Raw genomic sequence first — 55,435 nt, 5'->3', positions numbered from 1 at the left:
GCCGGTCTCGGTCGGGCCGTCGTAGGAGTTCGGCTCGTAGTTCTTCACCCCACGGCCCTGGGGGTTGGACGCCATCAAGCCGTCGCGGCCGTAGTTCCGCGCCGTCGTCGCCTTGGGGGCGTTCACCGCGAGCAGGGTGTGGTTGACGCCCAGGCGGTAGCGGTGCGCGTCCGCGTAGGCGAACAGGCGGCCCTGGAGCATCTTGTCGGGCGAAGGACCGATGCCCGGCACGAAGTTGTTGGGGGAGAACGCGGCCTGCTCGACCTCGGCGAACACGTTGTCCGGGTTGCGGTCGAGGACGAGGCGGCCCACGCGCTGGAGCGGGTAGTCCCGGTGCGGCCACACCTTGGTGAGGTCGAACGGGTTGAAGCGGTACTCCGCCGCGTCCGCCGCCGGCATGATCTGCACGTGCAGGGTCCAGGACGGGTTCACGCCCCGCTCGATGGCCTGCAGCAGGTCCGTCTGGTGGGAGTTGGGGTTCTTGCCCGCCAACTCCGCGGCCTGGTCCGAGGACAGGCTGCGGACACCCTGGTTCGTCTTGAAGTGGTACTTGACGAAGAAGGCCTCGCCCTCGGCGTTCGTCCACTGATAGGTGTGCGAGCCGTAGCCGTTCATGTGGCGGTACGACGCCGGGATGCCCCGGTCGCCCATCAGCCAGGTCACCTGGTGCGTGGCCTCGGGGCTGTGCGCCCAGAAGTCCCATACATTGTCCGGCTCTTGGCGGCCCGTGAAGGGGTCGCGCTTCTGCGAGTGGATGAAGTCCGGGAACTTGATGGGGTCCTTGATGAAGAAGACCGGGGTGTTGTTCCCGACGAGGTCGTAATTCCCCTGCTCCGTATAGAACTTGACCGCGAAGCCGCGCGGGTCGCGCACCGCGTCCGCGCCGCCGAGCGAGTCGGCGACCGTGGAGAAGCGCAGGAACAGCTGGGTGCGCTTGCCGACGCTGCTGAGGAAGTCGGCGTGGGTGAAGCCGGTGACGTCGTCGGTGACCTCGAAGTAGCCGTACGCGCCGGAGCCGCGGGCGTGCACCACGCGCTCCGGGATGCGCTCGCGGTTGAACCGGGCGAGCTTCTCCAGGAGGTGCTGGTCCTGGAGGAGGAGCGGGCCGCCGATGCCGGCGGACGCGGAGTTCTGGTTGTCGGCGACCGGGGCGCCGGACTCGGTGGTGAGCACGCGCTTCGACATCGTGACCTTCCGTACGAGGGGCAGCGGAATTCTTCGGAAGTTGTTTTCCGCTTTGTGGAGCCTAGGTTTGGGGCGATCGGGACGTCAACAGTTTGTTGAACCCGATTACGTGGGGATTCCGGACCGCGGCGCCGCCTGGGCGCGACAGGACAGATGTCAGCGACACCGCGGCCCGGAAGTCTTGGGGATCGATCAGAACGGACGGATCGGAACTGACCGATCAGAACGGACCGGTCGGAACGGACCGATCGATCAGGACGGGCTGGTCAGAGCTGGGCGCCCGACAGCCGCTCCACGGCGCGCAGCAGCGCCGAGTGGTCGAGGCCGCCGTCGCCCTGGGCGCGCAGCGACGCGACCAGCTGGGCCACCACGGCACCGACGGGCAGCGCGGCGCCGACATTGCGGGCCGCGTCCGTGACGATGCCCATGTCCTTGTGGTGCAGGTCGATCCGGAAGCCCGGCTTGAAGTCGCGGTTGAGGAAGTTGTCCTTCTTCCGCGTCAGCACGGTCGAGCCCGCGAGCCCGCCGTTGAGGACGTCGAGCGCGGCGGCCAGGTCCACGCCCGACTTCTCCAGGAAGACCACGGCCTCGGCGCACGCCTGGATGTTCACGGCGACGATCAGCTGGTTGGCGGCCTTCACGGTCTGCCCCGAGCCGTGCGGACCGCACAGCACGATGGTCCGGCCGAGCGCGTCGAAGATCGGCTCGGCCTCCTCGAAGTCGGACTGCCCGCCGCCGACCATGATGGACAGCACTGCCTCGATCGCCCCGGCCTCACCGCCGGAGACGGGGGCGTCCAGGACCCGGATTCCCTTGTCCGCGGCGGCCTTTGCCAGGTCGACCGAGGTCTGCGGGGTGATCGACGACATGTCGATGAGGAGGGCGCCGGCGCGGGCGTTCTCCAGGATGCCGTCCGGGCCGTAGGCGATCGCCTCGACCTGGGGGGAGGCGGGGACCATGGTGATCACCACGTCGGCGTCGCGCACGGCCTCGGCGATCGAGCCGGCCGCGGTGCCGCCGGCGGCCGACAGGCGGTCCAGCTTGTCCTGTTCGAGGGTGAAGCCGGTGACGTCGTAGCCCGCCTTGATCAGGTTCTCGGACATGGGGGAGCCCATGATGCCGAGGCCTATCCACGCGATCTTGGGGAGACTGCTCATGAAGGGGACCTCTCTAACTGCTCAGCGAAGTAGGGGGAGTTCAGCGCGCCGCGCGCGGGAGCCAGTCGAAGGCCTCGGCGCTCGGGCGGTCGCCGGGCTTGTACTCCAGGCCCACCCAGCCGTCGTAACCGGACTTCCGCAACTGGTCGAGGAGGTCTTCCAGCGGGAGTGTGCCGGTGCCGGGGGCGCCGCGGCCGGGGTTGTCCGCGATCTGCACATGGCCGGTCTTCGCGGCGAACTGCTCAATCACGGACGGGAGTTCCTCGCCGTTCATGGACAGGTGGTAGAGGTCCATGAGGAAGCGCGCGTTGCCGAGGCCGGACGCGGCGTTGACCTTGTCGACGACCTCCACGGCGGCGGGGGCGCTGACGAGCGGGTACAGCGGCGACTCGGGCCGGTTGAGCGCCTCGATCAGCAGGACCGCGCCGATCCGGTCGGCGGCGCGGGCCGCGAGGACCAGGTTCTCCAGCGCGAGCGCGTCCTGCTGGGCCGGGTCGACGCCCTCCACGCGGTTGCCGTACAGCGCGTTGAGCGCCGTGGCGCCGACGGACTGGGCGAAGTCGGCGGCCACGTCGATGTTCGCGCGGAACCGCTCCGACTCCTCGCCGGGGATCGACAGGGCGCCGCGGTCGGGGCCCGGGAGCTGTCCGGCGTAGAAGTTCAGGCCGGTGAGTTGGACGCCCGCGTCCTCCAACGCCCGCTTGAGCGCGTTGAGTTCGGACTGCTCGGGGGTGGGGGAGTCGATCCAGGGCCACCACAGCTCGACCGCGGTGAAGCCGGCCGCGGCGGCTGCCGCGGGGCGCTCCAGGAGCGGGAGTTCGGTGAAGAGGATCGACAGGTTGACGTTGAAGCGCTGGTCTGCGAATCCCATGAGCCGCTGCGCTCCCTTCCGTGGTTTGTTATTCCGTATTACGGAAGTTTGTTTCTGCTTAATGGAAGATTGCCGTCGAGGGTCGGAGCTTGTCAAGAGGGCTCGGCGGAAAACGGCACCGCGCGTTAGGTTGTGCCCGTGCGATTGCGAGTGGAGTTCACGACAGAGCCCTTCGATCTCGACGAGGCGCCGGCGCATGCGCTGGTGGCCAGGGAGGTCATCGAGGCCGCGGAGCTGGACGCCGTCGACGTCGGGCCGTTCGGCAACACCGCCGAAGGGGACGCGGGCGAGGTGCTCACCGCCGTGGACGCGCTGCTGCGCAGGGCGCTGGAGGCCGGCGCCACCCGGGTCTCGCTCCAGCTCAACGTGATCGGGGAGAGCGGACGATGACCGGCATGGGGGACGAGCCGTTCATCACGGCCGTGAAGCCGCTGGTCGACGCCATGGGCGGGGAGATGGTGCCGCCCGACGAGGCCGGGCCGGACGACGTCGTGCTCGCCTGGGAGGGCGCCGACGTCGTCGCCGTACGCCTGCCGCAGCTCGCGGACTCGCTCGACCACATCCTCGCCGCGATGGAGCGCAAGCAGGGCAAGCCCCTCGCCGACCTCGACCGCAAGACCAAGCAGGAGGTCGTACGGGTCCTGGAGGCCCGCGGCGCCTTCTCCGTGCGGCACGGCGTCGAGACCGTGGCGGGCGCCCTCGGGGTCAGCCGGTTCACCGTCTACAACTACCTGAACCGCGAGAAGGACGCCTGAGCCGTAGCCCGGGCGGCGGCCGACCGCACCCGCCGGAGCCGGCCGGACACCGGCGTCCTCTTTGTTACCCGGAATTTTCAACAAAGTGTTGACGTCGTGTTTCCGAGCGCGTTAGCTACTGGGCAGCCCGTTCAGCACAAGGCCACGGAGGCTGCCGTGACGTCGACTTTCACGCCGCCGGGGCTCGCCCGGTTCAACGTCCTGGAGGAGCACGCGGCGTTCGCCGTACTCCTCGAGGCGTGTGCCTCCACGGCGTGGGCGCGGCGGCTGCTCGCCGCCCGTCCGTACGCCGGACCCGAGGACCTGTACGCCGCGAGCGACACCGCGACGGCCGGGCTGACCGACGGTGACCTGGCCGAGGCGATGGCCGGCCACCCGCCGATCGGCCGCCCCAAGCCCGGCGACCCCACCTCCGCCCGCGAACAGCGCGGCATGGCGGGCGCCTCCGAGGACCTCAGGGCCGAGATGCTCGACCTGAACCTGTCCTACCAGGAGAAGTTCGGTCATGTGTTCCTGATCTGCGCCACCGGCCGGACCGGCGAGCAGATGCGCGACGCGGTCAAGGAGCGGATCGGCAACGCGCCGGAGCGGGAACGCGAGATCGTCCGCACCGAGTTGGGCAAGATCAACCGTATCCGGCTCGCCCGCATCGTCGAAGAGGAAGCCCGAGCATGAGCACCAGCACCACCGCCTCGGTGTCCACGCACATCCTGGACACCAGCGTCGGCCGCCCCGCCGAGGGCGTGGCCGTCCAACTCGCCGCGCGCAGCGGCCCGTTGGGGGACTGGCAGCCGCTCGGAGGTTCGGCCACCGACGCGGACGGCCGCTGCAAGGACCTCCCGGCGCTGCCGGAGGGCACCACACACGTACGGCTCGACTTCGCGGTGGAGCCGTATTTCGAAGAGAAGCAAGCCGATGCGCAGCAGGACGCCCCCGCGAATCGGGACAGCGGTGCGACCGGAGTGTTCTTCCCCGAGGTGGCGATCACCTTCGCCGTCAAGCCCGGCGAGCACTACCACGTACCGCTGCTGCTCAACCCGTTCGGCTACTCCGTTTACCGAGGGAGCTAGCAGAAGATGCCCACGATCCTGGGACAGAACCAGTACGGCAAGGCCGAGAACCGAGTCGTCAAGATCACGCGGGACGGCGCCACCCATCACATCAAGGACCTCAACGTGTCCGTGGCGCTGAGCGGCGACATGGACGAGGTCCACTACTCCGGCTCGAACGCCAACGTGCTGCCGACGGACACCACCAAGAACACGGTGTACGCGTTCGCCAAGGAGCACGGCATCGAGTCCGCCGAGCAGTTCGGCATCCACCTCGCCCGGCACTTCGTGACCAGCCAGGAGCCGATCAAGACCGCGCGCATCCGCATCGAGGAGTACTCCTGGGAGCGGATCGACACCTCAGACGCCAACTCCCAGTTCATCGGCGCCGACGAGGTCAAGCACTCCTTCGTCCGCAAGGGCCAGGAGACCCGGGTCACCCAGATCACCTACGACGGTGAGAAGTGGGAGGTCATCTCCGGCCTCAAGGACCTCGTCGTGATGAACTCGACCAACTCCGAGTTCTGGGGCTACGTCAAGGACAAGTACACGACCCTCCCCGAGGCCTACGACCGCATCCTGGCCACCCAGGTCTCCGCCCGCTGGCGCTTCAACTGGACCGACGACGAGCAGAAGATGCCCAGTTGGGAGAAGTCCTACGAGCAGGTGCGCAAGCACATGCTCCAGGCCTTCGCCGAGACGTACTCGCTGTCGCTCCAGCAGACCCTGTACCAGATGGGTTCGCGGATCATCAACAACCGCAGCGAGATAGACGAGGTCCGCTTCTCCCTCCCCAACAAGCACCACTTCCTCGTGGACCTGGAGCCGTTCGGGCTGAAGAACGACAACGAGGTGTACTTCGCCGCCGACCGGCCCTACGGCCTGATCGAGGCGACCGTCCTGCGGGACGGCTGCGAGCCGGGGATACCGGTGGACCTCACCAACCTCTGAGCAACTCCCGCTCCACCGGCTCACTTTGCGGCACCCGTGGCCCGCCCGTCCCGTGCGGGCCGCGGTACTCAAATCCCGGGGTCCTGCCGTGCCCACTCCCACAGTGCAGAGGACGAACCATGGCAGCAGTTCAGCGCACCGTCATCGAGAACTGTTCGATCGCGACCGTCGACGCCGACGACACCGAGTACGCGACCGGGCACCTCGTCGTCGCCGGCAACCGCATCGAGTCCCTCGGCGCGGGCAGCGCCCCCGAGGGCCTGGAGAACGTCGTACGCCGGATCGACGCCTCGGGCCATCTGGTGACCCCCGGCCTGGTCAACACCCACCACCACTTCTACCAGTGGATCACCCGGGGTCTGGCCACCGACCACAACCTCTTCAACTGGCTCGTCGCGCTGTACCCGACCTGGGCGCGCATCGACGAGCAGATGGTCCGTGCCGCCGCGCAGGGTTCCCTCGCGATGATGGCCCGCGGTGGAGTCACCACCGCGATGGACCACCACTACGTCTTCCCGCAGGGCTCCGGCGACCTCTCCGGCGCGATCATCGGCGCCGCCCGCGAAATGGGCGTCCGCTTCACGCTGGCCCGCGGCTCCATGGACCGCAGCGAGAAGGACGGCGGACTGCCCCCGGACTTCGCCGTCGAGACCCTCGAAGGCGCACTCGCCGCGACCGAGGCGACCGTACGGGAACACCACGACGCCTCCTTCGACGCGATGACCCAGGTCGCCGTCGCTCCCTGCTCACCGTTCTCCGTGTCGACCGAACTCCTCAAGCAGGGTGCCGAGTTGGCCCGCCGGCTCGGGGTGCGGCTGCACACGCACGGCTCGGAGACGGTCGAGGAGGAGCAGTTCTGCAAGGAGCTGTTCGGCATGGGCCCGACCGACTACTTCGAGTCCACCGGCTGGCTCGGCGAGGACGTGTGGATGGCGCACTGCGTCCACATGAACGACTCCGACATCGCCGCCTTCGCCCGTACGAAGACCGGTGTCGCCCACTGCCCCTCGTCCAACGCCCGCCTCGCCGCCGGGATCGCCCGCGTCCCCGACATGCTCGCCGCCGGCGTCCCGGTCGGCCTCGGCGTCGACGGCACCGCCTCGAACGAGTCCGGCGAACTCCACACCGAACTGCGCAACGCGCTCCTCATCAACCGCCTCGGCGCCCACCGCGAAGCCGCCCTCAACGCCCGCCAGGCACTGCGCCTCGGCACCTACGGCGGCGCCCAGGTCCTGGGCCGTGCGGGGGAGATCGGCTCCCTGGAGCCGGGCAAGCTCGCCGACCTGGTGCTGTGGAACCTGGACACGCTGGCCCACGCCTCGATCGCCGACCCGGTGACCGCGCTCGTCTTCGGCGCCGCGGCCCCCGTCACCGCCTCCTTCGTGAACGGCCGTCAGATCGTCGAGTCGGGCCGCCTGTTGCACGTCGACGAGGACACGATCGCCCGCTCCACGCGGGACGAGGCCCGGCGCCTGGCCCGGATCGCCGCGCAGCACTGAGCCGACAGCGGCGACCCCGGCCGGTGTGAACCGCCCTGCCGGGTCGCCCAGTTGAAGATCTCCGGTCGAGGGGGACGGCCCTCGTCCGGTGGCCGTGGCCGGGGCGTGCACACCTGTGCGCGCCCCGGAACGGCCCTACCCACCCTGTGTGTTGGGTTCCGTCCCGGTCCCGCACGACCGCGCACCACCTCCTGAAACCCACGTCAGAGCCGACGTGTTACCCGCCCGGAGGAGCCGCCGTGACCACCCGTCCCGTTGACGAGCACGTGTCCATCCACCCCGTTGACGAGAAACTCCCCGCACTCAAGATGGCCACCACGGGCCTTCAGCACGTGGCCGCCATGTACGCGGGAGTCGTCGCCCCGCCGCTGATCGTCGGCGCGGCCGTCGGCCTCTCCGGCACCGAACTCACCTTCCTCACCGGCGCCTGCCTCTTCACCGCAGGCCTCGCGACCTTCCTGCAGACCCTCGGCATCTGGAAGATCGGCGCCCGGCTGCCCTTCGTCAACGGCGTCACCTTCGCCGGTGTCGCCCCGATGACCGCGATCGTCGCCTCCACCAAGGACAAGTCCGACGCGCTGCCGATCATCTTCGGCGCGGTGATCGTCGCCGGCCTCCTCGGCTTCCTCGCCGCCCCCTTCTTCAGCAAGGCGGTCCGCTTCTTCCCGCCGGTCGTCACCGGCACCGTGATCACGCTGATAGGCGTGTCCCTGCTGCCCGTGGCCTTCGGCTGGGCGCAGGGACCCGACCCCTCGGCACACGACTACGGTTCACGGACGTACCTCGGGCTGGCGGCGGCGACACTCGTCATCGTCCTGGTCCTCCGCCGGTTCACCCGCGGCTTCGTCAAACAAATAGCCGTCCTGCTGGGCCTGTTGATCGGCACTCTCCTCGCGATCCCGTTCGGCGCGACGGACTTCAGCCCGGTCGCCGACGCCGACGCCATCGGCTTCCCGAGCCCCTTCCACTTCGGCGCACCGCAGTTCCAGGTCGCCGCGATCATCTCGATGTGCGTGGTGATGGTGGTCTCGATGACCGAATCCACCGCGGACATGCTGGCGTTGGGCGAGATCGTCGACCGCCCCGCCGACGAACGGACCATCGCGGCCGGCCTGCGCGCCGACACCCTCGGCTCCGCCCTCAGCCCCCTCTTCAACGGCTTCATGTGCAGCGCCTTCGCCCAGAACATCGGCCTGGTCGCCATGACCCGCATCCGCAGCCGGTACGTCGTCGCCACCGGCGGCGGCTTCCTGGTCCTCATGGGCCTGTGCCCGATGGCCGCGTCGCTCATCGCCGTCGTACCCCGCCCGGTCCTCGGCGGAGCGGGCGTCGTCCTGTTCGGCTCGGTCGCCGCCAGCGGCATCCAGACCCTGGTCAAGGCGGGCCTGGACCGCGACGACAACATCCTCATCGTGGCGGTCTCGCTGGCCGTCGGCATCATCCCGATCACCGCGCCGGAGTTCTACCACGCCTTCCCGCAGACCGTTCGGATCGTCCTCGACTCGGGCATCTCCACGGGCTGCGTCGCCGCGGTGGCGCTGAACCTGGTCTTCCACCACCTCGGCCGGGCCCGCGAACAGGCCGGGGCCACGCCCCCTGCCGTACCCCTCGCGCGTCAGCCGATCTCGTAACTGTCGCCGTACACCTGCCAGTTGAGCGGCGGATCCAGGTCGAGATTGCCTCGGGCCCGGTCGCGGATGCCGTCGAAGGAGAGGGGGTCCGTGCCCGGGCCGTGCATCACCATCGCGTCGTAGGAGACGAACTGCCCGAGCGCGCCCACCCCGTCCTTCTTCGCACGGGCCACGGCCGGGTCGAAGCAACCGCGGTCCCGCTGGTCGCGCTGCGCCTGCCGGAACGCGGCGGTGGTCGCGGACCCGCTGCGTGTACAGCTCCACGAGGGCCGGCATGTCGCTGGTCCCGGAGCAGAACCCGATGATCCCGCCGGTCCGGAACAGGGGCACGTCGTCTCCAGGGCGGGGTGTGCGTACGGTCCCCGCATTTCGTCTCAGCCGCGTCGGATCACCCGGCAGGGCATCGCCTCCGGCAGGCGGCCCGTGAAGTAGGAGCGAGGTGGGACGCCCATCAGGGCGCGGAAGTCGGAGGTCATGTGGGACTGGTCGTAATAGCCGGTGACGGCGGCGAGTTGGGCCCAGGACAGCTCCGTGGCGTGGGCCAGTACGGCGCGGACGCGGTTGATGCGGGCGTAGTGCTTGGGGGAGAGGCCGACCCCCTCGGCGAACAGGTTGCGCAACTGCCGCTCGCTGACGGCGAGTTCACGGGCCACGTCCGGTACCGGGCCGGGGAGGCGGCCGGTGCGGATCGACATCGCGTCGACGCCGGCCCGCACGAGTTCGGTACGGGAGGGGTCCGCTACGGCGCTGAGGCGGGCGGGGAGGATCTCGGCGAGCCGCGTCGTCGTCGACTCGGGATCGGGGTCCAACCCCAGGAGTTCGGCTGCCAGTTGACGCGGTTCCTTGCCCGGCAGGTCGCCCAGGAACGCCGCCCGGCCGACGAGATCGACCGCCGGGACGCCCAGCAGCGGCAGCGTGGTCCCGGGCGCCAGGCGTACCTCCACGCAGGAGACGATGGGCTTGCCCGCGTGGTACGTGGCCCGGACGCGCGGCCCCACGACGAGAACACTGCGCCGCCCGTCGCCCTCGACCCGCACGACCACCTTCGTGTCCGCGTCCGGGAGATGGACGAACGGCTTCTTCGGCACGGTGTCGAGCCGCAGCACGCCGACACGGGTGATCCAGGGGCGCAGTTCGTCGGGCAGGTCCACGACCCGCTCGGACAGGGCGTTCGTCACCCCTCCACGGTAAGCGCGCCCGCGTGCCGGAACGGGCCCCCGAACGTGCCGGAATCTCCTAGAACCCGGGCCGCTTCCCCGCCCACTGTGGTGACCATGATCCTCGTGACGGGTGCCACCGGCACCATCGGCAGTGAAGTCGTACGACAGCTCGCGGCGCGCGGCGAGAAGGTCCGCGCCCTGACCCGTGACCCCGAACGGACCGACCTTCCCTCGGGAGTCGAGGCAGTACGGGGCCATCCGGCCGACCGGGCCTCGGTGGAGGCCGCGCTGACCGGCGCCGAAGCCGCTTTCCTGGTAGGGGTGTTCGGCCCGGACGACGCCGAGCACGACCGGGGTCTCGTCGAGGCGGCCCGGGCGGCCGGCGTCCGCCGGATCGTGAAGCTCTCCGGCATCGGCACCGGCGAACCCGCCGTCGGACCGGTCGGCACCTGGCACGTGACCGGTGAACAGGCCGTGCGGGACAGCGGGTTGGAGTGGACGATCCTGCGCCCCTCGGCCTTCGCCACGAACACCCTCGGCTGGGCGGCGTCCCTGCGCGCCGGCAGCCCGGTACCGAACACCAGCGGCGACGGCGGCCAGGGGGTCGTCGACCCGCGCGACGTGTCCGAGGTGGCGGTGGCGGCCCTGCTCGACCCGGCCCACTCGCAGCGGACGTACACCCTGACCGGCCCGGAGGTGCTCAGCGTCCCGGCCCAGGCCGCCGTCCTCGCCGACATCCTCGGCCGCCCGGTCCCGGTACGCGACCTCTCCTCCGCCGAGGCCCGCGAGTACCTCCTCGGACTGGGCTTCAGCGACACGTTCATCGACGCCTCCGAGATCAGCCGCGCGTTCGTGAGGGACGGCGGCAACGAGGTCGTCACGGACGACGTGGGGGAGGTGCTGGGGCGTCCGGCACGGACCTACCGGGAGTGGGTCGTGGACCACCGGGCGGCGTTCGGGGAGGGGTGAGTCGGGCGGGGGCGAGGCAGAGACACGGGGTGCAAGCGGGGACGCGGGGGCGCGGCCGTAGGGATGTCAGGCCTGCTTCCGCCTCCGCTGCTGCCCCTGCCTCTGCTCCCGCCTCCTTCACCCTGCTCTCACCCCCGCGCCCGCTCCTTCCCCGAGCGCAGCGCCACGCCCGCCAGCACCAGCGCAGCCACGGCGATCAACGCCGCCGTCCGGAAGGCGAGTTGGTACCCCTCCGCAGTCGCCGGTATCAACTCCACCCCCCTGGAAACCAGCTCGTCCGTCCGCCCCGCCGCCAGCGTCGTCAGCACCGCCAGCCCCAGCGAACCACCCACCACCTGCGTCGTGTTGAAGAGCCCGGAGGCCAGGCCCGCGTCCTCCTCCCGTGCCCCGGACATGGCGAGCCCGGTGAGTGCGGGCATCGCGGCGGCGAAACCGGTGGCCAGCAGGAGCAGGGCCGGCAGGACGTCCCGGACGTAGGAGCCGTCGGCGGGGGCGCGGCTCAGCAGGGCCATCCCGGCGATGATGAGGACGAGGCCGGTGAGCAGGACGCGGTGGGCGCCGTAGCGGCCGATGGTGCGGGCCGAGAGGCCGAGCATCAGGGCGCCGATCGCGACCGGTGCCGGGAGGAAGGCCGTGCCGGTGAGCAACTCGCTGAAGCCCAGGACGCGTTGGAGGTACAGCGCGCCGATGAACTGGAAGCCGAACATCGTGCCGATCATCAGGATCTGTACGGCGTTCGCCCCGGTCAGGAGTCGGGAGCGGAACAGCCGGAGGCGCAGCAGCGGGCGGGCGGCCCGGGCCTGGCGGACGGTGAACGCCACGAAGAGGGCCAGGGCGAGGGCGGCGAGCAGGAGGGTGGGGGTGAGCGGGCGGGTGCCGGACCCGACGATCACGTACACGCTCAGCATCAGCGCGCCGGTGACCAGCGCGGCCCCCGGGTAGTCGGCGCCCTTGCCGAGTCCTGCGCCCTGTTCCGGGGCGAGGACGCGGACGGCCGCGAGCCAGGCCACGATCCCGATCGGGAGGTTGATGAGGAAGATCCAGTGCCAGTTCAGGGCCTGGGTCAGCGCCCCGCCGAGGAACGTGCCGAGCGCCCCGCCCCCGGCGCCGACCGCGCTGAACACCGCGATGGCGCGGGCCTGTTCACGCGGTTCGGGGAAGAGCGCGACCAGCATCCCGAGGACCACCGCCGAGGCCATCGCCCCGCCGACGCCCTGCACGGCCCGGGCAGCGATCAGCAGGCCCTGGCTCGTCGCGACCCCGCACAGCACGGAGGCCGCGGTGAACACGGCGAGCCCGGCCGCGAACATCCGCTTGCGGCCCACGAGATCGCCCAGCCGTCCGACGAGGAGGAGCAGTCCGCCGAACGGGATCAGATACGCGTTCGCCACCCAGGCCAGCCCCGCCCCCGAGAAACCGAGGTCGTTCTGGATCGCCGGGAGGGCGACGACCACGATGTTGCCGTCCAGGATCGTCATCAGCGTCCCCGCGCAGAGGACGACGAGCGACGCCCAGCGGGAGTACGTTCGGCGTGCGGGGCGGGTGGGTGACTGGGTGAGTGCCGTCATGGCGGCCTGACCTCCGTGGGTTTCCATGGGCACCGTTGGTGCACGACTTGTAACGGGGTACATCGTGAGGAACCATGGAGGCCGTCGTAAGGAGGCACTTCGATGTCCCGAGGGAACACCGGTGTAACCGTCCAGGTCGTGAACGCGCACGCCTGCCCGGTCCGTGAGGTTCTTGACAGGGTCTCCGGCAAATGGAGCGTCCAGATCCTGGTCGCGGCGGCCCACGGACCCATCCGCTTCACCGAGTTGGAGCGCGGCATCGAGGGCATCAGCCGCCGCATGCTGACCCTCACCCTGCGCAACCTGGAGCGCGACGGACTCGTCACCCGCACCGTGCACGCCACGGTGCCGCCGAAGGTCGAGTACGAACTCACCCCGGTGGCGCGGGAGTTGCACGAGACCCTGCAAGGTCTGACGGACTGGGCGGAGCGCAACCGCGTCTACATCGCGGAGTCCCGTGCGGCCTACGACACCGAGCGCGAGCCCGAGTAGGACCGGGAGTTCAGGTCGTCCCCGGCATGCCGGCTCAGAGCCCGAACAGGCCCGGGTCGGTGGTCAACTTCCGGAAGACCTCCTGCGGTTGGGCGACCAGCCTGCGCTTCTGGAGGTCCAGCAGTCCGCCGGTCGACACGATCTCCGCGGAGACCGTGCCGTCGGCCTTGGTGATCGTCTGCAGCACGCGGAACGTCTTGCCCTCGCCCCACTCGAAGCCGCAGCTCACCGTCACCTCCTCGTCCACGCGCAGCTCGCGCAGATAGCGGATGGTGGTCTCCAGGACGACCGGCCCGATCCCCACGGCGATCAGCTCGGGCTGGCCCGCCCCCGCGGCGGTCAGCGCCGACCAGCGGGCGTGCTCGGCGTACTGCAGGTACACGCTCTGATTGAGGTGCCCCAGGCTGTCGGTCTCGTATCCGCGGACGGTCACCGGGACGGAAAACGGCTCGCTCACTGCGTTCCCTTCTCGTACTGATGGACGATCTGACCGACCGATCTTGGCATGCCCGTCACGTCCGTCGCGGTGACGCGAGCAGGTAACTCGCCCCCGTGCGCGGCTCCTTGTGCTCGCTGACCTGCCAGCCCGCCCGCTCCAGCGTCCCCGCGCAGGCGCGCAGCGCCTCCCCGTCCGGATCGCGCACGGCGACCGCCTCCGGCTGCGGGGTGACGCGCACCTTGTAGCCCGCGGACTCCTGTCCCGTCGCGTCCCTGACCGCGGGCCGGTGCCCCGCGGCCTCCAGGGCGAGCGCGGCGGCCTGCACCAGATGCGTACGCTCCCAGCCGCACGGCCGCTCCACGGAACCGTCCGGATTGGTCATCCGCCGCAGCTCCAACAGCCCCTGCCAGGCGCTGTGCACCTCGCGCGTGCGGGCGGCGGGAGCGGTGTCCGACGCCTCCTCACCGCCGATGCGCGCGGCGAACACCCCGGAGGCCGAGGTCGTGGTCGCGGGTGCCACGGCGGGCGCGGACTCCACGACGTCCGGCGGCGACTCCCGTATGCGATGCCCCGCCGGGGTCAGAAAGTGGTCGTGGGGCGGGCGCGGGTGCCGGAACGCGAGTCCCCGCTTCACCAGCGCGGCGAGCTGCGTCTCCGTACCCCGCAGCCGTCCGGTGACGGGATCGGCGGCGTCGATCACACGCCGCTGCGCGGAGGTCGGCGGTCGTGTCACGGCGTGCTCCTTCCCGGCTTTCGGCCCACTGGGACGTCGTACGCGCTCCCATTCGAAGGCTACGACGGGGGTCTGACATTCCAGGCGGCGATGACCGGCCGTCCGTGCTCCGTGCCCAGCCGGCACAGGGTTCCGGTCGCGAGCTGGAACAACGCGCCCTTCGACGGCGGCAGCCCGAGCCAGCGCGCGGTGAGCACCCGGAGGAAGTGGCCGTGCGCGACCAGGACGACCACGCCCTCCGTGTTGGCGAGGGCCGCGTCCACCTTGGCCAGGGCGCGGTCGGCGCGCTGGCCCACCTGTTCCGGGCTCTCGCCGGGGTGGTCGGGCGGCCCGGGCGCGACCCCGTCGGTGAACAGGAACCAGCCCGGCCGGGTGCGCTGGATCTCGACGGTGGTGATGCCCTCGTAGCCGCCGTAGTCCCACTCGCGCAGATCGACGTCGATGCGTCCGTCCGTCAGCCCGATCAGCTCGGCGGTCTCCCGCGCGCGTTGCATGGGGCTGACGAACGCCGCGCCGACCCGGTGCGAACGGATCAGCGGGACCAGGCAGCGCGCCTCCTCCCGCCCCTTCGCGGTGAGCGGGACATCGGTCGAGCTGGTGTGCCGCCCCGACCGGGACCATTCGGTCTCTCCGTGCCGTACGAGGAAAAGATCGCCCATAGCTCACAGGCTATGGGCCCACTGCTCCAGCGTCGCGAAATCGCTCTCCCGCAGCCCCCTGCGCGGGTCCACCTTGAGGAGGAGTGCGGGCCCGTCATGGTGGGCCTCGACATGGCGTACGTCCAGGTCGGTGACCAGGTCGTCGACCCAGGCGAAGGGGCGGCCCGCGGCCCAGGCCACGATCTGGCGGGTCTTCCAGTAGAGGCCGTCCGGGGCCTCGGCGAACAGGTCGGTGAACTCGATCACCGGCAGATCGCCGGGCAGCCCGACCACCGGCGCGATCATCTCGTTGGCCTGGTGCATCCAGGTGGTGGCCCAGGCCGGTTCGTACGGCAGCGTGCGTATGCGTGCGCCGTGCCCCGGGTGCAGACGGACCCGCAGCCCGCGCCGGAGCCGCCGGGAGCCCGGCTCCTGCCGGGCGGACCAGTTCGGCGGCCACATCCGCCGGGTGACATAGCCGCGGTGGCGCAGGAACCGGGCGCCGTACGGGTTGAGGGGGCCGTCGACGTCGAGGAGGAGCAGCGGGCGGTCGGTCATGCGGAGGAGCTACCCAGGGCGGTGTGCGGATAGCTGCTACTGGCGGTATCCGCCGAGGAAGCGGCCGATCCGGCCGATCGCCGCCTCCAGGTCGTCGGCGTGCGGCAGCGTGAGGATGCGGAAGTGGTCGGGGGTCGGCCAGTTGAAGCCGGTGCCCTGGACCACCTGGATCTTCTCGCGGAGCAGGAGGTCCAGGACGAACTTCTCGTCGTCGTGGATCTTGTGCACCTTGGGGTCGAGCCGGGGGAACGCGTACAGCGCGCCCTTCGGCTTCACGCAGGAGACCCCCGGGATCTCGTTCAGCTTTTCCCACACCACGTTGCGCTGTTCGTGCAGCCGTCCGCCGGGCACGGTCAGGTCGCGGATGGACTGGCGGCCGCCCAGCGCGGCCTGGATGGCGTACTGCGCGGGCGCGTTGGGGCACAGCCGCATGGAGGCCAGCATTGTGAGGCCCTCCAGGTAGTTCCTGGCGTGCTGCTTGGGGCCGGTGACCACCAGCCAGCCCGAGCGGAAGCCGGCCACGCGGTACGTCTTCGACAGGCCGCAGAAGGTGAGGACGACCAGGTCGGGGGCGAGCGCCGCGGCCGAGTGGTGCACGGCGTCGTCGTAGAGGATCTGGTCGTAGATCTCGTCGGCGAAGACCATCAGGCCGTGGCGGCGGGCGAGGTCGAGGATGCCCTCGACGATCTCCTTGGGGTAGACGGCGCCGGTCGGGTTGTTCGGGTTGATGATGACGACGGCCTTGGTGCGGTCGGTGATCTTCGCCGCCATGTCGTCCAGGTCCGGGTACCAGTCGGCCTGTTCGTCGCAGAGGTAGTGCACCGCCTTGCCGCCGGAGAGGGTCGTCACCGCCGTCCAGAGCGGGAAGTCCGGGGCGGGGATGAGGATTTCGTCGCCGTCCTCCAGCAGTGCCTGTACGGCCATGGAGACCAGTTCGGAGACGCCGTTGCCCAGGAACACGTCGTCCACGTCCACTTCGAGACCCAGGGTCTGGTAGCGCTGGGCGACCGCGCGGCGGGCCGAGAGGATGCCGCGCGAGTCCGTGTAGCCGTGCGCCTGGGGGAGCATCCGGATCATGTCCTGGATGATCTCCTCGGGTGCCTCGAAGCCGAAGAGCGCGGGGTTGCCGGTGTTCAGGCGCAGGACGCTGTGGCCCGCCTCCTCCAGTGCGTTGGCGTGCTCGATCACCGGACCGCGGATCTCGTAACAGACCTCGCTGAGCTTGCTCGACTGCCGGAACTCCATTGCGCCCTCGCCCCATCGGCTTCGTGTGTTGCTTGGTTTTACCAAGTGTGAGCTTGGAAAGTCCAACAACATGTCTAGACTGCGTCGCATGTCACCTCGCCGAAGCTACGACCAGTACTGTTCCGCGGCCCGCGCGCTCGACCTCGTCGGCGACCGCTGGACCCTGCTGATCGTCCGCGAACTCCTCGCCGGCCCGCGCCGCTACACGGACCTGCACGCCGATCTGCCAGGTGTCAGCACGGACGTACTCGCCTCACGGCTCAAGGACATGGAAAGGGACGGACTCACGACGCGTCGCCGACTGCCGCCCCCGGGAGCGGTCTACGTCTACGAACTCACCGGCCGGGGGCGGGAGTTGCTGCCCGTCCTCCAGGCCCTCGGCGCGTGGGGCGCACCCGAGCTGGGCGAGCGGCGGCCCACCGACGCGGTGCGCGCGCACTGGTTCGCGCTGCCGCTGCTGCGGGCGCTGGAGGGCGAGGGACTGGTCGAAGTCCGGCTGGAAGAGGGGGAGTTCCACGTGTACGCGGGGCTGGAGGAGGGCGAACTCGTCTACGGCGAGGGGGTCGCGCCCCGGGAGCCCGACGCCCGGCTCGTCCTCGACGTCGACACCTGCACGGCCGTCGCGCAGGGGGAGTTGAGCCTTCCCGACGCGGTGCGTGCCGGGCGGGTCGAGGTGACCGGCGACGGCACGCTCGCGAAGGCGCTGCGGGAGGCGTGACACCGGGCCCGGAACGACAGAAGGCCCGCCAGGGGCGGGCCTTCTGATGAAGCGTCACATACCGGGCGGCGGCACCCGCCTGGGCCGTCCCGACCCCCGCGTCAGCGCGTACCCGCCGATCCCGGCGAGCGCGGCCAGTATGCCGCCCACGCCCGTCCACACCCAGCGGTCGGACCACCAGCCGGAGGACCAGCCGCCGTCGGGCTCGATGCTCGACAGGGCCGCCGAGGTCGACGACGAACTGTCGTCGTCGGACGTCGACTTGGCCGCGATCCCCGGCGTCAGCGGCTGCGCCAGCGAGCCGTCCACGGCCGCCGAACCGCCGATGTCCTTGGAGTCCACCCGCACTTCGGTGCTCACCGGCTTGCCCAGGTCCGCGGACGGGAGGTCCACGACCGTGAGCCGCACGTAGTACGTGCCCGGCAGCGGGTCATTGGCCCACGTCTCCGACCAGGCACGGACCGTGCGCAGCGTGCACGCCAGGTCCAGGGAGGTCGCGTCCTGCGCGGCGGTGCGCGTCGCGGCCCCGTACTGGCAGGCCTGGCGGCGCCGCAGCCCGTCGTAGACGTCGAGCTGCCAGGTCTCGCCCGCATGCGTGTCCGGGAGCTTCACCGTCGCCTTGACGGTGGGGCGCTGGCCGGCGTCCGCGGCGAACGACCAGTACAGGTAGTCGCCCGTGGAGCCGCTCGCGGTGGCCTGCCGGCCCTGGTCCAGCTCCGTCGCCGTACGGAACGAGGTGCCCGCCTGGGTGGGCGCCGAACTGTCGTCGGACGGGCTCGCCGAGGGGGAGGAGTCCGCCGCCGCGGGCGTCGCCGCCAGCCCCGCCAGCAGCAGGGCCGTGCTCAACACACGTGTGATCCGCATCAGTTGGTCCTCCAGACCGCGAGACGCCAGCGGGACAGCCAGCCCCACAGCAGACCCGCGACGAAGCCGGTCAGCACGAGCGCGCCGAGCAGCCACCAGCCGCGGCCGAGACCGAAGGAGGCCACGTCGCTCGCCTTGTCGGGCCCGTCCACGACGTCCACGGTGAGTTCGAGGGGCAGACCGGGAGTGGTCTTCACCCCGGAGGCCGCAGAGAAGGAGTTGGTGACCTGAAGGCACACCGTCTCCGCCGGGGCGTTGTCGTCGTCGCTCTCCGCCTTCGGGTAGCGAAGACCCGTGGAGATGACGTCCGTCCGGCCGTTGCCGGTGCCCTCGCCGCGCACTATCTCGCGGCCGTGCACGGTCACCGCCCGCATCAACACCCCGTAGTCCGGGTTGACTTCACGGTCGGCGCCCACGCTGACCGAAGCACGCAGTTCCTGGCCCGGGTTGACGTCCACGCGGTAGAAGCGCTGCTTGCCGAACTCCTCGCGGTCCGTGTACAGACCGGACTTGAGGGTCGGGGCGCCGGCGCACTGGGCGGCGCCCTCGGTGGCGACCGGGGTCACCACCGGGTCGGCGGCGCGGTCCACCAACTGGCCCACGCGATCGGAGAGTTCCTCCTTGTGCTGCACCGAGGTGTACGTGCCGCCGGTCGCGTCCGCGATGCAGCTGAGCTGGTCGCGGGTCTTGGCGTCCGGCACCAGACCCAGCGTGTCGATGGTCAGGCCGATGCCCTTGGCCGCGATCTCGCGGGCCACCTCGCACGGGTCCAGCGGCTGGCAGGTGTCCTCGCCGTCGCTGATCAGGACGATACGGCGGGTGCCGTCACCGCCGTTCAGGTCGTCCGCCGCCTTCAGCAGCGCCGGGCCGATCGGGGTCCAGCCGGTGGGCGTGAGGGTGGCGACCGCGGTCTTGGCCTCGGTGCGGTTCAGGGTGCCCACCGGGTACAGCTGCGCGGTGTCCTTGCAGCCCGTCTTCCGGTCGTTGCCGTGGTAGTTGGCGCCCAGCGTGCGGATGCCGAGCTGCACTTCCTCGGGTGTCGCGTCGAGCACCTCGTTGAACGCCTGCTTCGCCGCTGCCATCCGTGAGCCGCCGTCTATGTCCCTGGCGCTCATGGATCCGCTGACATCCAGCACGAGTTCGACCTTCGGGGAGGCCGCGGAGTCCGTCTCGTCGGCGACCGCTCCGGCAGGGAAGGCGACCCCGGCCGTGAGGGTGGCGAGCAGGGCACAGATCCCCGCCGCCAGCCGTTGTCTTGTGATCATCGCCGGATCCTATTGATCAGATGGACCGGGCTCCAAAACGAGCGGGTTGGGCAGCCCCGTCCACTGGTCCCCCGGCAGCTCCGGCGACAGCCGCATCAGCGTCAACGCCTTGGTCGGCAGCGGCTGTTCGAGCAGCGTGCGCAGATCCGGCGTGCGCGGCAGCTCCGGTACGACGGCCGCCAGCGCCGCCCCGAGGGCCGCACCGGAACCCGCCGTGCCCGCGAGCGCCCCCGCCACCAGGGAACCGAACAGCTTGCGGCGCAGGGTGAGTTCGTCGTCGGTGACGATGCGTCCGCTCAGCTCGGGGACCGGAATCCCCTGCCCGGCAAGGCGCTTGGGGCTGACGCGGATGTCGGCGAGATCGCGGTAGACCAGGCGCAGAGGGGCACCCGTGCGGGACAGCACCACCAGCAGGTTCTGACCGTGCGCCTCAAGGGCCACACCGGACTCCAGCAGCCGCAGACAGACGACGAGGGCGAGACGGGTGAACTCGGCCAGCCAGACGGGCGAGCGGGGCAGACCGGTGGTCGCGAGGGCGGCCACCGGCAGGACCCGCTCGCCCGCCTCCGTGTCCGCGTACGTCTGCGGCGACTCACGCAACACCGCCGCGAGATCCGGCGAGTTGGCCGTCGCCGCGCCCAGCGTGCGCGTGACGTGCAACAGGCCGTCCGAGCGCGCCGCCAGCGTCTCCCCGAACGCCGAAAGCGTCGCCGACAGCCCGATCGAGTAGACCGAGATGTCCCGCACCGAGGAGGTCAGCCGGGCGCTCAGCGCGGTCTTCACGTGCGGCCCGCCCGGCAGGGCGAGGGTCCGCAGGGACATCAGCGGATGCGCGTCGAGCGGCGCGTCCCCCGACCGCTTCAGCACATGCGCCGCCTGCCACGGGTGCACCGGGATCAACAGCCGCCCCCCGTCCCGCAGTTCGTCCGGCCACACCCCCGTCACCAGCGACTCGTCCGCCCCCACCGGCACCGACCCGAGCGTCACCACGGGCCGGTGCTCGGGGCCGTAGGCGAGCTGCTCCGCCACCGAGAACCCGGGCCGGGAGCGGCAGTTGGGGTGGAAGGGGTGCCCGTCGACGATCCGCTGCTCCCACTCCCAGTCGTGCGTCGGCCACTCGTCCACCGGGGCGGGCTGGTTGGCCCGCGACAGCGCCAACGAGGCGACGCTGTGCCCGAGTTCGGCCGCGAAGGCGGTCCCGTGCGGCACCGACAGGTCCGTCATCAGGCGGGCCGGATCGTCGTAGGCGAGGCCGTCGAGGTGGACGACGGTGACGTAGGACGTGGTCGCGTACGGATCCGGGTGCGGGCCGCGCAGCCGGCGGCCGTCGGCGAGCCGCAGGACGGGCCCCGGGGTCCTGTCGGCGATCCACGGCAGCGGCTCGAAGGCCAGCGCCCGCCACAGGCGGGTGAGGACCGCGGCACGGGCGCCGGGGAGTTCGGCCGCGTACCGTTGCACCAGGTCGGGCCGGACGGCGGCGAGTTCCTCGGCGACCTCGGTCTCGGGAAGCGGGGGACGGTCCACGGTCGACTCCTCGGGTGCGGACGGGGCGTCATGATCGGTGACGACGAGAGGCGGGGCGGGGAGAGGCGGAGCGGCGAGCGGTGCAGCTGCGGACGGCGGGGCGGTGGGACACAGTGCGACGAGAGACATACTGATCGCGATCGCTGGACACGGACTTAGGGAACGAATGGATCGCGTCGACTTCACACCTCCGGGCGACGACACGGCGGAGCGCGCCGACGCGTACGCGACCGCGCCCCTCCTCAACTGTCTGCTCCGGGAGGTCGCCGAGCCGCTGTCCGACCCGGGTGAACGGCACGTGTACCGGCTGCCCGGGACCGGCCGGCTGCTCCGGGTGCGCGGCACACGGCGGCCCGCCGGGCCCGAGGTGTACACGGACGGCGGCTGGCACCACCTCGGCCACAGCGAACTCGTGAAACTCGTCGCCGACGAACTGCGCCGCCACACCGGCGTGTCCAACCACGAACTGCCCGCCGAGATGACCGACAGCCGCGACACCGTAGCCGCGCTGCTCACCGCGCGCGACGGAGCGACGGCGCCCGACGATCCGTATCTCCGCTCCGAACAGTCCTTGATCACCGGCCATCCCTACCATCCCGCGCCCAAGGCCCGCGGCGGCGGCCCCGTCGCCGGCTGGCTGCCCTACGCCCCGGAGGCGTACGCCCGTTTCCCGCTGGTGCTGCTCGGGCTGCGCGAGGACGCGATCGTGGAGGAGGGGGACGTCTCGGCGCTGGACGCGCTCGGGGAGGCCCCGGCCGGGTACCGGCTGCTGCCCGCGCACCCCTGGCAGCTGGACCTCGTGGGCGCGGGCCTCGCGGACGCCTTCGCGGACGGCCGGCTGATCCGGCTCGGCACGACGGCGACCGAGGTCCGGCCGACGGCGGCGATCCGTACGGTGTACCTCCCCGGGGCCGCGGAGCGAGCGGAGGACCTGTTCCTGAAGTTCAGCCTCGATGTGCGCATCACCAATGACGTGCGTCGGCTGTGGCGGCACGACCTGCTGAAGCTCCGGCGCACCGACGCGGCCGTCCGGGACGCCTTCGCCGCGATGGGCGGACCCGGGGCCTGGCTGAGCGACCGCGGTTACCGCACCGCCGACTTCGCCTTCGAGGAACTCGCCGTCATGGTCCGCGACGGACTGCACGACCACCTCCTGCCCGGCACGACCCCCTTGCTGGCAGCGGGCCTTGTGGAGGGGTTCGAGGGCAGCCCGCTCGACGGCGGGGCCGACCCAGGGGCCTGGTGGGAGGCGTATCTGCGGCAGGTCGTACCGCCCGCGCTGACCGCGTTCGCGGACCACGGCGTCGTACTCGAGGCGCATGTGCAGAACACGCTGGTCGCCGTCGACGCGGACGGGATGCCCGTGCAGGCGCTGTACCGGGACGCGGAAGGCGTGAAGCTGCTGACCGACGTGGAGCGGGGGGCGGGGTGGGAGCGGCTGGTGTACTGCCTCGTCGTCAACCATCTCGTCGAGGTCGCCGGGGTGCTTGCCGAGCGTCATCCGGGGCTGGATCCCTGGCCCGCGGTGCGTGCGGAATTCCGCCGACACGACCTGCCCGAGGTCGCCGCGCTGCTGGCCTCGCCGACGCTCCCCGGCAAGACGAATCTGCTGCTGCGGTGGACCGGGGCGGACGGGGCGGACGCGCGGTATCTGCCGTTGCCGAGTCCGTTGGTGGAGCCGGTGGCCGGGTGAGCACGGAGGTCCCCGGGAACCGTTCCTGACCCGGTGACGTCATGAGCGGAGCACCTAGACTGATGGCCGGTATCGGGGGAGCCTCGCGGCTGGATACCGCCGTGCTGCGGAGGCGGGATGGGGGAGCCATGAAACCGCTCGAGGCGGGTGATCCCGCGTCCGTCGGGGACGGCAGGTACCGGCTGGTCGGACGGCTCGGCCGGGGCGGGATGGGGGTCGTCTACTTCGGCCGGTCACGGTCGGGGCGCGCGGTGGCCGTCAAGGTCGTACGGCCGGAACTGAGCACCGAACCGGGCTTCCGGCGCCGGTTCGCCGACGAGGTGGCCGCGGCCCGGCGTGTCGGCGGCTTCCACACCGCGCCGGTCGTGGACGCGGACCCGGAGGGCGATCCGGCCTGGCTGGTGACGGCGTACGTGCCCGGACCGACCCTGCAGGCCGTGCTGGAGCGGGTCGGCTCCCTGCCCGTCGACACGCTCACCGTGCTGGCCGCCGGTCTCGCCGAGGCGCTGGCCGCCATCCACCAGGCCGGGGTCATCCACCGCGACCTGAAACCGGCGAACATCATCGTCGCGGAGGACGGCCCCCGGGTCATCGACTTCGGCATCGCGCGGGCTCTTGACGGTACGGCGCTCACGCAGACCGGGTTCCAGATCGGCACCCTCGGTTTTCTCGCGCCGGAGCAGTTGACCGGGGGCGCGCTGACCCCGGCGGTCGACATGTTCGCGCTGGGAGTCGTCCTCGGCCAGGCTGCGGGCGGGGCTCCCTTCGGGGACGGGGGGTCGGCGGCGTGGCCGTATCGCGTCGTCCACGAACAGCCCGAACTCGCGGACGTTCCGGGCCAGTTGCGCGACCTGGTCGCGGGCTGCCTGGCCAAGGATCCGCGTGACCGCCCCACCCCGACGGAGTTCCTCGACCGGCTGACGGTCCAGCATCCGTCGGATGTGTGGCTTCCGGCGGAGGCGACCGCGCTGGTGCGGAGTCAGGAGGTGGGGGCGTACGGCGCGGGAGTGGATCGGGGGCCGGGGGTGCCTGGGGTCGGTGAGGGATCGCCTGATGCCCCGGTGATCGCGGACGCGCCCACGGCTGCGCCGGCGTTCGACGAGCGGCCACCCGAGGTCTCTCATCCCCGCACCGTCCAGTCGTCGCCCGACCCCGGGTTCGGCCCCGGCCCCGGCTTCGGTCCCGCGCCGGTGTTCGCGCCAGCCCCTGTGCCCGGCCCGGTCGGTGCCGCGGGCGCTCCGGGCCGCCGTAGGACGGCGGTCGTAGCGGCGGCGTTGGTCGTGGCCGTCGCCGCGGGGGTGCTGGTGTGGCATCCCTGGACCGGTTCGGGGGCGGGTTCCGGTTCCGGTGGGACGGCGGGTGCTGCCGGGGGAAGCGTGTCGTCGTCTCCGCGGGTGACCGCCGCCGCGTTCCCCGACGCCCCGCTGCTCGTGCGGATGGACACGGACCCCGGGTCGTCGACGTGTCACAGCGTGATCGGGCGGCGGGACTCCACCAAGGACGACCCGAAACAGCTGATCGCCGGGACGTGCGACGCGTTGCCGCAGTGGGCGCCCGATCACAGGTCGTTCGCGTTCACGCGCACCACGGGGCACGAGTCGGCGGTGTGGACGGCGAACGCGGACGGTACGGACGTCCGGCGCGTCGCCGCGACCGCGGACGGCCGGGTGTCGTGGTCCCCGGACGGCAGACGGCTGGCCGTGCTGCGGCGCCAGGACGGTGTGCAGCAGCTGTTCGTCGTGACCGTCGCGGACGGTTCCGCGCAGCAGCTCACCACCGGCACCGGGAACGTGGAGGACCCGGCGTGGTCCCCCGACGGCAAGCACATCGTCGTCTGCCTCCAGAAGACGTCGAGTTGGCAGATCCACATCGTCGACCCGTCCCGGCCGGGCGCCGAACCCCGCCAGATCACCCACCAGCCCCGGCGCGCACTCGACCCCGTCTGGTCCCCGGACGGCCGCTACTTCGCCTACACCGCCGGCGCACCGAACGTGGAAACCGGCGGCGACATCCACGTCGTCAAGGTGGACGGCACGGACGACCGCACGCTGGTGCAGACCGCCGCCCAGGAGATGGACCCGGTCTGGTCCCCCGACGGCAAGTGGGTGGCCTTCGTCCGGGGCCCCTTCGACCGGCCCGCCGTCTGGGCCGTCCGCGCCGACGGCACGGGCGCCCGAAGGCTCACCACGGGCAGCACACCGGAGGGCCATCCGTCCTGGCGCTGACCTGCCTCTATGCTCGTTTCATGCCGGACATGCTGAGAGAGGTCACCGCGACCCGCTACATCGAACCCCTGCGGTCCGGTGGGTCCGTGCCCGGGGTGGTCGAGGCCGATGACCTCGGGACGTATGTCGTGAAGTTCACCGGGTCCGCGCAGGGGCGCAAGGCGCTGGTCGCCGAGGTGGTCGTCGGGGAGCTGGCGCGGGCTCTCGGACTGCGGTTTCCCGAGCTGGTGCTGGTGCACTTCGATCCGGTGATCGCGGACGAGGAGCCGCATCAGGAGGTGCGGGATCTGCACAGTGCGAGCGCCGGGCTGAACCTCGGGATGGACTTCCTGCCGGGGGCCCAGGACTTCACGCCGGAGATCGCCGCGCAGTGCACGGTCGATCCGCTGGAGGCCGGGAAGATCGTGTGGCTCGACGCGCTCACCGTCAACGTCGACCGTACGGTGCACAGTTCGAACCTGATGATCTGGCCGACGCTCGGCATCGCACCCCCGCGCCTGTGGCTCATCGACCACGGCGCCGCCCTCGTCTTCCACCACCGCTGGGACGGCGCCGACCCGACGAAGGCCTACGACTTCCGGCATCACGCCCTGGGTCACTACGGGCCCAGCACCCGTGCCGCCGACGCCGAGTTGGCGCCGAAGGTGACCGAGGAGCTGCTGCGCCGGATCGTGGCCGAGGTGCCGGACGCCTGGCTGGCCGGCGAACCGGGCTTCGCGACACCCGACGCCGTACGGGAGGCGTACGTCGACTACCTCCACGCGCGGGTGCGGGCCTCCGCGGCCTGGCTCCCCACCGACTTCCCCAGCCGGGAGGAACGCGCCGCCGAAGAGGCCCAGCGAGCGGCGAGGACACAGCAGGGCCGCCCGAGTTGGCTCAAGCGGGTCCCCGACCTGCACGGCAAACCGGCGGCGGAACAGGATTGGTCGGTACACCTCGGATGACCCAACGCGTTCAGATCGAGTACTGCACCCAGTGCCGGTGGCTGCCCCGCGCGGCCTGGCTGGCGCAGGAGCTGTTGACCACCTTCGAGAGCGAGCTGACGGAGCTCTCGCTGAAGCCCGGCACCGGCGGTGTCTTCGTCGTCCGCGTCAACGACGAAGTGGTGTGGGACCGGCGTGAGCAGGGGTTCCCGGAGCCCACGGCCGTGAAGAAGCTCGTACGCGACCGAGTGGCCCCGGGAAAGTCCCTGGGCCACTCGGACAAGTGAGCCGATCCCGCAAGTGGGCTGTCGCTGACGCCTGTTGAGGGTCAGCCGCGCAGCTGCTCGTACGCGGGCAGGGTCAGGAAGTCCGCGTAGTCGTCGTCGAGGGCGACCTCCAGGAGGAGGTCGTGGGCCTGCTGCCAGTGGCCCGCGGCGAAGGCGTCCGCGCCGATCTCGGCGCGGATGTTCTCCAGCTCCTCGGCGGCAACCTTCCGCGCCAGCTCGGGAGTTGCCTTCTCGCCGTTCTCGAACTCGACGCCCGCGTTGATCCACTGCCAGATCTGCGAGCGCGAGATCTCGGCGGTGGCCGCGTCCTCCATCAGGTTGAAGATGGCGACCGCGCCGAGCCCGCGCAGCCACGCCTCGATGTAACGGATGCCCACCTGCACGGCGTTGACGAGCCCGGGGTACGTCGGCTTCGCGTGCAGCGAGTCCACGGCGATGAGGTCGGCCGCCTTGACGTCGACGTCCTCGCGCAGCCGGTCCTTCTGGTTCGGCTTCTCGCCGAGCACCGCGTCGAAGGAGGCCATGGCGATCGGCACCAGGTCCGGGTGGGCCACCCAGGAGCCGTCGAAACCGTCCCCGGCCTCACGGTCCTTGTCGGCCTTGACCTTCTCGAACGCGAGCTTGTTGACCTCCTCGTCACGGCGGGACGGGATGAACGCCGCCATGCCGCCGATCGCGTGCGCCCCGCGCTTGTGGCAGGTGCGGACGAGGAGTTCGGTGTACGCCCGCATGAACGGGGCCGTCATCGTCACCGCGTTGCGGTCCGGGAGGACGAACTTGGGCCCGCCGTCACGGAAGTTCTTCACGATGGAGAACAGGTAGTCCCAGCGGCCCGCGTTCAACCCCGAGGCGTGGTCGCGGAGTTCGTAGAGGATCTCCTCCATCTCGTACGCGGCGGTGATCGTCTCGATCAGCACGGTGGCACGGATGGTGCCCTGCGGGACGCCGACGTAGTCCTGCGCGAAGACGAACACGTCGTTCCACAGGCGGGCTTCGAGGTGCGACTCGGTCTTCGGGAGGTAGAAGTACGGGCCCTTGCCGAGGTCGATCAGCCGCTGCGCGTTGTGGAAGAAGTACAGCCCGAAGTCCACGAAGGCGCCCGGGACCTGCTCGCCGTCCACCAGGAGGTGTCGCTCGTCGAGATGCCAGCCGCGCGGGCGCATGACGACGGTCGCGAGCTCGTCCTCGGCCTTCAGGGCGTACGACTTGCCGGAGTTGGGGTCGGTGAAGTCGATCGCGCGGGTGTAGGCGTCGATCAGGTTGAGCTGACCGGTGACGACGTTCTCCCACGTGGGCGCGGAGGCGTCCTCGAAGTCCGCGAGCCAGATCCTCGCGCCGGAGTTGAGGGCGTTGATCGTCATCTTGCGGTCGGTGGGGCCGGTGATCTCGACCCGCCGGTCGTTCAGGGCGGCGGGGGAGGGGGCCACCTTCCAGGAGTCGTCGGCGCGGATCGCGGCGGTCTCCGGGAGGAAGTCGAGGGTGGAGGTCCGGGCGATCTCCGCGCGGCGCTCGGCCCGGCGGGCGAGGAGTCCGGCCCGGCGGGGCGTGAACCGGCGGTGCAGCTCGGCCACGAAGGCGAGGGCCTCGTCAGTGAGGACCTCCTCCTGCCGGGGGAGGGGTTCGGCGTCGACGACGACCGGCGAGGACGGCGCTGGTGCGGACATGAACTGTCACTTCCTTCAGCGTGCGTGGCACCGGGTGCCAGGTGACCCGGGTAGGGCTGGGAGCACCCGAGGGGCCGTCGGGCGCTTCTGAACAGTGGATACTAGTTTCCTCATTGTGGAAGTTCAATGGTTTGTTGATGTCGAGATTCTCCGGATCGAGCCAAGGTGGCGCTCGGTGCCACCCCGCTCACTCAAGGTGGACGAGATCCGCCTCAGTGTCGATGTCGTACGGCCGCGCCGCATCCCCGCACTCGACCAGCGCGACCGCGTCCGTGTGCGCCTTGAGGTACGCCCGCGCGCCCCGGTCCCCGGTCGCGCTCTCGGCGATCCCGGCCCAGTGCGCGGCCCCGAACAGCACCGGATGACCGCGTACCCCGTCGTAGGCGGCCGAGACGAGGGAGCCCTCGTCCGTGAATCCGGCCAGCACCCGCGCCACCGCCTCCGCGCCGATCCCGGGCTGGTCGACGAGCGACACGAGCGCCGCCCGCGCCCCGGAACTCGAGAGCGACTCGAGACCCGCTCGCAGCGAGGACCCCATCCCCCGCTCCCACTCCGGGTTCTCCACGACCACGCACCCGGCGAGATCCGCCTGCTCCCGTACGGCCTCGGCGGCCGCCCCCAGGACCACGTGGACGCGGGTGAGCCCGGCCGCGCGCAGGACCCCGACCGCGTGCTCCACAAGGGGCCGCCCCCGGTGTCGTAGCAGCGCCTTGGGCCGTCCGCCGAGGCGTCTGCCGCCCCCCGCCGCGAGGAGCAGCCCGGCGACCTGGTCTTCGTTTCGCGTCATGCGTCCTGCATACCTGACGGGACGGCGACGGCACGGAATCCTCCTACTTAATTTCGGTCCGTGGAGTGGCGCACCCCGCACCGGGTGGCGTTTACTGACCCGCGTCCCTCGGCGCCCGACCAGTGTTGCGGGGTACGCGGCGGGACCACAAAGTTCTTGCGCACGAAGACGTGCGAGGGGGGAGAGCTGTGTTGCGGAGCTTGGGGCAGAGGTCAGTGACCGGCAGCGACGAGGATCCGAGGGTGGCGGAACTGCGGACCGCGGTGTCCCGGTTGCGCCGCGAACTCGCCGCGCATCCGGCCGAGTTCCCCGACCGGGTCATCGCCGAGGACGAACTCGCGGCGCTGGCCGCGATGACCATCGACGGCGTCCCCGAAATCCCGCGCCTGCGCCGCTCGTTGCTCCTGATCGCCGGTGCGATCGGTTCCGTGAGCGCTCTCGCGCGCGGGCTGACGGACGTGCGCAACGCGGTCGACCTGTTCGGTCAGCCTCCGCGCGGACGCGGCTAGTTCACGGCCACACGGGCGCCGGGAACGGTCCCCGGTAGCCCGTGTGCGTGCTGCTCCGGTGCTCGAACTCCCCGCAGAGCCAGGTCTCCTGGACGAACTCGGTGTGCTGGTCCCAGATCGCGAAGATGCCTGTCGGTCCGTGCTTCCCGTCGACCTGGCGGTAGCGGTCCTTGGCGTCGCGGAAGCAGGCGAGCCCCGCCATCAGCCCGTTGCCGAACGGGCTGTAGTCGGACCAGGCGCACGCGACACAGGCCCGCATCCTTGCCCCGGCGGGGAGTTGACGCTGGACCTGGTGCAGCGCGTCCTCGAAGGTGTCGGCGCCCGCCGCGTTCCGGTACGCGTGGCCGTCCAGTCGCAGGGTGGTGGTCAGCGTCTCCGCGTCCAGGCCCTTGCCCGGTCCGGCCGGCGCCCCGAGCCGCAGCGCGCAGTCCAGTACGGCCGCCCGTACGCCCTGCCCCTCGACCGTGACGGACAGCGGCACCTCCCATTCCAGGAGGCAGGAGCACAGCGCCCCGTCGAAGAAGGCGAACGGGGCGTCCGGGGGGTCGCCGCCGAGGGCGCCGAGGTCGTCCATCGTGTCGCCCTCGAAGGGGACGCCCCGGATCGTCGTACGGATCGACTCCCGGCCGTCCGTCTCGAAGACGATGGCCTCGGAGCCGTGCCGGTCGGTGTACCGGCCCGGCCAGAACCGCCCGGTGCTCACGCGGGGTTCTGGCTGGCCAGTGCCTCCGACAGTTCGCCGGCCACCTGCTGGAGCACCGGCACGATCTTGTCGGTCGCCGACTCGGTGACCCGGCCCGCCGGACCCGAGATCGAAATCGCGGCCGCGGTGGGGGAGTTGGGGACGGAGACGGCGAGGCAGCGGACGCCGATCTCCTGTTCGTTGTCGTCGATCGCGTAGCCGAGGCGGCGTACGTCCGCGAGGGCCGCGAGAAAGCCGTCCGCCGTGGTGATCGTCTTCTCGGTCGCGGCGGGCATGCCGGTCCGGGAGAGCAGCGCGCGCACCTCGTTGTCCGGGGTGTTCGCGAGCAGCGCCTTGCCGACGCCCGTGGAGTGCGGCAGGACGCGCCGGCCGACCTCGGTGAACATGCGCATCGAGTGCTTGGAGGGCACCTGAGCGACGTACACGATCTCGTCGCCGTCGAGCAGCGCCATGTTCGCCGTCTCGCCGGTCTCCTCGACCAGTCGGGCGAGGTAGGGGCGGGCCCAGGTGCCGAGCAGCCGGGACGCGGACTCGCCGAGGCGGATCAGGCGGGGGCCCAGCGCGTACCGACGGTTCGCCTGCTGGCGGACATAGCCGCAGGCCACGAGCGTGCGCATCAGGCGGTGGATGGTGGGGAGCGGGAGGCCGCTGCTCGCGGAGAGCTCGCTCAGGCCGACCTCGCCGCCCGCGTCGGCCATCCGCTCCAGCAGGTCGAAGGCGCGCTCGAGGGACTGGACACCACCCGTGGCGGACTTGGTGGAGTCGGTGCTGCTCACGCTGGACGGCGGCACGGCGCGTTCCTTTCGGCACGGGCGGGAAGGGCTGAAGCCTACCCGGGGGTCGGTTGACTCCCCGCCTGTGCGTAGCTACGTTCTGCTTGCCGGAAGTGTAATTCCGCTTTGTGGAAACGTCCAGAGTGTGCGCGTGCGGCGCATCGTGGAGAAGTGTGCCCTTGACGGTACGGGGGCGGGAGTGAAGACTCCTTCAACAGAACGTTGAATTCCGTTACGTGGAAGTAAATCCCGTTTCCCGGACGTAACGGAAGTGACGACGGCGGCAGAGAGAGGGGTCCGGGTGTCCGACGCTGAACTGGTGGTGCGCTCCACACGTGTCATCACCCCCGAGGGGACACGCGCGGCGACCGTCGCGGTCGCCGGCGGGAAGATCACGGCAGTCCTCCCCTACGACGCCCACGTCCCGTCCGGAGCACGGTTCGAGGACTTCGGCGACGACGTGCTGCTGCCCGGCCTGGTCGACACCCATGTCCATGTGAACGACCCGGGCCGCACCCACTGGGAGGGCTTCTGGACCGCCACGCGCGCGGCGGCGGCCGGCGGCATCACCACCCTGATCGACATGCCGCTCAACTCCCTCCCGCCGACCACGACGGTCGACAACCTCCGTACGAAGCAGGAAGTCGCCGCGACGAAGGCCCACATGGACGTCGGCTTCTGGGGCGGCGCCCTGCCCGACAACGTCAAGGACCTGCGCCCGCTGCACGACGCAGGCGTCTTCGGCTTCAAGGCCTTCCTCTCCCCGTCCGGCGTGGACGAGTTCCCGCACCTGGACCAGGACCAACTCGCCCTGTCCCTGGCCGAGATAGCCGGGTTCGGCGGCCTGCTCATCGTCCACGCGGAGGACCCGCACCACCTCGAAGCGGCCCCGCAGCACGGCGGCCCCAAGTACGCCGACTTCCTCGCCAGCCGCCCGCGCGACGCCGAGGACACGGCCATCGCCGGGCTGATCGCGCAGGCGAAGCGCCTCAACGCCCGTGTGCACGTCCTGCACCTGTCCTCGTCGGACGCGCTCCCGCTCATCGCCGCCGCGAAGGCCGAGGGCGTCCGCATCACCGTCGAGACGTGCCCCCACTACCTCACCCTCACGGCGGAGGAAGTCCCGGACGGGGCAAGCGAGTTCAAGTGCTGCCCGCCCATCCGCGAGTCCGCCAACCAGGACCTCCTGTGGCAGGCGCTGGCCGACGGCACGATCGACTGCGTGGTGACGGACCACTCGCCCTCGACGGCCGATCTGAAGACCGACGACTTCGCGACCGCGTGGGGCGGCATCTCCGGCCTCCAGCTGAGCCTCTCCGCGGTGTGGACGGAGGCCCGCAAGCGCGGCCACGACCTCACGGACGTCGTCCGCTGGATGTCCTCAAGGACCGCGCAGCTGGCGGGACTTGACCAGAAGGGCGCCATCGAGGCGGGCCGCGACGCCGACTTCGCGGTCCTCGCCCCCGACGAGACCTTCACCGTCGACCCGGCCGCCCTCCAGCACCGCAACCGCGTCACGGCGTACGCCGGAAAGACCCTCAGCGGGGTCGTCAAGTCGACCTGGCTGCGCGGCGAACGCATCGTGCTGGACGGCGAGTTCACCGAACCGAAGGGCCGGCTCCTGACCCGTACCCCCTGATCCGACCTCCGCGCCCGCAGCGGCCCACTCCCGAAAGGCAGACACAGCAGTGACGGCGATTCCCAGTTTCACCGGCGACGCGAACCCCTACGGAGGCGGTGACCCGTACGCGGACTACCGCACGGCCGACTTCCCCTTCACCCAGTACGCCAACCTCGCCGACCGGCAGCTCGGCGCCGGTGTCATCGCCGCCAACGACGAGTTCTTCGCCGAGCGCGAGAACCTGCTGGTGCCCGGGCCCGCCGAGTTCGACCCCGAGCACTTCGGCCACAAGGGCAAGATCATGGACGGCTGGGAGACCCGCCGCCGCCGCGGCGCCTCGGCCGAACACCCCTGGCCGACGACGGAGGACCACGACTGGGCACTGGTCCGCCTCGGCGCGCCCGGCGTCATCCGGGGCATCGTCGTCGACACCGCCCACTTCCGCGGCAACTACCCGCAGGCGGTGTCGGTCGAGGGCACCTCGCTCCCGGGCTCCCCGTCCCCCGAGGAACTCCTCGCCGACGACGTGAAGTGGACGTCCCTGGTGCCGCGCACACCGGTCGGCGGCCACGCGGCGAACGGCTTCGCCATCGCCACCGAACAGCGCTTCACCCACCTCCGCGTCAACCAGCACCCCGACGGCGGCATCGCCCGACTCAGGGTCTACGGCGAGGTCGTACCCGACCCCAACTGGCTCGCCGCGCTCGGCACGTTCGACGTCGTGGCGCTGGAGAACGGCGGCAGCGCCGAGGACGCGTCCAACCTCTTCTACTCGCCCGCGAGCAACACCATCCAGCCCGGCCGCTCCCGCAAGATGGACGACGGCTGGGAGACCCGCCGCCGCCGCGACCAGGGCAACGACTGGATCAGCTACCGCCTCGCCGCGCAGTCCCGGATCCGCGCCCTCGAGATCGACACGGCGTACCTGAAGGGCAACAGCGCCGGCTGGGCCTCGGTATCGGTACGGGACGGCGACACCGGCGACTGGACCGAGATCCTTCCGCGCACCCGCCTCCAGCCCGACACCAACCACCGCTTCGTCCTCCCCACCCCGGCGATCGGGACGCACGCACGCGTGGACATCTATCCCGACGGCGGGATCTCGCGGCTGCGGCTGTTCGGCTCGCTGACGGAGCAGGGGGCGACGACGCTCGCGGCGAGGCACCAGGAGCTCGGCGGCTGACGCGAGCCTCTCGAACGCCGGACAGGCATCGCCGACCTGTCCGGCGCCTCCGCGACGCGGGCCGCCACACCCCACCCGCACCCGGAACCGGGACGGCCACCCGCTACGTTCTCCTCTCGTGACCCTTCAGCAAGAAATCGTCGGCAACGCCATGCAGATGGCGGTCGTCAACCTGAGCCCCGGCCAGACCGTGTACTGCGAGGCCGGAAAGTTCCTGTTCAAGACGACGAACGTGACCATGGAGACCCGTCTCGGCGGATCGCCGGGCGGCGGCCAGCAGCAGGGCGGCGGTGGCTCGGGCGGTGGCGGCATGGGCGGCATGCTCCGGCAGGCCATGGGCACGGCCATGCAGGTCGGCCAGCGCGCACTCGCCGGTGAGTCGCTGGCGTTCCAGTACTTCACCTCCCAGGGCGGCGAGGGCACCGTCGGCTTCGCGGGCGTGCTCCCCGGCGAGATGCGCGCGCTCGAACTGGACGGCACGCGCGCGTGGTTCGCGGAGAAGGACGCCTTCGTCGCGGCCGAGTCCACCGTCCAGTTCGGCATCGCCTTCCAGGGCGGCCGCACCGGCATGAGCGGCGGCGAGGGCTTCGTCCTGGAGAAGTTCACCGGCCACGGCACGGTGATCATCGCGGGCGCCGGCAACTTCATCGACCTGAACCCGGCCGACTTCGGCGGCCGCATCGAGGTCGACACCGGCTGCCTCGTCGCCTTCGAGGAGGGCATCCAGTACGGCGTCCAGCGCATCGGCGGCCTCAACCGCCAGGGCCTGATGAACGCCGTGTTCGGCGGCGAGGGCCTCTCCCTGGCCACCCTGGAGGGCAACGGCAGGGTCATCCTGCAGTCCCTCACCATCGAGAGCCTCGCCAACGCCCTGAAGAAGGCCCAGGGCGGCGACAAGCAGGGCCCGACCGGCGGCATGTTCTCGACCCACGCGGGATGAGCCGCCGCAGCGGAGACCGATGAGTTGCGGGGGCCCGCGGGGTCTGAGCTGATGACACCATCGGCCCTCGCACCAGGAAGCAGGCACCCGACATGGGCAAGCTCGTCTCCACGCTCTTCGTCACCCTCGACGGCGTCTACCAGGCCCCCGGCGGCCCCGAGGAGGACACCCGCGGCGGCTTCGCGCACGGCGGCTGGAGCTTCGTCTACGGCGACGACGACTTCGGCCGCTTCGTCGTCGAGGTCTTCGACCGCTCCGGCGCCTATCTGCTCGGCCGCCGCACGTACGACATCTTCGCCGGGTACTGGCCGAACATGACCGACCCCGGCGACCCGATCGCCGCGAAGCTGAACGCGCTGCCGAAGTACGTCGCCTCGTCGACCCTCACCGACCCCTCCTGGGCCGGCACGACCGTCCTCGGCGGCGATCTCGCCAAGGAGGTCACCGACCTCAAGGAGCGCACCGAGGGCGAACTGCAGATGCACGGCAGCGGCGCGCTCGTGAGGTCCCTGCTCGCGCTCGGCCTCGTCGACACGCTCCACCTGGTGACCTTCCCGGTGGTGCTCGGCAGCGGTCTGCGCCTGTTCCCCGAGGGCACCGAGCCCATGGCCTTCCGGCACACCGGCGGACGCGTCACCAGCACCGGCGTCTCCATCCAGTCGTACGACCTGGCGGGCCGCCCGACCTACGGGTCGTACGCGGACGACGCCTCGAACCACGCCTAGTCAGCGACGGCCCGCGCCGGTACCGTGATCGTTCCGTGTGGCAGCCACCGATGTCTCCACCCCACCGCCGGAGACCGGGAGAGCCGCCCCCATGTCCTCGATCGCCGTACCGCGCGCCGTCGCCCCCCGCCGAGCCTGGTCGACCGACCTGCCCGTCCTGCTGGTCGCGGTGGTCTGGGGCGCCAGTTACCTGGCCGCCAAGGACATCACCACGGCCCGCACGGTCCTCGCCGTCCTGGTGCTGCGCTTCGCCCTCGTCCTGCCCGTCCTCGCGGTCGTCGGCCACCGCTCGCTGCGCGCCCTGACGGCCGCCCAGTGGCGCGGTGCGGCCCTCCTCGGGCTGATCCTCGCCGGGATCTTCCTCCTCGAGACCTACGGCGTCGTGCACACCTCGGCGACCAACGCGGGCCTGATCATCAGCCTCACCATGATCTTCACCCCGCTCGCCGAGGCCGCGGTGACCCGCACCAGGCCCTCGCGGGGCTTCCTCGGCGCGGCGGCCCTCTCCGTGCTCGGCGTGCTGCTGCTGACCCAGGGCGCCGGTTTCTCCCGTCCCTCCCTCGGTGACCTCCTCATGCTGCTCGCGGCCCTCGCCCGCACCCTGCACGTCCTCGCCATGTCCCGGACCAAGGCCGTGCGCGGCGCCGACGCGCTGCCCCTGACCACCGTCCAACTCGGCACCGCCGTCGCGGTGTTCGCGCTGCTGTCGACCGGCGCCGACACCACCCCGTGGGAGACGGCCGCCGACTTCGGGGTCCGTGAGTGGGCCGGGCTGCTGTTCCTGTCCGTGTTCTGCACCCTGTTCGCCTTCTTCGTGCAGATGTGGGCCGTCCGCCGGACCTCGCCCTCCCGCGTCAGCCTGCTGCTCGGCACCGAACCCCTGTGGGCCGCCGCGGCCGGTATCGCCCTGGGCGGCGAACGGCTCGGCGCGCTCGGACTGGTCGGCGGCGTCCTCGTCCTGCTGGGGACCGCGTGGGGGCGCGGGGCCGCACGGTGACTCCCGGAGGACTCGGTGGCGGCGATGTCCTACGGTGAGGTCGGATCACGTAGGAGGTTTCATGCCGACCGTCGAACTCACCCGCTTCCGTGTCGCACCCGAGCGCGTCAGCGAGCTGCTGGAGAGCAGGTCCGCGATGCTCGCCGACTTCCGGGCCGATCGCGCCGGATTCCTCGGTGCCCGCCTGGTCCGCCTCCCGGACGACGAGTGGCTGGACATCGTGACCTGGCGGAGCTCGGAGGACTTCGCGGCCTCACGGGCCAAGGGAGCCAACCTGCCGGGCATCGCCGCCTTCTTCGCGGCGATCGCCTCGCTGGTGAGTTCCGAGGAGGGGGACGAGCCCGGGGCCGGGGACGACGAGCGGTGAGCGGCACCGACGGAACCGGTGTGACGGTTCCGTCGGTGCCGCTCGGCGCTGCTACTTCGTGGCGAGGAACAGGTAGTCGGCCGTGTAGGGGACGCGGGCGGTGGGCCGCGTGGCCGGGTTGCAGGTGCCGGCCGGGGCGACGCCGCCGACCGTGTCGAGCCGCAGGACCGAGGTGGTCTTCGACAGGAGTCCCTCGCTCTTGCCGGTCTGCTGGGCGCGGAGCAGGAGTTGGGGGATGTTGCCCTTGCCGTTGTCGAACTTGTTGAGGACGGTGCCGGTCACCGAGGAGCCGTCGGGAGCGATCCACTGCGGCGGGCCGGCCGGGCCGTGCTGCGCGAAGCTGTGCTGGATGCCGCCCTGGAGGGTGGCGTCGACGTTGTCCTGGGTGAACGCGTAGGAACCGTCGTCCTGCTGGGTGCAGGCGTAGATCTGGGCGCCCTTGACGACGCCGGCCAGCGACGAGTGCCGGATGGCGTCGGGCAGCGAGACGGCGCCCGGCAGTGCGACGGCCTGTCCGCGGACCGCGCCGCCCGGGAACTCGGCGGTGTGCAGGTTGAAGTAGAACCGGTCGGGATGCGCCTCGATGTTCCGCAGCAGACCGGCGTCCTTGACCCGCACGGTGCCGAACACGAACGGCGTGCCGCCCTTGAGCTTCTCCATGAAGAACGGGATCTTCACGTCACCGTTGGTGCCCCGCGCACCCTGGTGGAGATGAGCCATGGTCGGGGTGCCGATCCCCGTCCACGCGAACGCGAAGGACACCTCGTCGCCCTGGATGCGCATGAGGGCCACCGCGCTGCCGTCCTTGTCGCCCACCGCCGGCTTGCCCTTGACGGGCACCTCGTTGTCACCGGTGAGGATCGTGGTGAAGTACCGCGCGCCCGGCGCGTTCTCGGCGTAGCGGCCGATGGAGCCTGCCGCCGCCGTCGCCCCGGCCGCCGGATGCGAGACGGTGGCGTCGGCCGCTCCGTCCACGCCGTTGCAGGCGGTCAGGAGCAGGGTGCCGGTGATCGCGGTCGCGGCGATGGTCCCGAATCGCTTGAACATCATGTGTCTCGTTCTCCCCGTGATGGCCGATCCGCGGCTGTCCCGCGGTCGTTCTCCCTCCATCACGGGGCCCCTGGGGCGATCCCTCAGCCGATGACAGTCCTGAGACACGCCTGAGAAGGGACGGGATCACTGAGGACACGACCTGGACATGGGGACCTGTTCCGGGCGCGCCGTGAGCGTCAGGAGGCGCGGGGTGCCCTGCCCGGGGAAGGCGGACGGCACCCGCTCCAGGACGCCGCCCGCGAAGACGTCGTACAGGGGCAGGGTCTCCAGGTGGACATAGCCGATGTGGCAGTCGCAGACGGCCAGCGGACACGCGCGCGGGCGCAGCGCCGCCCGGTAGGAGCCGTCGTACAGGTTGCCCAGTTCCTCGCGGACGAAGTGGCACCGGCGGACCGTGCCGGTGCCGTCCACCGAGATCACGGACTCGCCGGTGCGGCACGGAAGTCCGGCGCTGCGGTGCGGGTGGCGGCTGTACGGGAAGAGCGGGTCGAGTGCGGTCCAGTCGTCGGCCTCCGCGTCCTCGTAGGTGTGCCCCTCGGCCGCGTTGATCCAGAGGTACACGTGCGGGGGCAGGTCGTCGCGGAGCCGGCGGGCCGCCGCCAGATGGCCGGGCAGGCCCACCACGCCGACGCTGAAGCGCACCCCGCGGTCGGCCAGGTCGCGGCACTTGCCGAGGAAGCGGTCGTACGGGGTCTGGCCCGGGTGGTACGTGCACCACAGGGCGAGCGTGTCGAGGTCGGCCTCGGCGAGCCAGCCCGTCCGGCAGCTCAGGTTGGTCTGGATCGCGACCCGGCGCACGTGCGGGAGCCGGGACAGCTCGGTGAGGGTGCGCCGGTACCAGGAGCGGACCAGGCCCTCGCCCCACGGCGTGAACAGCAGCGACAACTCGTCCCCGCTGTCCGCCGCCCAGCGCGCGAAGCGGTCCAACGCCTCACGGTCCGTGCGGAGTTGGGCGGTCGAGTCGCGCCGCTTGGCGAACGGGCAGTAGGGGCAGTCGTAGTCGCAGGACGCGAGCGGGCCCCGGTAGAGGACGGTGAGATCCATGACGGTCCGTCATTTCCGTTCGTAGGCGGCCATGGCGGACCGCACCTCGGGGGAGAACAGCTCAGGACCCACGGCGTCGGAGTGCGCCAGGCCCTCCGGGGTCAGCACCAGCCGTTCGCCCGCCGTGCCGGTCAGCCAGCCGCGCCCGGCCAGCCGGTCGAGCTCCGTCCCGAAGTCCTCGTCGGGTGAACTCCCGAAGCGGGCGCGGTAGTCGGCGACGGACAGCCCCTCGGCCTGGAGCAGGGACTGGAGGAGATGACGGCGCCGCGCCTCGTGTCCGTCCACGCGGTAGCCGACCTCCGCGCGTGTGAAGTCGGCCGTCGAGACGTAGTCGTCGATGATGCCGCGGATCTCGTGCATGCCGACCGCGTAGTCGAAGGAGTAGTGCAGCGCCGACGTGTACGAACGGGCCCCGCAGCCGAGCCCGATCATGCCGTCCGTCTGGCAGGCGTAGTCGTCGGCGCCCTGCGGCGGGGCGTCGGCCCGGCGGAACATCCGCATCGACTGCTGGACATAGCCCCGCGCCAAGAGGTGGTCGCGGCCCGCCCGGTACAGCCGCAGCCGCTGCTCGTCCCACGCCGGGTCGGCCCCGGCGTCCCCCTGATGCCGGCCGAGACCGGTCAGCGGGCGGACGTAGAGCGGGTACAGGTACAGCTCCTCGGGGTGCCAGGCCAGGGCCGCGTCCAGGGAGTCGCGCCAGGTCCGCTCGGTCTGGCCGTCGATGCCGTAGATCAGGTCGATGTTGAGCACCGGGATGCCGGCGTCCCGGATCCGGCCGAGCGCCGCCTCCACGTCGGCGCGGCGCTGCGGGCGTACGGCGGCCCTGGCCTCGGAGTCGACGAAGCTCTGGACGCCCAGGCTGAGGCGGGTCGCGCCCCGGTCCGCGAGGACGGCGAGGCGGTCCGCGGTGGCCGTGGCGGGCGAGGCCTCCACGGAGAGCGGGACCGCGCGCAGGTCGGCGCCCATGCGCCGCTCCGCGATGTCGCACAGGCGCTCGAGCTCGGACGCGGTGAGGAAGGTCGGGGTGCCGCCGCCGAACGCCGCGGTCGCGAACCGCACCGGCTCCGCGTCACCGAGCGCCGCCCGGACGGCGTCCGCCTGCCGCTGCAGGGCGTCCAGATAGGCGCCGGTCAGGCCGTCCGGGGCGCCGATGCGGGTGAAGAGGTTGCAGAACCCGCAGCGGACCTCGCAGAACGGTATGTGCACATACAGCGAGAGCGCGGCGCGGTCCTCCGCAGCCCACAACTCCCGCAGCGCGGGGCGGTCGGGCAGGCGGCGGTACGCCGTCTTGTGCGGATAGGCGTACACGTAGTGCTGGTAGGGGCTGGTCTGCTGCGCGGTGGTCATCGGACGGCCTCGGCGGGGTCGAGGAAGAAGTGGGCGTACGGCACGGTCCACACGGACTCGTGGCCCAGGCGGTGGCCGGTGTAGCCGTCGTCGCCGTAGGCGGTGCCGTGGTCGGAGCACACGATCACGAAGCACGGGCGCCGGGAGCTCGCGGCGGCGAACAGCCGCCCGATGTGCCGGTCGACGTACTCCAGCGCGGCGGCGTGCGTCTCCCGGGTGTCACCCGCCTCGCGGGTCGCGCCCGGCAGATGGAACCAGTTGGGCTGGTGCAGCGCCGACACGTTCACGAAGAGGAACAGGCGCTGCTCGGCGGGGAGTTGGCCCACCACCTCTTCCACGCGGTCGACCTGGTTCTCGAAGGAGTGCGGCGAGGTGACGCCGAACTCCTCCTCCCAGTGCGCCTCTTGGAACAGGCCGGGCAGGACGGAGCCCAGCGGACCGCGCCGGTTGAAGAAACCCACGCCCCCGACACAGACCGTGCGGTAGCCGGCCGCCGCCAGTCCGGACACCAGGTCGGGGGTGTCGTAGACGAAGGTGCCCTCGGCGGTGGTCTCGCTGCCGGCGAAGCTCGCCGCGAACAGCCGCGGATGCGGGCCGGGTTGGGCCGGAGTGGGCAGGAACCCGGCGAAGATCGCCTGGTGCGAGGCGTAGGTGAAACTGCCCGGGGCGTGCCTCTCCTCCCAGCGTCCGCCGGGCAGATGGCGGGCCAGGTGCGGGATGCGCCCCTCGGCCGCCAACTCGGCGGCCACGTCGTGCCGCAGCGTGTCGAGGGTGACCAGCAGGATGTCGTGGTCGCCGACGACCGCGTTCATGTCGGGCTCAGGCATGGGCAGTTCCTGTTCTGTACGGATGACGCGGACCGCTCGTGGCCGGTGCGCGCAGGACGGCCGCCACCTGCGCGCCGTAGGTGTCCAGACCCTCCGCGCCGCTGCCGGGCAGTCCGGTGAGCCGGGGTAGCAGGTCGCCGAAGGCGTTGACCTCGCCGACGAAGGCGCGCCGCCAGTCCACGGCCGGGAGCAGGTCGACCCCCACGCACAGCGTGCGCGGGAAGCAGGACGCGGCGCGCTCGCACACGTCCAGGACATCGGCCCACCGGGCGCCCGCGGCGGTGAAGGACCGCCGGACGCCGTCGAGATCCCCGCGACTGCCGCCCAGATGCAGATTGGTCAGCGGCCCGCGACTGGTGCGCACCACCGCGTGCGTGGCCCGGCCGGCCACGACGACCACCCGGAGATCCGCCGCCCGGCCCGCCTGGGACGCCTTCGGCACCCAGCGCTCGAGATGCAGCCCGTCCGGCGCCAGCGCGTCCACGATGCGCGCGACGTCCCGCTCGTCGTGATACCGCCGCACCCGGAGGGAGTTGTGGAGCGCGCCGTCCGGACCGGTCTCGACGGACGTGGTCGCCCTGATCCGGCCGCCGCCCGCCGTCTCCACCGCGAGGACACCCGACGCCGACGAACCGTGCGCGGGCTTGACGAACAGCCGGGGCATCCGGTGCTCGCGCATCAACTCCCTTACGTCGTCCCAGCCCCGCACGCGCGCGCCGAGCGGACCCGACGTCGGGGACCCCGGGACGGGCACACCGGCCGCGTCCAGCACGGCGTGACACGCCCGCTTGTCGAACAGCACCGCCAGGTCGTCCGGGTCAGCGAGGGGGACACCGCCGCGCAGCGTGCGCAGCGCGGCGGTGAACCCCGTGTACCAGCGGGCCGAGCCCTCCACCCGGGTCGGCTCCGTGGCACCCCGCAGCAGCCGGTCGACCTCGGGATTCTCACCGGGGGACTCGACCCGGACGAACTCGTCGGCGGCGAAGTCCGCGCCCCGCGCGCGCAGGACGTCAGCCCAGGCGACGACACGGGGTGCGGGCAGCCCGGCCGCCCGCACGGCGTCCGCGAAAAGGGACACCCTGCGGTTCTCGGGATTGCCGACCACCGCGAACCGGAGGCCGGCGCGGGCCGACGGCGTGACGGCGACCGGCCCGGCCGCGGTGGACGCGGTCACTCCCCGACGGCGACGTAACGCCAGACCGTGCCGTCGTCCTCCGTGTCCTCGTCGGCGTCGTCACGGTCCAGGTCGACGTCCACCCCCGCCGGCACCAGCGTCTGCCGCACCCGCTCCGCGACGGCCTCACTGAGGTAGTTGTGGTGCAGGTCCAGCTTCTTGAGATGCGTCAGCGGCTGCCCGCTCAGCAGCGCGACCGCGCCCTCGTCGGTCAGCACGCCCATCGACAGGTCCAGCACCTCCAGCCGCTCCACCACCGGGGCGGCGGCGACCGCGGCGGCCACCGCGTCCTGCATCTCGCTGTTGCGCAGCGCCAGATGACGCAGGCTCGGCAGCCGGGCACCGGACAGGATCGGCTCCAGGTCGGCGGCCTCGCTGTCGCCGCCGTAGTCCGGCGTGCCCAGCCACAGGTCCAGGTGCTCCAGGGCGGGCAGGTCACTGGCGCCGATGCCGCGCACCACCTCGACGGGCAGCCCGCCCGTCTCCGCCACCAGCCGGCGCAGCGAGCCGTGCCGCAGCGCGGTGAACTCGAGGCCGGTGCCGCCGCGCACGCCGAACTCCTCCAGCGACGGGTAGGCGTTGAGCAGCGGGGTGACGTCGGACTGGTGGATCCAGGAGATCTCGCACTCCTCCATCACCAGGTCGCCCAGGAAGATCGCGCGCAGTGCGGGGAAGGCGTCCCGGGCCTCCACGAGCGCCTCGACGATCGGCGTGGGCGCGGTGTCGTAGGCCTCCTCCCAGCCGCCGATGATCAGGGCCCGGACCCGGGCCGTGTCGACGTCGGCGCGGAAGCGGGCGAACGTGTCGGTCCACGCCTCGTCGGTGTCGTACACGTTGGCGCCGATGCGCCAGGCCACCGACTCCGGCTCGGGCAGGCGGTCGGCCGGGGCGTCCGGCCCGGGAAAGGTGAACGACGGCAGCCGGTACAGCGCGTCGAGGTGCTCACCGATGGTCATGCGGCCGCTCCTGAGAAGAAGTGTGCGTGGTCTGTGATGCGCCTTTCTACCAACCGGCACTGACAGTGCCGTCGGGCGGGGCGGGCCAGGGGGCGTTGTCAGTGGCGGCGCCTAACGTCTTGGTCATGAGGCCGGTGCGCGGAGCACCCGGCGGTGAGGGGACAGCCATGTACCGACAGGGAGACGTGCTGATCGTGCCGGTCGCGCAGGACGCGGTGCCCGCCCACGCGGCACACGCCCCGCGCGAGCGGCGGGACGGACGCGGACGGCTCGTGCTGGCGCTGGGCGAGGTGACGGGCCACGCCCACGCGGTCGTCGGACCGGGGGAGTTGGTGCGCGAGCCGGGACCCCACGGTCCGTTGCTGCTCCATCTGCCCCAGGGCGGACGGGTGGTGCACGAGGAGCACGCGGCCATCGCGCTGCCCAAGGGGTGGTTCCGGGTCGTCAGACAGCGGGAGTACGTGCCCGGTTCCGTACGGATCGTGGCCGACTGAGGAACCGGGACGCACCGGCGGCACGCGCGCGCCGGGCACGGAGTGGAGGAGGGGCACGTGGGCGGGACGGACGTGGGAGTGGACGGGGCGATGGACCGGAAGTCGGACGGGGGAGCGGGGAGTGCGACGGTGATCGTCGAGCCAGGCATGGAAGAGGCCCAACTCGACGACGGGGGAACGCCGTTCGCGCCTTCCGCCGACCTCGCGCAGTGGCGGACGTGGTCCTCGGCGACCGGCGCCGCGGACCGGGAGCGCGCCGAGGAGGGCGTCCGGCGGGCCTACCGGCTGGCGGGACTCGCGGAACCGGAGCGCGTGGTCTGGGCGGGTTCACCGCGCGCGGCGGTCACGCTCGTCCGGGAGCTGACGGACCGTGGCCCGAGCGTCCGGGACGCGGTGCGCAGCGCGCCCTGGGCGGCCGCGAGGCGGCTGCTGCACGCCGAGTTGGGGCCCGCGGGCTGGTCGGCGCACTGGGCGGCGACCGGCGGACGGCTGTGGCCGTCGACGCAGGCTCTGGTGGACCGGATCCGTACGGGCGTGATCGAGGACCTGGCCGGTCGCGACACCGGCAAGGAGGCCGCGGAGATCCGGCTGATCCTCCTGGACGCCGTGCTCGGGCAGCACGACGCGCCGTGGCTCGCCGCGTTCCCCGCCGACGACGGCCCGCTCGACGCGCTGGCCGCGGTGTGCCGCAGCGCCGGCTGGTGGTGGCCGTTCGCGCGGGTCGCGGTGCTGTCGGAGCGCCCCTCGGCCCTCCACCGCGACGAGGCGGGACGCCTCGACCACGGGGACGGCCCGGCGCTCGCCTACCCGGACGGCTTCGCGCTGCACGCCTGGCGCGGCATGCCGGTCCCGGCCGCCTTCCTGGCCGAACTGCCCACGCTGACCCCGGACCGCATCAGGGCCGAGGAGAACGCCGAGCTGCGCCGCGTCATGCTCGAGTACTACGGCTACGACCGGTACCTCACCGATTCCGGCGCCCGTCCACTGCACCGGGACGAGACGGGCACGCTGTGGCGGATAGACCTGGCCGACGACGAGCCCGTGGTCATGGTGGAGGTCCTCAACTCCACACCGGAACCCGACGGCACCCACCGCACGTACTGGCTCCGGGTGCCTCCGTCGACGCGGACGGCCAGAGCGGGGGTCGCCTGGACCTTCGGCCTGGACGCGGAGACGTACGCACCGCAGCGGGAGACCTGAGCGCCCCCGTCCGCCGGACGTGGCCCGGCTCCGGCCGGGCGCGGGACGTGCCTCGCCCCGCGGCCCATGAACGTGGGGGGAGCCGCGGGGCGAAGGGTGAGCGATGGTGCAGCCGGGGGAGCCGGACTCCCGGGTGACTACGGAACGGACCTGAACGACCGGCTCAGCAGCCGAAGTTGATCAGGTTGAACGTGACGTAGTGGTCCGAGGTGTAGTAGTCCTCCTTGGTCTTCTTCCCGGTGACGATCCGACGTGCTCCGCGCGTGGACGAGCCGGGAGTCTTGACCGTGTACTCGTGGTAGTAGCCGGACGCCTGGCTGGGGAGGACACCTTCCTGGTTGCGGAAGACGACGCCGTCCTGCGAGTACGGGAAGGGCCCGTTCGTCGCGATCAGGCCGAGCGTGTCGTACGCCTGGGAAGGCAGGGCGCCGTAACAGATGCTGCCGACCGCGGCGGCCGCCGGGGTCGCGGTGGCGACGGTGCCGCCGACGAGGAGAGTGGACAGGACGGCGGCTGCCGCGCCGATACCGGTGATCCGTGGGGGGAATCTCATGGCTTCATGATGACGCGCGTAGATAGTGGCATGTCAATGACAACCGCAGAGATTTTCCCGTCAAGTCCGATGAGTTTTCGGGAAGTTAACCTCGCGCCGTCCTTCGCCCCGCGTTCCCGGGTCGCGGGGCGAGGCGTGTCCGCCGAAAGTCTGCGACCTCGCGACTTTGGTCGTCGTTCCGCCGCGCGGGGTGGGTGACAGGGCCGGACCCGCATAGATTTGTCGACCGTGACGGGAAACAGGACAGCACAGGTACCGACGGCGTTCGCGGGGCGCCGCTGGCTGCTGCCGTCCGCCGTGGCCGACGAACTCGATCCCGACGTCGAACGGCGCGGACGGCCCCGCCGCACCGCCCGCGACTGGGTCGTCGACACCGTCTGCTTCCTGCTGGCCGTGCTCATCGGCCTGGCCGCCGCGAAGACCCTCAGGGACGATTCCTCGACCCCGCATCCCCTGGCCGTCGTCGACCAGCTGTTCGGGGTGCTCGCCTGCGGCACGGTGTGGCTGCGCCGCCGCTGGCCCATCGGGCTCGCCGTCGCGATGATCCCCGTCAGCCTCGTCTCGAACACCGCGGGCGGCGCCGCGATGGTCATCCTCTTCACCCTCGCCGTGCACCGGCCCTTCCGCTACGTCGCCTGGATCGGCGGCATCCAGCTCGCCCTGACCCCGCTCTACTTCTGGATGCGCCCGGACCCCGACCTGCCGTACGCCGGAGCGGTCGCGTTCACCGAACTGCTCACGCTCACCGTCATCGGCTGGGGCATGTTCGTCCGCTCCAAGCGGCAGCTCATGCTGAGCCTGCGCGACCGCGCCCGGCGCGCCGAGACGGAGGCGGAGCTCCGCGCGGAACAGGCCCAGCGGCTGGCCCGCGAGGCCATCGCCCGCGAGATGCACGACGTGCTCGCCCACCGGCTGACCCTGCTCAGCGTGCACGCGGGCGCGCTGGAGTTCCGCCCGGACGCGCCCCACGAGGAGGTCGCGCGGGCCGCCGGTGTCATCCGGGAGAGCGCCCACGAGGCACTCCAGGACCTGCGGGAGATCATCGGCGTCCTGCGCGCGGGCGAACCCGACGACACCGGCCGCCCGCAGCCCACGCTCGGCGCCCTGGACGCGCTGGTCACCGAGTCCCGCGAGGCCGGCATGAAGGTCACCCTCGCCAACCGGGTCACCGACCCCGCCGCCGTCCCCGCCTCGATCGGCCGCACCGCCTACCGCATCGCCCAGGAAGCCCTCACCAACGCCCGCAAACACGCCCCCGGCGCGGAGGTCACGGTCACCCTCACCGGCACCCCCGGCGACGGCCTGACGGTCACCGTCCACAACCCGCCCCCGGAGGGCGAGGTCCCGCACGTCCCCGGCTCCGGCCAGGGCCTGATCGGCCTCACCGAACGCGCGACGCTGACGGGGGGACGACTGGAGCACGGCCCGCAGACGGGCGGCGGATTCCGGGTAAGGGCTTGGCTGCCCTGGGGGTGAGTCCCCAGGGCACCTCAGCGGCAACTCCGGTGCCGCGCAAGGGTGATGGAGCCCCCGGGAGCGTCACCTCTCCCTGGGCCGACCTTGAGCCGCCTCCCGCGCCGCCCCTCGGGGTGTCCCCGCCCAGCCCGGTAACCGCCCGCCACGCGCGCGTGGTTACGTAGCCCCATGACTGCGATCAGACTGCTCCTCGTCGACGACGACCCGCTGGTGCGGGCCGGGCTGTCCTTCATGCTGGGCGGCGCCGCCGACATCGAGATCGTCGGCGAGGCCGCCGACGGCAGCGAGGTCGAGGAGCTCGTCGACCGCGTCCACCCGGACGTCGTCCTGATGGACATCCGCATGCCCTCCATGGACGGACTGACCGCCACGGAACGGCTCCGCGCCCGCGGTGACGCGCCCCAGATCGTCGTCCTCACCACCTTCCACGCCGACGAACAGGTGCTGCGGGCCCTCCGCGCGGGCGCCGCCGGCTTCGTCCTCAAGGACACCCCGCCCGCCGAGATCCTCGACGCGGTACGCCGGGTCGCGGCCGGCGATCCCGTGCTGTCGCCCGCGGTCACCCGCCAGCTGATGGAACACGCGGCCGGCACCACCACCGACACCCGCCGGGCACGCGCGCGTGAGCGCATCGCCGCCCTGGGGGAGCGCGAACGCGAGGTCGCCGTCGCCGTCGGTCAGGGCCTCGCCAACGCCGAGATCGCCACCGGCCTCTTCATGAGCGTCGCCACCGTGAAGACCCATGTCTCCCGCATCCTGGCCAAGCTCGACCTCAACAACCGGGTGCAGATCGCCCTGTTGGCCTACGACGCGGGCCTGATCGAAGAGGACGGGGAGAGCGGGCACTAGTCGCCGCCGCCGTCCGTTCCCACTGCACTGGAAGACCTCGGGGAGTCGTCCGGGAGGGGACAGGCGTGACCGAAGTGATCGATCTGGGGGAGTTCGGCGACGAGTTCCGACGGGACCCGCACCGGGTGTACGCGATGCTGCGGAAGTCGGGCCCGGTCCACCGAGTGCAGCTTCCGGTGCCGGACGTGCACCACGTGACCTGGCTGATCGTGGGGTACGAAGAGGCACGCGCCGCGCTGGCCGACCCCCGACTCGCCAAGGACGGCGGCAAGATCGGGATGACGTTCCTCGACGAGGAGCTGATCGGCAGATACCTGCTGACCACCGACCCGCCCGACCACACCCGCCTGCGCGGGCTGATCACCCGCTCGTTCACGATGCGCCGGGTCGAGGAACTCCGCCCGCGCGTCCAGCAGATCACCGACGAACTCCTCGACGCCATGCTGCCCTCCGGCCGCGCCGACCTCGTCGAGGCGCTCTCCTACCCGCTGCCGATCACCGTCATCTGCGAACTCCTGGGCGTGCCCGAGCTGGACCGCGCGGAGTTCCGCAAACTGTCCACGGAGGCGGTGGCGCCCACCAGTTCGGGCACGGAGTACGACGCGTTCGTGCGGCTCGCCGAATACCTCGGCGACCTGATCGAGGACAAGCGCCGCGCGGGCCCCGGCGACGACCTGCTCAGCGACCTGATCCGCACCACCGCCGAGGACGGCGACCGGCTCTCCCCGCAGGAACTGCGGGGCATGGCCTTCGTCCTGCTCATCGCCGGCCACGAGACCACCGTCAACCTCCTCACCAGCGGCATCCACGCCCTGCTCAGCCACCCGGACCAACTCGCCGCCCTGCGCGCCGACATGAGCCTCCTGGACGGCGCGATCGAGGAGATGCTGCGCTACGAGGGCCCAGTGGAGAACGGCACGTTCCGCTTCGCCGCCGAGCCCCTGGAGATCGCCGGTACCCCGATCGAGCGGGGCGATCCGGTCATGGTCGGCCTCACCGCCGCCGACCGCGACGGGGAGCGCTATCCCGCCCCGGACCGCTTCGACATCCGCCGCGACGCCCGCGGCCACCTCGCCTTCGGCCACGGCATCCACTACTGCCTCGGCGCCCCGCTCGCCCGCCTCGAAGCCCGCACGGCGATAGGCACCCTGCTGGCCCGCGCGCCGGGTCTCGCCCTGGACGGGCCGCCCGGGGACTGGCTCCCGGGGATGCTGATGCGCGGGATGCGGAGCCTGCCGGTGCGCTGGTAGAACGGCGACACGGTGGCGCTGCGGTGGCACGAGGTGGTGCCGGTGGCCGTGACTACGCCGGAGCCCTGTCAGCCGTAGCAGCTAAGGCAGTTGAAGCCGCCATGGGAGGGCGGAAGCCCCGACACGCCGGGCAAGTCGCGTCAGCCGTAGCCCCGTAGAAACCCCAGAAGCCGTAGAAACCCCGGAAGCCGCAGAAGTCGTAGAAACCGCAGAAGTCGTGGACGCCGTAGGAGGCCCGCCCCCGTGACCGCACTCGTCGAGTTCGACCTGGCCATGGCGCGGAAGGCGCTGGAGAGTCAGCCCTTCAGCAGGCTGATCGGGGCGCGGCTGAGTGCCTTCGGGGACGGGGTCGCCACGCTGGAGATCGACATCAGGGAGGACCTCCTCCAGCAGAACGGGTTCGTGCACGGCGGAGTCCTCGCGTACGCCGCCGACAACGCGCTCACGTTTGCGGGCGGGACGGTGCTGGGCCCCGCCGTCCTCACCGGGGGCCTGTCCATCCAGTACGTCCGCCCGGCCACCGGCCGCACCCTGCGCGCCCACGCGGAGGTCGTCCAGGCGGGCCGCCGTCAGGCCGTCGTCCGCTGTGATGTCCTCACGCTCGCGGACGACGGTACGGAGGCGCTGTGCGCGGTCGCTCAGGGGACGGTGCTTCCGGTCCGTACGCCCCGAGCCACGCTCAGCTGTAGGGGAAGGCGCCCGCGATCTCCGCGAGGCGCACCGGTCTGTGTTCGCGTCTGGACACTTCGCAGGCCTCGGCGATCCGGAGCGCCTGGAGGGCCTCGCGGCCGTCGCACGGGTTGGTGCGCTGGCCGACGACGACCTCGACGAAGGCGATCAGCTCGGCCTCGTAGGCGGGCCCGAAGCGCTCCAGGAAGCCGGTCCACGGCTTGGTCGCGGCCGGGGGACCGGTCGGCTCGGTGGACGCGATGGGCGTGCGGTCGTCCAGGCCGACGACGACCTGGTCGAGCTCGCCGGCGAGCTCCATGCGGACGTCGTAGCCCGCGCCGTTCAGCCGCGCGGCCGTCGCCGTGGCCAGGGTGCCGTCGTCCAGGGTGAGGACCGCCGCGGCCGTGTCGATGTCACCGGCCTCGCGGAACATCGGGGGCCCGGCGTCCGAACCGGCCGCGTACACGTCGACGACCTCGTGCCCGGTCACCCAGCGCAGCATGTCGAAGTCGTGGATCAGGGTGTCGCGGTACAGCCCGCCGGAGATCGGCAGGTAGGCGGCCGGGGGAGGCGTCTGGTCGGAGGTCGTCGCGCGGACCGTGTGCAGCCGTCCCAGCCGCCCCGAGCGCACCGCTTCCCGCGCGCCCATGTAGCCCGCGTCGAACCGGCGCTGGAACCCCATCTGGAGGATCGTCCCCGCCGTCTCGACCTCGGCGATCGCCTGCAGCGAGCCGGGCAGGTCGAGGGCGATGGGCTTCTCGCAGAACACCGGGAGCCCGGACCGCGCCGCTCTCCCGATTAATTCGGCGTGGGCCGAGGTCGCCGTCGTGATCACCACGGCGTCCACGCCCCACTTGAAGATCTCCTCCGTACTCGGTGCCGCCGTTTCCCCCAGGCGGTTGGCCAGCTCCTGGGCCCGTGCGGGGTTGACGTCCGTGAGGATCAGCGAACCGACCTCACGATGGCGGCTCAGGGTCCTGGCATGGATGGTCCCGATGCGGCCCGTACCGATGACTCCGATGCGCATGGGAACAAACTGGGGGCCGACCAGGCACGCTGTCAATGCGTATGTCCGGACAATCGAACTACATCACTTCCCGTCAACCATTCACACAGCTACGCTCGGGCCCGTGCCGAAACCAGATGTGGACCCGACCGTGCCGCTCGAGCTCAGCGTGGACCGGAGCAGCCCGGTGCCGTTGTACTTCCAGCTGTCCCAGCAGCTGGAAGCCGCGATCGAACACGGCTCGCTCACGCCCGGCAGCCTGCTGGGCAACGAGATCGAACTGGCGGCCCGGCTCGGCCTGTCCCGGCCCACGGTCCGCCAGGCCATCCAGTCACTGGTCGACAAGGGCCTCCTGGTGCGCCGCCGGGGCGTCGGCACCCAGGTCGTGCACAGCCAGGTCAAGCGCCCGCTGGAACTCAGCAGCCTCTTCGACGACCTGGAGGCGGCCGGACAGCGCCCCGCCACGAAGGTCCTCGTCAACACCGTCGTGCCCGCCTCCGCCGAGGTCGCGGCGGCGCTCGGCGTGGCCGAGGACGGCGACGTCCACCGCATCGACCGGCTGCGCCTCGCGCACGGCGAGCCGATGGCGTACCTCTCCAACCACATCCCGCTCGGCCTGCTCGACCTCGACACCGCGCAGCTGGAGGCCACCGGCCTGTACCGGATGATGCGCACCGCCGGCATCACCCTGCACAGCGCCCGCCAGTCCATCGGCGCCCGCGGCGCCACGGCGGAGGAGGCCGAACGCCTCGCCGAGCCCGAGGGCGCCCCGCTGCTCACCATGCAGCGCACGACGTTCGACGACACGGGCCGAGCGGTGGAGTTCGGCAGCCACACGTATCGGCCGACGCGGTATTCGTTCGAGTTCCAGCTGCTGGTACGCCCCTGAGCGCAGCGGCTCGCTCGGCGATGTTCGTCATAATGTCCGGACAATGGATTCGGGTGTGCCGACTGGTGACGGGGTTCACCATTCCCGCACCGCCTGGGAAGCGCCGCTTCTCGGGGGCGCGGGGCTGTGCCGATCTGCGGCTCCGCCGCGGGGTGCGACCAGCAGCGACGCACCCGCACCAGGCAACGATCCGCACCCCCCTTCACGCCCCCGCACAGCACCTACGGTCACGGTGAGGCAGAATCGGGCCCGATGAGCACCTACGGCAACTTCAGCGCCCCCATAGGCTCCCGCCGCGCGCCCGCGCTCCGCACCGTCGGCACCCGGGAGCGGCGTTCGCACCTGACGGCCCCCCGCGTGCCCACGGTCGGCATCGACATCGGCGGCACCAAGGTCATGGCGGGCGTCGTGGACGCCGACGGCAACATCCTGGAGAAGCTCCGCACGGAGACCCCGGACAAGTCCAAGAGCCCCAAGGTTGTCGAGGACACCATCGTCGAACTGGTCCTGGACCTCTCCGACCGGCACGACGTGCACGCCGTCGGCATCGGCGCGGCCGGCTGGGTCGACGCCGAGCGCAACCGCGTCCTGTTCGCGCCCCACCTGTCGTGGCGGAACGAACCCCTCAGGGACCGCATCACGAGCAGGCTCTCCGTACCGGTCCTGGTGGACAACGACGCGAACACCGCCGCCTGGGCCGAGTGGCGCTTCGGCGCGGGCCGCGGCGAGGACCACCTGGTCATGATCACACTCGGCACCGGCATCGGCGGCGCGATCCTGGAGGACGGCCAGGTCAAGCGCGGCAAGTACGGCGTCGCCGGCGAGTTCGGCCATATGCAGGTCGTGCCCGGCGGCCACCGCTGCGCGTGCGGCAACCGCGGCTGCTGGGAGCAGTACAGCTCGGGCAACGCCCTGGTCAGAGAGGCCCGCGAGCTGGCCGCCGCCGACTCCCCGGTGGCGTACGGGATCATCGAGCACGTCAAGGGCAACATCGGCGACATCACCGGCCCGATGATCACGGAGCTGGCCCGCGAGGGCGACGCCATGTGCATCGAGCTGCTCCAGGACATCGGCCAGTGGCTCGGCGTCGGCATCGCCAACCTCGCCGCCGCCCTCGACCCGTCCTGCTTCGTCATCGGCGGCGGTGTCTCGGCCGCCGACGACCTGCTGATCGGCCCCGCGCGGGACGCGTTCAAGCGCCAGCTCACCGGCCGCGGCTACCGCCCCGAAGCCCGCATAGTGCGCGCCCAGCTCGGCCCCGAGGCGGGCATGGTCGGTGCCGCCGACCTCGCCCGCCTGGTCGCCCGCCGCTTCCGCCGCGCCAAGCGCCGCCGGGTCGAGCGGTACGAGCGCTACGAGCGGTTCGCGGAGTTCCGGCGCGGCAGCCAGGACACGGCATGACCGCATCGCTGCCCCGTCAGGCCATGCCCCGTGACGAGCCGCCCAGGCCGCCCGAGAACCCCCGCCACAAGGCCCGCCGCCGAGCCATCACCCTGCTCATCATCGTGCTGCTCATCGGCGTGCCGGCCGTCTATCTGGCGATCTCCGCGAACCAGAGCCGCAACAGCGGCAAGGACAAGGAGTACAAGTACTCGGCGACCGGGCTCACCGTGGGCTGGCCCTCGAAGGTCCAGCGCCGCCTCTACCAGGTACCGGTCCCGCACCCCGCGGAGAAGGTCGCCTTCTACGAGACCAACAACTGGAAGACCAGCCGCCTCTACGTCCAGTTCGAGACCACGGACGCGGGCCTGGACACCTTCCTCGCCGGGATAGGTGTCGACCGGGACACGCTGAAGAAGAACGACATCACCATCAGCGACCGCGACCAGAAGATCACCGGCTGGAAGTTCACCGGCCCGGGCCCCTGGTGGGGCGTCGTCAACAAACAGAAGGACCCCGCCCCCACCCAGGACATCGTGGTGAACCTGTCCGACCCCAAGCTCCCCATGGTCTACGTCGTCGCCCGCACGGTTCCCTAGCGGCCGGCCCCGGCCGGTCGCCGGGGCCGATTGTCAGACCCCGCCCGTAGAGTCGAAGACAGCTGACACGACACACGGGCGGGAGGTGACAGGACGTATGACGGACACCGCGATCACGGACCAGATCTCCGTACGGCTGGCCGCCGTCTTCCTGCCGTCCCCGACCGTCCCGCGCGAGGGCCGCGTCGCCTTCTGGGACCCCGACGGCGAGCGCGCGCTCCCCGAAGCGGAACCGGGCGTGGAGCAGACCGAGTTGACCGTCGTACGACGGCAGGGCGCCGCGGTCCGCCGCAGGTCCGCCCCCGCGCTGACCCTGCCGATCGAAGCGGCCCTGCCCCTGCTCGTGCACGCCCGCCGCGACCCCGCCGCCCACCCCGCCACCGCCTGCTGGGGCGCCGCCGCCCTGCACGCGCTCCGGCTCGCGGCCCGCGGCCGACTGCTCCCCGGACTCACGGCCTCGGGCCACGACGCCTGGCGCGCGGGCCCCCTGGAGCCGGAGGACATCGCCCACGTCCGCGCGGTAGCGGCAGCCCTGCCGTACGAGGGCCACGCGGTCCCGCTGCCGGGCCCCGGCCCGCTCCGGCTGCCCGAGCCCGAAGCGCTGATGCGGTCCTTCCTGGACGCCGTCGCGGACACCCTGCCCCGCACCCCCGCCGCGCCGTACACCTCAGGAATGCCCTTCGCGGCCCGCGCGCCGCAGCGGCTGCGCGACGCCCAGGACTGGGCCGCCGAGGTCGCCGCCGGCATGGACGCGGGCGTGCGGATCTCGCTCCGCCTGGACCTGTCGGCCTACGACCTGTTCGACGGCACCGGGCACGTGCGCAGCGCCGGCGCGGCGATCGTCCAGGTGCACAGCCTCGCCGACCCGACCCTCGTGGTGGACGCGGCGGCCCTGTGGGCGGGCACGGCCGACTCCGCGTTCGGCCCCCGCGCGCGCGTGGACGCCGCACTGGCCGTACGGCGGGCCGCGCGCGTCTGGCCCCCGCTGGACCGCCTCTCCGAGCAGGACGTGCCGGACGTACTCGCCCTCTCCGAGGAGGAGTTGGGCGAACTGCTCGGCATGGCGGCCACCCGGCTCGCGGCGGCCGGGGTCGCCGTCCACTGGCCCAGGGACCTCGCCCAAGACCTGACGGCGGCGGCCGTGGTCCGCTCGGCACCGGGCTCCGCGACCGACGGCACCGGCTTCTTCGAGAGCGAGGAACTCCTCCAGTTCCGCTGGCAGTTGGCGCTCGGCGGCGACCCGCTCACCGAGGCCGAGATGGACACCCTGGCCGAGGCCCACCGCCCTGTCGTACGGCTGCGGGACCAGTGGGTGCTGGTCGACCCGGCCCTCGTCCGCAAGGCCCGCAAACGCGAACTGGGACTGCTCGACCCGGTCGACGCCCTCTCCGTCGCCCTCACCGGCACCACGGAGGTCGACGGCGAGACCGTGCAGGCCGTCCCGGTCGGCGCGCTGGCCGCCCTTCGCGACCGCCTGACGGCAGGCATCCAGCCCGCCGAGCCGCCCCCGGGCCTGGACGCCACCCTCCGGGACTACCAACTCCGGGGCCTGGCCTGGCTCGACCTCATGACCTCGCTGGGCCTGGGCGGCTGCCTGGCCGACGACATGGGCCTCGGCAAGACGATCACCCTCATCGCCCTCCACCTGCGGCGGGCCCACCGCGCCCCCACCCTGGTGATCTGCCCGGCCTCCCTCCTGGGCAACTGGCAGCGGGAGATCACCCGCTTCGCCCCCGGCGTCCCCGTCCGCCGCTTCCACGGCACGGACCGCACCCTGGAGGACCTGACCGACGGCTTCGTCCTCACGACGTACGGCACCATGCGCTCCACGGCGGCCACGCTGGCCCAGCAGCCCTGGGGCATGGTCGTCGCGGACGAGGCACAGCACGTCAAGAACCCGTACTCGGCGACGGCGAAGGCCCTGCGCACGATCCCGTCCCCCGCGCGCGTGGCCCTCACCGGCACCCCGGTGGAGAACAACCTCTCCGAACTCTGGGCCCT

The 55,435-nt window shown here is 71.7% G+C and carries 55 protein-coding genes and 2 pseudogenes (2 of these 57 only partly in view); 31 read left to right on the top strand and 26 right to left on the bottom strand.

Going from position 1 to position 55,435, the window contains the following annotated elements:
• The 3 genes from OHT77_RS09725 to OHT77_RS09715 form a co-directional block, all read right to left on the bottom strand.
• On the bottom strand, positions 1-1,185 hold the 5' portion of the coding sequence (locus tag OHT77_RS09725) for a catalase (RefSeq protein ID WP_328827745.1). 273 nt of this gene lie to the left of the window's left edge; 1,185 of the gene's 1,458 nt are visible here — the first part of the coding sequence; its start codon is at positions 1,183-1,185; its stop codon lies beyond the left edge, outside the window.
• A gap of 266 nt (positions 1,186-1,451) precedes the next feature.
• Positions 1,452-2,342: a 2-hydroxy-3-oxopropionate reductase gene (locus OHT77_RS09720; protein WP_328827744.1), complete on the bottom strand. Its 891-nt coding sequence runs from the start codon at positions 2,340-2,342 to the stop codon at positions 1,452-1,454.
• A 40-nt stretch (positions 2,343-2,382) separates the two neighbouring features.
• Complete coding sequence (locus OHT77_RS09715) at positions 2,383-3,213, bottom strand: TIM barrel protein (RefSeq protein WP_328827742.1); 831 nt, start codon at positions 3,211-3,213, stop codon at positions 2,383-2,385.
• A 138-nt stretch (positions 3,214-3,351) separates the two neighbouring features.
• On the opposite strand from OHT77_RS09715, the gene OHT77_RS09710 reads away from it, so the two are divergent.
• The 7 genes from OHT77_RS09710 to OHT77_RS09680 all read left to right on the top strand — a co-directional run bounded on the left by OHT77_RS09710 (position 3,352) and on the right by OHT77_RS09680 (position 9,098).
• A complete protein-coding gene (locus OHT77_RS09710) occupies positions 3,352-3,603 on the top strand; it encodes a thiamine-binding protein (RefSeq protein ID WP_266773958.1) in 252 nt (83 codons plus the stop codon).
• A complete protein-coding gene (locus OHT77_RS09705; protein WP_328827741.1) occupies positions 3,600-3,968 on the top strand; it encodes a helix-turn-helix domain-containing protein in 369 nt (122 codons plus the stop codon). The genes OHT77_RS09710 and OHT77_RS09705 overlap by 4 nt, the downstream gene beginning before the upstream one ends.
• A gap of 156 nt (positions 3,969-4,124) precedes the next feature.
• Positions 4,125-4,643, top strand: a complete 519-nt coding sequence (gene uraD, locus OHT77_RS09700; protein WP_328827739.1) for a 2-oxo-4-hydroxy-4-carboxy-5-ureidoimidazoline decarboxylase — start codon at positions 4,125-4,127, stop codon at positions 4,641-4,643.
• The gene (uraH, locus tag OHT77_RS09695; protein WP_328827737.1) at positions 4,640-5,038 is read left to right on the top strand and encodes a hydroxyisourate hydrolase; all 399 of its coding nucleotides are present in this window, start codon (positions 4,640-4,642) and stop codon (positions 5,036-5,038) included. Before uraD ends, uraH begins: the two co-directional genes overlap by 4 nt.
• A gap of 6 nt (positions 5,039-5,044) precedes the next feature.
• Positions 5,045-5,968: a factor-independent urate hydroxylase gene (pucL, locus tag OHT77_RS09690; RefSeq protein WP_328827736.1), complete on the top strand. Its 924-nt coding sequence runs from the start codon at positions 5,045-5,047 to the stop codon at positions 5,966-5,968.
• A gap of 119 nt (positions 5,969-6,087) precedes the next feature.
• Positions 6,088-7,467 (top strand): 8-oxoguanine deaminase, encoded by a 1,380-nt coding sequence (locus OHT77_RS09685; protein ID WP_328827735.1) that lies wholly within the window; start codon positions 6,088-6,090, stop codon positions 7,465-7,467.
• Between the two features lie 266 nt (positions 7,468-7,733).
• Entirely contained in the window at positions 7,734-9,098 is a 1,365-nt protein-coding gene (locus OHT77_RS09680) for a nucleobase:cation symporter-2 family protein (protein WP_328834199.1), read from the top strand.
• Here the strand turns inward: OHT77_RS09680 and OHT77_RS09675 are convergent.
• Positions 9,083-9,413, bottom strand: a pseudogene (locus OHT77_RS09675) (chitosanase); the annotation flags it as partial. The gene OHT77_RS09680 and the pseudogene OHT77_RS09675 overlap by 16 nt on opposite strands.
• A 59-nt stretch (positions 9,414-9,472) precedes the next feature.
• Positions 9,473-10,276 (bottom strand): AraC family transcriptional regulator, encoded by an 804-nt coding sequence (locus OHT77_RS09670; protein WP_328827733.1) that lies wholly within the window; start codon positions 10,274-10,276, stop codon positions 9,473-9,475.
• Positions 10,277-10,372: 96 nt separating this feature from the next.
• Here OHT77_RS09670 and OHT77_RS09665 point away from each other — a divergent pair, with 96 nt between their 5' ends.
• The gene (locus OHT77_RS09665) at positions 10,373-11,227 is read left to right on the top strand and encodes an NAD(P)H-binding protein (RefSeq protein ID WP_328827732.1); all 855 of its coding nucleotides are present in this window, start codon (positions 10,373-10,375) and stop codon (positions 11,225-11,227) included.
• A 128-nt stretch (positions 11,228-11,355) separates the two neighbouring features.
• On the opposite strand, the gene OHT77_RS09660 is transcribed toward OHT77_RS09665, so the two are convergent.
• Positions 11,356-12,795, bottom strand: a complete 1,440-nt coding sequence (locus tag OHT77_RS09660; protein WP_328827731.1) for an MFS transporter — start codon at positions 12,793-12,795, stop codon at positions 11,356-11,358.
• Positions 12,796-12,897: 102 nt separating this feature from the next.
• Here OHT77_RS09660 and OHT77_RS09655 point away from each other — a divergent pair, with 102 nt between their 5' ends.
• Complete coding sequence (locus OHT77_RS09655; protein WP_266773967.1) at positions 12,898-13,287, top strand: winged helix-turn-helix transcriptional regulator; 390 nt, start codon at positions 12,898-12,900, stop codon at positions 13,285-13,287.
• 34 nt (positions 13,288-13,321) lie between these two features.
• On the opposite strand, the gene OHT77_RS09650 is transcribed toward OHT77_RS09655, so the two are convergent.
• Genes OHT77_RS09650 through OHT77_RS09630 form a run of 5 tightly spaced genes read right to left on the bottom strand, consistent with a single transcriptional unit; the run spans position 13,322 to position 16,900 of the window.
• Positions 13,322-13,744: an acyl-CoA thioesterase gene (locus tag OHT77_RS09650; RefSeq protein WP_328827730.1), complete on the bottom strand. Its 423-nt coding sequence runs from the start codon at positions 13,742-13,744 to the stop codon at positions 13,322-13,324.
• A gap of 55 nt (positions 13,745-13,799) precedes the next feature.
• Positions 13,800-14,459, bottom strand: coding sequence for a hypothetical protein (locus tag OHT77_RS09645; protein WP_328827729.1), 660 nt, complete (start codon positions 14,457-14,459; stop codon positions 13,800-13,802).
• A 59-nt stretch (positions 14,460-14,518) separates the two neighbouring features.
• Entirely contained in the window at positions 14,519-15,118 is a 600-nt protein-coding gene (locus OHT77_RS09640; protein ID WP_266773970.1) for a histidine phosphatase family protein, read from the bottom strand.
• A 3-nt stretch (positions 15,119-15,121) separates the two neighbouring features.
• Complete coding sequence (locus OHT77_RS09635) at positions 15,122-15,655, bottom strand: HAD domain-containing protein (protein ID WP_328827728.1); 534 nt, start codon at positions 15,653-15,655, stop codon at positions 15,122-15,124.
• Between the two features lie 36 nt (positions 15,656-15,691).
• On the bottom strand, positions 15,692-16,900 hold the full coding sequence (locus tag OHT77_RS09630; protein ID WP_328827727.1) for a pyridoxal phosphate-dependent aminotransferase: 1,209 nt from the start codon (positions 16,898-16,900) through the stop codon (positions 15,692-15,694).
• Positions 16,901-16,988: 88 nt separating this feature from the next.
• On the opposite strand from OHT77_RS09630, the gene OHT77_RS09625 reads away from it, so the two are divergent.
• Complete coding sequence (locus tag OHT77_RS09625) at positions 16,989-17,618, top strand: winged helix-turn-helix transcriptional regulator (RefSeq protein WP_328827724.1); 630 nt, start codon at positions 16,989-16,991, stop codon at positions 17,616-17,618.
• A gap of 54 nt (positions 17,619-17,672) precedes the next feature.
• Here OHT77_RS09625 and OHT77_RS09620 read toward each other — a convergent pair whose 3' ends face one another.
• From OHT77_RS09620 to OHT77_RS09610, 3 genes are read right to left on the bottom strand one after another with little or no spacing between them, the layout of a single operon-like run.
• On the bottom strand, positions 17,673-18,482 hold the full coding sequence (locus OHT77_RS09620; RefSeq protein WP_328827723.1) for a hypothetical protein: 810 nt from the start codon (positions 18,480-18,482) through the stop codon (positions 17,673-17,675).
• Positions 18,482-19,747 (bottom strand): VWA domain-containing protein, encoded by a 1,266-nt coding sequence (locus OHT77_RS09615; protein ID WP_328827722.1) that lies wholly within the window; start codon positions 19,745-19,747, stop codon positions 18,482-18,484. The genes OHT77_RS09620 and OHT77_RS09615 overlap by 1 nt, the downstream gene beginning before the upstream one ends.
• A 9-nt stretch (positions 19,748-19,756) precedes the next feature.
• Complete coding sequence (locus tag OHT77_RS09610) at positions 19,757-21,271, bottom strand: IucA/IucC family siderophore biosynthesis protein (protein WP_328827720.1); 1,515 nt, start codon at positions 21,269-21,271, stop codon at positions 19,757-19,759.
• Between the two features lie 166 nt (positions 21,272-21,437).
• On the opposite strand from OHT77_RS09610, the gene OHT77_RS09605 reads away from it, so the two are divergent.
• From OHT77_RS09605 to OHT77_RS09590, 4 genes are all read left to right on the top strand, one after another.
• Positions 21,438-22,964, top strand: a complete 1,527-nt coding sequence (locus OHT77_RS09605) for an IucA/IucC family protein (protein ID WP_328827719.1) — start codon at positions 21,438-21,440, stop codon at positions 22,962-22,964.
• A gap of 128 nt (positions 22,965-23,092) precedes the next feature.
• Positions 23,093-25,189 carry a protein kinase domain-containing protein gene (locus tag OHT77_RS09600; protein WP_328827717.1) on the top strand — a complete coding sequence of 699 codons (2,097 nt, stop codon included), beginning with the start codon at positions 23,093-23,095 and terminating at the stop codon, positions 25,187-25,189.
• A 29-nt stretch (positions 25,190-25,218) separates the two neighbouring features.
• Positions 25,219-26,133: a HipA family kinase gene (locus OHT77_RS09595; RefSeq protein ID WP_328834198.1), complete on the top strand. Its 915-nt coding sequence runs from the start codon at positions 25,219-25,221 to the stop codon at positions 26,131-26,133.
• Positions 26,130-26,399, top strand: a complete 270-nt coding sequence (locus tag OHT77_RS09590) for a SelT/SelW/SelH family protein (RefSeq protein WP_266773979.1) — start codon at positions 26,130-26,132, stop codon at positions 26,397-26,399. The genes OHT77_RS09595 and OHT77_RS09590 overlap by 4 nt, the downstream gene beginning before the upstream one ends.
• Before the next feature lie 41 nt (positions 26,400-26,440).
• Here the strand turns inward: OHT77_RS09590 and aceB are convergent, their stop codons facing one another.
• Positions 26,441-28,063: a malate synthase A gene (gene aceB / locus OHT77_RS09585; RefSeq protein WP_328827716.1), complete on the bottom strand. Its 1,623-nt coding sequence runs from the start codon at positions 28,061-28,063 to the stop codon at positions 26,441-26,443.
• 187 nt (positions 28,064-28,250) lie between these two features.
• Positions 28,251-28,850, bottom strand: a complete 600-nt coding sequence (locus tag OHT77_RS09580; protein WP_328827715.1) for a nucleotidyltransferase family protein — start codon at positions 28,848-28,850, stop codon at positions 28,251-28,253.
• A gap of 188 nt (positions 28,851-29,038) precedes the next feature.
• Between OHT77_RS09580 and OHT77_RS09575 the strand changes: the two genes are divergently transcribed.
• Entirely contained in the window at positions 29,039-29,359 is a 321-nt protein-coding gene (locus OHT77_RS09575; protein WP_328827714.1) for a DUF5955 family protein, read from the top strand.
• Between the two features lies 1 nt (position 29,360).
• Here OHT77_RS09575 and OHT77_RS09570 read toward each other — a convergent pair whose 3' ends face one another.
• Complete coding sequence (locus tag OHT77_RS09570) at positions 29,361-30,062, bottom strand: DUF6304 family protein (RefSeq protein WP_328827711.1); 702 nt, start codon at positions 30,060-30,062, stop codon at positions 29,361-29,363.
• Positions 30,059-30,853, bottom strand: coding sequence for an IclR family transcriptional regulator (locus OHT77_RS09565; protein WP_266773984.1), 795 nt, complete (start codon positions 30,851-30,853; stop codon positions 30,059-30,061). The genes OHT77_RS09570 and OHT77_RS09565 overlap by 4 nt, the downstream gene beginning before the upstream one ends.
• 283 nt (positions 30,854-31,136) lie before the next feature.
• On the opposite strand from OHT77_RS09565, the gene allB reads away from it, so the two are divergent.
• From allB to OHT77_RS09535, 6 genes are all read left to right on the top strand, one after another.
• Positions 31,137-32,474, top strand: a complete 1,338-nt coding sequence (gene allB / locus OHT77_RS09560; protein ID WP_328827710.1) for an allantoinase AllB — start codon at positions 31,137-31,139, stop codon at positions 32,472-32,474.
• 49 nt (positions 32,475-32,523) lie between these two features.
• Positions 32,524-33,639: an allantoicase gene (alc, locus tag OHT77_RS09555; RefSeq protein ID WP_328827709.1), complete on the top strand. Its 1,116-nt coding sequence runs from the start codon at positions 32,524-32,526 to the stop codon at positions 33,637-33,639.
• A 118-nt stretch (positions 33,640-33,757) separates the two neighbouring features.
• The gene (locus OHT77_RS09550) at positions 33,758-34,579 is read left to right on the top strand and encodes an AIM24 family protein (protein WP_328827708.1); all 822 of its coding nucleotides are present in this window, start codon (positions 33,758-33,760) and stop codon (positions 34,577-34,579) included.
• A 92-nt stretch (positions 34,580-34,671) separates the two neighbouring features.
• A complete protein-coding gene (locus tag OHT77_RS09545) occupies positions 34,672-35,304 on the top strand; it encodes a dihydrofolate reductase family protein (RefSeq protein WP_328827707.1) in 633 nt (210 codons plus the stop codon).
• 91 nt (positions 35,305-35,395) lie between these two features.
• On the top strand, positions 35,396-36,301 hold the full coding sequence (locus OHT77_RS09540; protein WP_328827706.1) for a DMT family transporter: 906 nt from the start codon (positions 35,396-35,398) through the stop codon (positions 36,299-36,301).
• A 61-nt stretch (positions 36,302-36,362) separates the two neighbouring features.
• The gene (locus tag OHT77_RS09535; RefSeq protein WP_328827705.1) at positions 36,363-36,668 is read left to right on the top strand and encodes an antibiotic biosynthesis monooxygenase family protein; all 306 of its coding nucleotides are present in this window, start codon (positions 36,363-36,365) and stop codon (positions 36,666-36,668) included.
• Between the two features lie 51 nt (positions 36,669-36,719).
• Here OHT77_RS09535 and OHT77_RS09530 read toward each other — a convergent pair whose 3' ends face one another.
• From OHT77_RS09530 to OHT77_RS09505, 6 genes are all read right to left on the bottom strand, one after another.
• Positions 36,720-37,718 (bottom strand): CHRD domain-containing protein, encoded by a 999-nt coding sequence (locus tag OHT77_RS09530; protein ID WP_328827703.1) that lies wholly within the window; start codon positions 37,716-37,718, stop codon positions 36,720-36,722.
• Positions 37,719-37,844: 126 nt separating this feature from the next.
• Positions 37,845-38,765: an STM4011 family radical SAM protein gene (locus OHT77_RS09525; protein WP_328827702.1), complete on the bottom strand. Its 921-nt coding sequence runs from the start codon at positions 38,763-38,765 to the stop codon at positions 37,845-37,847.
• A gap of 9 nt (positions 38,766-38,774) precedes the next feature.
• Positions 38,775-40,112 (bottom strand): STM4012 family radical SAM protein, encoded by a 1,338-nt coding sequence (locus OHT77_RS09520; protein WP_328827700.1) that lies wholly within the window; start codon positions 40,110-40,112, stop codon positions 38,775-38,777.
• Positions 40,109-40,924 (bottom strand): STM4013/SEN3800 family hydrolase, encoded by an 816-nt coding sequence (locus OHT77_RS09515; protein WP_328834197.1) that lies wholly within the window; start codon positions 40,922-40,924, stop codon positions 40,109-40,111. The genes OHT77_RS09520 and OHT77_RS09515 overlap by 4 nt, the downstream gene beginning before the upstream one ends.
• Before the next feature lie 7 nt (positions 40,925-40,931).
• Positions 40,932-42,113 (bottom strand): STM4014 family protein, encoded by a 1,182-nt coding sequence (locus OHT77_RS09510; RefSeq protein WP_328827699.1) that lies wholly within the window; start codon positions 42,111-42,113, stop codon positions 40,932-40,934.
• Complete coding sequence (locus OHT77_RS09505; RefSeq protein WP_328827698.1) at positions 42,110-43,069, bottom strand: STM4015 family protein; 960 nt, start codon at positions 43,067-43,069, stop codon at positions 42,110-42,112. The genes OHT77_RS09510 and OHT77_RS09505 overlap by 4 nt, the downstream gene beginning before the upstream one ends.
• 167 nt (positions 43,070-43,236) lie before the next feature.
• Here OHT77_RS09505 and OHT77_RS09500 point away from each other — a divergent pair, with 167 nt between their 5' ends.
• Together OHT77_RS09500 and OHT77_RS09495 are read left to right on the top strand one after the other, a co-directional pair.
• Positions 43,237-43,563, top strand: coding sequence for a hypothetical protein (locus OHT77_RS09500; protein WP_266773996.1), 327 nt, complete (start codon positions 43,237-43,239; stop codon positions 43,561-43,563).
• A 147-nt stretch (positions 43,564-43,710) separates the two neighbouring features.
• Positions 43,711-44,763, top strand: a complete 1,053-nt coding sequence (locus tag OHT77_RS09495; protein ID WP_328834196.1) for a DUF6745 domain-containing protein — start codon at positions 43,711-43,713, stop codon at positions 44,761-44,763.
• Between the two features lie 163 nt (positions 44,764-44,926).
• Here OHT77_RS09495 and OHT77_RS09490 read toward each other — a convergent pair whose 3' ends face one another.
• On the bottom strand, positions 44,927-45,316 hold the full coding sequence (locus tag OHT77_RS09490) for a ribonuclease domain-containing protein (RefSeq protein ID WP_328827697.1): 390 nt from the start codon (positions 45,314-45,316) through the stop codon (positions 44,927-44,929).
• Positions 45,317-45,544: 228 nt separating this feature from the next.
• Here OHT77_RS09490 and OHT77_RS09485 point away from each other — a divergent pair, with 228 nt between their 5' ends.
• From OHT77_RS09485 to OHT77_RS09470, 4 genes and pseudogenes are all read left to right on the top strand, one after another.
• Complete coding sequence (locus OHT77_RS09485; protein ID WP_328827695.1) at positions 45,545-46,792, top strand: sensor histidine kinase; 1,248 nt, start codon at positions 45,545-45,547, stop codon at positions 46,790-46,792.
• A gap of 168 nt (positions 46,793-46,960) precedes the next feature.
• Positions 46,961-47,641: a response regulator transcription factor gene (locus OHT77_RS09480; RefSeq protein ID WP_328827693.1), complete on the top strand. Its 681-nt coding sequence runs from the start codon at positions 46,961-46,963 to the stop codon at positions 47,639-47,641.
• A gap of 65 nt (positions 47,642-47,706) precedes the next feature.
• Positions 47,707-48,891, top strand: coding sequence for a cytochrome P450 family protein (locus OHT77_RS09475; protein WP_328827691.1), 1,185 nt, complete (start codon positions 47,707-47,709; stop codon positions 48,889-48,891).
• Positions 48,892-49,164: 273 nt separating this feature from the next.
• A pseudogene (locus OHT77_RS09470) lies at positions 49,165-49,557 on the top strand (PaaI family thioesterase); the annotation flags it as partial.
• 13 nt (positions 49,558-49,570) lie between these two features.
• Here the strand turns inward: OHT77_RS09470 and OHT77_RS09465 are convergent.
• Entirely contained in the window at positions 49,571-50,587 is a 1,017-nt protein-coding gene (locus OHT77_RS09465) for a Gfo/Idh/MocA family protein (RefSeq protein ID WP_328827688.1), read from the bottom strand.
• A 130-nt stretch (positions 50,588-50,717) separates the two neighbouring features.
• On the opposite strand from OHT77_RS09465, the gene OHT77_RS09460 reads away from it, so the two are divergent.
• From OHT77_RS09460 to OHT77_RS09445, 4 genes are all read left to right on the top strand, one after another.
• On the top strand, positions 50,718-51,455 hold the full coding sequence (locus OHT77_RS09460; RefSeq protein WP_266776865.1) for a GntR family transcriptional regulator: 738 nt from the start codon (positions 50,718-50,720) through the stop codon (positions 51,453-51,455).
• 252 nt (positions 51,456-51,707) lie between these two features.
• Positions 51,708-52,856, top strand: coding sequence for an ROK family glucokinase (locus OHT77_RS09455; protein WP_266774003.1), 1,149 nt, complete (start codon positions 51,708-51,710; stop codon positions 52,854-52,856).
• Positions 52,853-53,434: a sugar kinase gene (locus OHT77_RS09450; RefSeq protein WP_328827687.1), complete on the top strand. Its 582-nt coding sequence runs from the start codon at positions 52,853-52,855 to the stop codon at positions 53,432-53,434. The genes OHT77_RS09455 and OHT77_RS09450 overlap by 4 nt, the downstream gene beginning before the upstream one ends.
• A 97-nt stretch (positions 53,435-53,531) precedes the next feature.
• Positions 53,532-55,435, top strand: the 5' portion of a protein-coding gene (locus OHT77_RS09445) for a DEAD/DEAH box helicase (RefSeq protein ID WP_328827686.1). It continues 934 nt past the right edge of the window; the window shows 1,904 of its 2,838 coding nt (coding positions 1-1,904); it begins with the start codon at positions 53,532-53,534; its stop codon lies beyond the right edge, outside the window.

Source organism: Streptomyces sp. NBC_00252 (assembly GCF_036187565.1).
Taxonomy (GTDB): domain Bacteria; phylum Actinomycetota; class Actinomycetes; order Streptomycetales; family Streptomycetaceae; genus Streptomyces.
The sequence above is the reverse complement of the archived record's forward strand: the minus strand, read 5'-3'. Positions and strand labels throughout refer to the sequence as shown.

Bases quoted from the DNA above. Each gene is read 5' to 3' on its own strand.
- OHT77_RS09595 (WP_328834198.1), top strand. From the start codon at position 25,219: ATGCTGAGAGAGGTCACCGCGACCCGCTACATCGAACCCCTGCGGTCC.
- OHT77_RS09580 (WP_328827715.1), bottom strand. From the start codon at position 28,850: ATGACGCGAAACGAAGACCAGGTCGCCGGGCTGCTCCTCGCGGCGGGG.
- OHT77_RS09500 (WP_266773996.1), top strand. From the start codon at position 43,237: ATGTACCGACAGGGAGACGTGCTGATCGTGCCGGTCGCGCAGGACGCG.
- OHT77_RS09515 (WP_328834197.1), bottom strand. From the start codon at position 40,924: ATGAACGCGGTCGTCGGCGACCACGACATCCTGCTGGTCACCCTCGAC.
- OHT77_RS09525 (WP_328827702.1), bottom strand. From the start codon at position 38,765: ATGGATCTCACCGTCCTCTACCGGGGCCCGCTCGCGTCCTGCGACTAC.
- OHT77_RS09545 (WP_328827707.1), top strand. From the start codon at position 34,672: ATGGGCAAGCTCGTCTCCACGCTCTTCGTCACCCTCGACGGCGTCTAC.
- OHT77_RS09635 (WP_328827728.1), bottom strand. From the start codon at position 15,655: ATGACCGACCGCCCGCTGCTCCTCCTCGACGTCGACGGCCCCCTCAAC.
- OHT77_RS09535 (WP_328827705.1), top strand. From the start codon at position 36,363: ATGCCGACCGTCGAACTCACCCGCTTCCGTGTCGCACCCGAGCGCGTC.
- OHT77_RS09540 (WP_328827706.1), top strand. From the start codon at position 35,396: ATGTCCTCGATCGCCGTACCGCGCGCCGTCGCCCCCCGCCGAGCCTGG.
- OHT77_RS09615 (WP_328827722.1), bottom strand. From the start codon at position 19,747: ATGATCACAAGACAACGGCTGGCGGCGGGGATCTGTGCCCTGCTCGCC.
- OHT77_RS09665 (WP_328827732.1), top strand. From the start codon at position 10,373: ATGATCCTCGTGACGGGTGCCACCGGCACCATCGGCAGTGAAGTCGTA.
- OHT77_RS09655 (WP_266773967.1), top strand. From the start codon at position 12,898: ATGTCCCGAGGGAACACCGGTGTAACCGTCCAGGTCGTGAACGCGCAC.
- OHT77_RS09590 (WP_266773979.1), top strand. From the start codon at position 26,130: ATGACCCAACGCGTTCAGATCGAGTACTGCACCCAGTGCCGGTGGCTG.
- OHT77_RS09640 (WP_266773970.1), bottom strand. From the start codon at position 15,118: ATGGGCGATCTTTTCCTCGTACGGCACGGAGAGACCGAATGGTCCCGG.
- OHT77_RS09600 (WP_328827717.1), top strand. From the start codon at position 23,093: ATGAAACCGCTCGAGGCGGGTGATCCCGCGTCCGTCGGGGACGGCAGG.
- OHT77_RS09480 (WP_328827693.1), top strand. From the start codon at position 46,961: ATGACTGCGATCAGACTGCTCCTCGTCGACGACGACCCGCTGGTGCGG.
- OHT77_RS09495 (WP_328834196.1), top strand. From the start codon at position 43,711: ATGGAAGAGGCCCAACTCGACGACGGGGGAACGCCGTTCGCGCCTTCC.
- OHT77_RS09630 (WP_328827727.1), bottom strand. From the start codon at position 16,900: ATGGAGTTCCGGCAGTCGAGCAAGCTCAGCGAGGTCTGTTACGAGATC.
- uraH (WP_328827737.1), top strand. From the start codon at position 4,640: ATGAGCACCAGCACCACCGCCTCGGTGTCCACGCACATCCTGGACACC.
- OHT77_RS09625 (WP_328827724.1), top strand. From the start codon at position 16,989: ATGTCACCTCGCCGAAGCTACGACCAGTACTGTTCCGCGGCCCGCGCG.
- OHT77_RS09520 (WP_328827700.1), bottom strand. From the start codon at position 40,112: ATGACCACCGCGCAGCAGACCAGCCCCTACCAGCACTACGTGTACGCC.
- OHT77_RS09705 (WP_328827741.1), top strand. From the start codon at position 3,600: ATGACCGGCATGGGGGACGAGCCGTTCATCACGGCCGTGAAGCCGCTG.
- OHT77_RS09660 (WP_328827731.1), bottom strand. From the start codon at position 12,795: ATGACGGCACTCACCCAGTCACCCACCCGCCCCGCACGCCGAACGTAC.
- OHT77_RS09505 (WP_328827698.1), bottom strand. From the start codon at position 43,069: ATGACCATCGGTGAGCACCTCGACGCGCTGTACCGGCTGCCGTCGTTC.
- pucL (WP_328827736.1), top strand. From the start codon at position 5,045: ATGCCCACGATCCTGGGACAGAACCAGTACGGCAAGGCCGAGAACCGA.
- OHT77_RS09530 (WP_328827703.1), bottom strand. From the start codon at position 37,718: ATGATGTTCAAGCGATTCGGGACCATCGCCGCGACCGCGATCACCGGC.
- OHT77_RS09715 (WP_328827742.1), bottom strand. From the start codon at position 3,213: ATGGGATTCGCAGACCAGCGCTTCAACGTCAACCTGTCGATCCTCTTC.
- OHT77_RS09465 (WP_328827688.1), bottom strand. From the start codon at position 50,587: ATGCGCATCGGAGTCATCGGTACGGGCCGCATCGGGACCATCCATGCC.
- OHT77_RS09685 (WP_328827735.1), top strand. From the start codon at position 6,088: ATGGCAGCAGTTCAGCGCACCGTCATCGAGAACTGTTCGATCGCGACC.
- OHT77_RS09605 (WP_328827719.1), top strand. From the start codon at position 21,438: ATGGATCGCGTCGACTTCACACCTCCGGGCGACGACACGGCGGAGCGC.
- OHT77_RS09455 (WP_266774003.1), top strand. From the start codon at position 51,708: ATGAGCACCTACGGCAACTTCAGCGCCCCCATAGGCTCCCGCCGCGCG.
- OHT77_RS09490 (WP_328827697.1), bottom strand. From the start codon at position 45,316: ATGAGATTCCCCCCACGGATCACCGGTATCGGCGCGGCAGCCGCCGTC.
- aceB (WP_328827716.1), bottom strand. From the start codon at position 28,063: ATGTCCGCACCAGCGCCGTCCTCGCCGGTCGTCGTCGACGCCGAACCC.
- OHT77_RS09620 (WP_328827723.1), bottom strand. From the start codon at position 18,482: ATGCGGATCACACGTGTGTTGAGCACGGCCCTGCTGCTGGCGGGGCTG.
- OHT77_RS09450 (WP_328827687.1), top strand. From the start codon at position 52,853: ATGACCGCATCGCTGCCCCGTCAGGCCATGCCCCGTGACGAGCCGCCC.
- OHT77_RS09720 (WP_328827744.1), bottom strand. From the start codon at position 2,342: ATGAGCAGTCTCCCCAAGATCGCGTGGATAGGCCTCGGCATCATGGGC.